General features: G+C 60.9%; 48 protein-coding genes and 2 pseudogenes (2 of these 50 running past the window's edge). 28 read left to right on the top strand and 22 right to left on the bottom strand.

Going from position 1 to position 57,671, the window contains the following annotated elements; all coding sequences use genetic code 11:
• The 20 genes and pseudogenes from BN1130_RS20895 to tldD form a co-directional block, all read left to right on the top strand.
• Positions 1–873, top strand: the 3' portion of a protein-coding gene (locus BN1130_RS20895) for an ExeA family protein (RefSeq protein ID WP_042044358.1). The gene continues 18 nt to the left of window position 1, outside the view; only the last 873 of its 891 coding nucleotides appear in the window; its start codon lies off the left edge, out of view; its stop codon occupies positions 871–873.
• Positions 874–967: 94 nt separating this feature from the next.
• Positions 968–2,143, top strand: coding sequence for a tetratricopeptide repeat protein (locus BN1130_RS20890; protein WP_042044357.1), 1,176 nt, complete (start codon positions 968–970; stop codon positions 2,141–2,143).
• 212 nt (positions 2,144–2,355) lie between these two features.
• Positions 2,356–4,065, top strand: coding sequence for an MSHA fimbrial ATPase MshE (gene mshE, locus BN1130_RS20885; RefSeq protein WP_042044356.1), 1,710 nt, complete (start codon positions 2,356–2,358; stop codon positions 4,063–4,065).
• Between the two features lie 3 nt (positions 4,066–4,068).
• Positions 4,069–5,292 (top strand): type II secretion system F family protein, encoded by a 1,224-nt coding sequence (locus tag BN1130_RS20880; RefSeq protein WP_042044355.1) that lies wholly within the window; start codon positions 4,069–4,071, stop codon positions 5,290–5,292.
• A gap of 260 nt (positions 5,293–5,552) precedes the next feature.
• On the top strand, positions 5,553–6,035 hold the full coding sequence (locus tag BN1130_RS20875; protein ID WP_042044429.1) for a hypothetical protein: 483 nt from the start codon (positions 5,553–5,555) through the stop codon (positions 6,033–6,035).
• Positions 6,036–6,102: 67 nt separating this feature from the next.
• Complete coding sequence (locus BN1130_RS20870; protein WP_042044354.1) at positions 6,103–6,771, top strand: type II secretion system protein; 669 nt, start codon at positions 6,103–6,105, stop codon at positions 6,769–6,771.
• Between the two features lie 25 nt (positions 6,772–6,796).
• A complete protein-coding gene (locus BN1130_RS20865; RefSeq protein ID WP_042044353.1) occupies positions 6,797–7,234 on the top strand; it encodes a prepilin-type N-terminal cleavage/methylation domain-containing protein in 438 nt (145 codons plus the stop codon).
• Between the two features lie 65 nt (positions 7,235–7,299).
• The gene (locus tag BN1130_RS20860; protein ID WP_042044352.1) at positions 7,300–7,776 is read left to right on the top strand and encodes a prepilin-type N-terminal cleavage/methylation domain-containing protein; all 477 of its coding nucleotides are present in this window, start codon (positions 7,300–7,302) and stop codon (positions 7,774–7,776) included.
• The gene (locus BN1130_RS20855; protein WP_042044351.1) at positions 7,763–8,335 is read left to right on the top strand and encodes a type II secretion system protein; all 573 of its coding nucleotides are present in this window, start codon (positions 7,763–7,765) and stop codon (positions 8,333–8,335) included. Before BN1130_RS20860 ends, BN1130_RS20855 begins: the two co-directional genes overlap by 14 nt.
• Positions 8,335–9,210 (top strand): PulJ/GspJ family protein, encoded by an 876-nt coding sequence (locus BN1130_RS20850; RefSeq protein WP_157014127.1) that lies wholly within the window; start codon positions 8,335–8,337, stop codon positions 9,208–9,210. Before BN1130_RS20855 ends, BN1130_RS20850 begins: the two co-directional genes overlap by 1 nt.
• Before the next feature lie 43 nt (positions 9,211–9,253).
• Positions 9,254–9,664, top strand: a complete 411-nt coding sequence (locus BN1130_RS20845; protein ID WP_157014142.1) for an MSHA biogenesis protein MshP — start codon at positions 9,254–9,256, stop codon at positions 9,662–9,664.
• A gap of 824 nt (positions 9,665–10,488) precedes the next feature.
• A pseudogene (locus BN1130_RS20840) lies at positions 10,489–12,615 on the top strand (DUF6701 domain-containing protein); the annotation flags it as partial.
• A 216-nt stretch (positions 12,616–12,831) separates the two neighbouring features.
• A complete protein-coding gene (locus tag BN1130_RS20835) occupies positions 12,832–13,872 on the top strand; it encodes a rod shape-determining protein (protein WP_005308111.1) in 1,041 nt (346 codons plus the stop codon).
• A 41-nt stretch (positions 13,873–13,913) separates the two neighbouring features.
• Complete coding sequence (mreC, locus tag BN1130_RS20830; protein WP_042044347.1) at positions 13,914–14,798, top strand: rod shape-determining protein MreC; 885 nt, start codon at positions 13,914–13,916, stop codon at positions 14,796–14,798.
• On the top strand, positions 14,798–15,283 hold the full coding sequence (mreD, locus tag BN1130_RS20825; protein ID WP_042044346.1) for a rod shape-determining protein MreD: 486 nt from the start codon (positions 14,798–14,800) through the stop codon (positions 15,281–15,283). The genes mreC and mreD overlap by 1 nt, the downstream gene beginning before the upstream one ends.
• Positions 15,284–15,285: 2 nt before the next feature.
• The gene (locus tag BN1130_RS20820; RefSeq protein ID WP_042044345.1) at positions 15,286–15,873 is read left to right on the top strand and encodes a Maf family protein; all 588 of its coding nucleotides are present in this window, start codon (positions 15,286–15,288) and stop codon (positions 15,871–15,873) included.
• An 86-nt stretch (positions 15,874–15,959) separates the two neighbouring features.
• Positions 15,960–17,429 (top strand): ribonuclease G, encoded by a 1,470-nt coding sequence (rng, locus tag BN1130_RS20815; RefSeq protein WP_042044344.1) that lies wholly within the window; start codon positions 15,960–15,962, stop codon positions 17,427–17,429.
• On the top strand, positions 17,429–21,325 hold the full coding sequence (locus BN1130_RS20810; protein WP_042044343.1) for a YhdP family protein: 3,897 nt from the start codon (positions 17,429–17,431) through the stop codon (positions 21,323–21,325). The genes rng and BN1130_RS20810 overlap by 1 nt, the downstream gene beginning before the upstream one ends.
• 33 nt (positions 21,326–21,358) lie before the next feature.
• A complete protein-coding gene (locus BN1130_RS20805; protein WP_042044342.1) occupies positions 21,359–22,165 on the top strand; it encodes a carbon-nitrogen hydrolase family protein in 807 nt (268 codons plus the stop codon).
• Between the two features lie 234 nt (positions 22,166–22,399).
• Entirely contained in the window at positions 22,400–23,848 is a 1,449-nt protein-coding gene (gene tldD, locus BN1130_RS20800) for a metalloprotease TldD (RefSeq protein WP_042044341.1), read from the top strand.
• Between the two features lie 74 nt (positions 23,849–23,922).
• On the opposite strand, the gene BN1130_RS20795 is transcribed toward tldD, so the two are convergent.
• Together BN1130_RS20795 and BN1130_RS20790 are read right to left on the bottom strand one after the other, a co-directional pair.
• The gene (locus BN1130_RS20795) at positions 23,923–24,618 is read right to left on the bottom strand and encodes a MarC family NAAT transporter (protein WP_042044340.1); all 696 of its coding nucleotides are present in this window, start codon (positions 24,616–24,618) and stop codon (positions 23,923–23,925) included.
• Between the two features lie 145 nt (positions 24,619–24,763).
• A complete protein-coding gene (locus BN1130_RS20790) occupies positions 24,764–26,080 on the bottom strand; it encodes an MFS transporter (RefSeq protein WP_042044339.1) in 1,317 nt (438 codons plus the stop codon).
• 153 nt (positions 26,081–26,233) lie between these two features.
• Here BN1130_RS20790 and BN1130_RS20785 point away from each other — a divergent pair, with 153 nt between their 5' ends.
• Positions 26,234–26,941 carry a Dph6-related ATP pyrophosphatase gene (locus BN1130_RS20785; protein WP_042044338.1) on the top strand — a complete coding sequence of 236 codons (708 nt, stop codon included), beginning with the start codon at positions 26,234–26,236 and terminating at the stop codon, positions 26,939–26,941.
• Positions 26,942–27,011: 70 nt separating this feature from the next.
• On the opposite strand, the gene ypfJ is transcribed toward BN1130_RS20785, so the two are convergent.
• Together ypfJ and BN1130_RS20775 are read right to left on the bottom strand one after the other, a co-directional pair.
• On the bottom strand, positions 27,012–27,878 hold the full coding sequence (gene ypfJ / locus BN1130_RS20780) for a KPN_02809 family neutral zinc metallopeptidase (protein ID WP_042044337.1): 867 nt from the start codon (positions 27,876–27,878) through the stop codon (positions 27,012–27,014).
• A gap of 113 nt (positions 27,879–27,991) precedes the next feature.
• The gene (locus BN1130_RS20775) at positions 27,992–28,267 is read right to left on the bottom strand and encodes a hypothetical protein (protein WP_042044336.1); all 276 of its coding nucleotides are present in this window, start codon (positions 28,265–28,267) and stop codon (positions 27,992–27,994) included.
• Positions 28,268–28,496: 229 nt separating this feature from the next.
• On the opposite strand from BN1130_RS20775, the gene BN1130_RS20770 reads away from it, so the two are divergent.
• On the top strand, positions 28,497–29,000 hold the full coding sequence (locus tag BN1130_RS20770; protein ID WP_042044335.1) for a GNAT family N-acetyltransferase: 504 nt from the start codon (positions 28,497–28,499) through the stop codon (positions 28,998–29,000).
• Between the two features lie 77 nt (positions 29,001–29,077).
• Here BN1130_RS20770 and BN1130_RS22770 read toward each other — a convergent pair whose 3' ends face one another.
• Positions 29,078–29,251 carry a hypothetical protein gene (locus BN1130_RS22770; protein ID WP_198135319.1) on the bottom strand — a complete coding sequence of 58 codons (174 nt, stop codon included), beginning with the start codon at positions 29,249–29,251 and terminating at the stop codon, positions 29,078–29,080.
• A 538-nt stretch (positions 29,252–29,789) separates the two neighbouring features.
• Between BN1130_RS22770 and BN1130_RS20765 the strand changes: the two genes are divergently transcribed.
• Positions 29,790–30,260, top strand: coding sequence for an Lrp/AsnC family transcriptional regulator (locus BN1130_RS20765; protein WP_042001133.1), 471 nt, complete (start codon positions 29,790–29,792; stop codon positions 30,258–30,260).
• A 73-nt stretch (positions 30,261–30,333) separates the two neighbouring features.
• Here the strand turns inward: BN1130_RS20765 and BN1130_RS20760 are convergent, their stop codons facing one another.
• The 8 genes and pseudogenes from BN1130_RS20760 to BN1130_RS20725 form a co-directional block, all read right to left on the bottom strand.
• Positions 30,334–32,301, bottom strand: coding sequence for an LTA synthase family protein (locus BN1130_RS20760; protein WP_042044334.1), 1,968 nt, complete (start codon positions 32,299–32,301; stop codon positions 30,334–30,336).
• A gap of 382 nt (positions 32,302–32,683) precedes the next feature.
• Complete coding sequence (locus BN1130_RS20755; protein ID WP_042044333.1) at positions 32,684–34,111, bottom strand: PepSY-associated TM helix domain-containing protein; 1,428 nt, start codon at positions 34,109–34,111, stop codon at positions 32,684–32,686.
• 238 nt (positions 34,112–34,349) lie between these two features.
• Positions 34,350–34,640, bottom strand: a complete 291-nt coding sequence (locus BN1130_RS20750) for a YkgJ family cysteine cluster protein (protein ID WP_042044332.1) — start codon at positions 34,638–34,640, stop codon at positions 34,350–34,352.
• A 91-nt stretch (positions 34,641–34,731) separates the two neighbouring features.
• Positions 34,732–36,111, bottom strand: coding sequence for an ATP-dependent RNA helicase DbpA (gene dbpA / locus BN1130_RS20745; RefSeq protein WP_042044331.1), 1,380 nt, complete (start codon positions 36,109–36,111; stop codon positions 34,732–34,734).
• 186 nt (positions 36,112–36,297) lie between these two features.
• Positions 36,298–39,234, bottom strand: coding sequence for a beta strand repeat-containing protein (locus BN1130_RS21400; RefSeq protein WP_232302091.1), 2,937 nt, complete (start codon positions 39,232–39,234; stop codon positions 36,298–36,300).
• Positions 39,235–39,270: 36 nt separating this feature from the next.
• Positions 39,271–39,612 (bottom strand): annotated as a pseudogene (locus tag BN1130_RS23250) (Ig-like domain-containing protein); the annotation flags it as partial.
• Positions 39,613–40,179: 567 nt separating this feature from the next.
• Positions 40,180–40,671 (bottom strand): metal-dependent hydrolase, encoded by a 492-nt coding sequence (locus BN1130_RS20730; protein ID WP_042044426.1) that lies wholly within the window; start codon positions 40,669–40,671, stop codon positions 40,180–40,182.
• A 211-nt stretch (positions 40,672–40,882) separates the two neighbouring features.
• Complete coding sequence (locus BN1130_RS20725) at positions 40,883–41,335, bottom strand: YaiI/YqxD family protein (RefSeq protein ID WP_042044330.1); 453 nt, start codon at positions 41,333–41,335, stop codon at positions 40,883–40,885.
• Positions 41,336–41,484: 149 nt separating this feature from the next.
• Between BN1130_RS20725 and zntB the strand changes: the two genes are divergently transcribed.
• Positions 41,485–42,450, top strand: a complete 966-nt coding sequence (zntB, locus tag BN1130_RS20720; protein ID WP_042044329.1) for a zinc transporter ZntB — start codon at positions 41,485–41,487, stop codon at positions 42,448–42,450.
• 2 nt (positions 42,451–42,452) lie between these two features.
• A complete protein-coding gene (locus tag BN1130_RS20715; RefSeq protein ID WP_042044328.1) occupies positions 42,453–42,977 on the top strand; it encodes a mechanosensitive ion channel domain-containing protein in 525 nt (174 codons plus the stop codon).
• Positions 42,978–43,082: 105 nt separating this feature from the next.
• Here BN1130_RS20715 and BN1130_RS20710 read toward each other — a convergent pair whose 3' ends face one another.
• The 8 genes from BN1130_RS20710 to BN1130_RS20675 all read right to left on the bottom strand — a co-directional run bounded on the left by BN1130_RS20710 (position 43,083) and on the right by BN1130_RS20675 (position 53,578).
• A complete protein-coding gene (locus BN1130_RS20710; protein WP_042044327.1) occupies positions 43,083–43,331 on the bottom strand; it encodes a hypothetical protein in 249 nt (82 codons plus the stop codon).
• A gap of 38 nt (positions 43,332–43,369) precedes the next feature.
• Positions 43,370–45,181, bottom strand: coding sequence for a cation:proton antiporter (locus tag BN1130_RS20705; RefSeq protein WP_042044325.1), 1,812 nt, complete (start codon positions 45,179–45,181; stop codon positions 43,370–43,372).
• Between the two features lie 137 nt (positions 45,182–45,318).
• The gene (locus BN1130_RS20700; RefSeq protein ID WP_042044324.1) at positions 45,319–45,840 is read right to left on the bottom strand and encodes an MltR family transcriptional regulator; all 522 of its coding nucleotides are present in this window, start codon (positions 45,838–45,840) and stop codon (positions 45,319–45,321) included.
• 61 nt (positions 45,841–45,901) lie between these two features.
• Positions 45,902–47,044 carry a mannitol-1-phosphate 5-dehydrogenase gene (locus BN1130_RS20695; RefSeq protein WP_042044323.1) on the bottom strand — a complete coding sequence of 381 codons (1,143 nt, stop codon included), beginning with the start codon at positions 47,042–47,044 and terminating at the stop codon, positions 45,902–45,904.
• Between the two features lie 35 nt (positions 47,045–47,079).
• Positions 47,080–49,002, bottom strand: coding sequence for a PTS mannitol transporter subunit IICBA (locus tag BN1130_RS20690; RefSeq protein WP_042044321.1), 1,923 nt, complete (start codon positions 49,000–49,002; stop codon positions 47,080–47,082).
• A gap of 684 nt (positions 49,003–49,686) precedes the next feature.
• Positions 49,687–51,708, bottom strand: a complete 2,022-nt coding sequence (locus BN1130_RS20685; protein WP_042044320.1) for an exoribonuclease II — start codon at positions 51,706–51,708, stop codon at positions 49,687–49,689.
• Positions 51,709–51,822: 114 nt separating this feature from the next.
• Positions 51,823–52,716 carry a LysR family transcriptional regulator ArgP gene (locus BN1130_RS20680; RefSeq protein ID WP_042044319.1) on the bottom strand — a complete coding sequence of 298 codons (894 nt, stop codon included), beginning with the start codon at positions 52,714–52,716 and terminating at the stop codon, positions 51,823–51,825.
• A 205-nt stretch (positions 52,717–52,921) separates the two neighbouring features.
• Complete coding sequence (locus BN1130_RS20675) at positions 52,922–53,578, bottom strand: acyl-homoserine-lactone synthase (protein ID WP_042044317.1); 657 nt, start codon at positions 53,576–53,578, stop codon at positions 52,922–52,924.
• 59 nt (positions 53,579–53,637) lie between these two features.
• On the opposite strand from BN1130_RS20675, the gene BN1130_RS20670 reads away from it, so the two are divergent.
• From BN1130_RS20670 to BN1130_RS20660, 3 genes are all read left to right on the top strand, one after another.
• Positions 53,638–54,420: a LuxR family transcriptional regulator gene (locus BN1130_RS20670; protein ID WP_042044316.1), complete on the top strand. Its 783-nt coding sequence runs from the start codon at positions 53,638–53,640 to the stop codon at positions 54,418–54,420.
• A 242-nt stretch (positions 54,421–54,662) separates the two neighbouring features.
• A complete protein-coding gene (gene lysE / locus BN1130_RS20665; protein ID WP_042044315.1) occupies positions 54,663–55,283 on the top strand; it encodes an L-lysine exporter in 621 nt (206 codons plus the stop codon).
• A 114-nt stretch (positions 55,284–55,397) separates the two neighbouring features.
• Positions 55,398–57,389, top strand: a complete 1,992-nt coding sequence (locus BN1130_RS20660; RefSeq protein WP_052448278.1) for a bifunctional 2',3'-cyclic-nucleotide 2'-phosphodiesterase/3'-nucleotidase — start codon at positions 55,398–55,400, stop codon at positions 57,387–57,389.
• An 85-nt stretch (positions 57,390–57,474) separates the two neighbouring features.
• Here the strand turns inward: BN1130_RS20660 and BN1130_RS20655 are convergent, their stop codons facing one another.
• A protein-coding gene (locus tag BN1130_RS20655; RefSeq protein WP_042044314.1) for an outer membrane lipoprotein crosses the window boundary here: on the bottom strand, positions 57,475–57,671 show its 3' end. It continues 268 nt past the right edge of the window; only the last 197 of its 465 coding nucleotides appear in the window; its start codon lies off the right edge, out of view — the gene reads right to left on this strand; its stop codon occupies positions 57,475–57,477.

Below are 57,671 nucleotides of genomic sequence, written 5' to 3'. Positions count from 1 at the left end.
GGTCTGCAGGAGCCTCCTTTCGCCCTGACCCCGAACACCGGCTTCTACTATGGCCTGCCTCCCCACGAGGAGGCGCTGCAGGTGCTGCACTGGGCCCTGGCCGAGGGGGAGGGCTTCATCAAGGTGACCGGCGAGGTGGGCACCGGCAAGACGCTGCTCTGCCGCAAGTTGCTGGTGGAGCTTGGCTCCGAACAGAAACCGGTGCGCCTCGCCTGGCTGCCCAACCCGCACCTGAATCCGGCCGAGCTGCGCATCGCCCTGGCCCTGGAGCTGGGGCTCGCGCTGCGGGACGGCAGCGAGCTGGACATCACGGACAGGCTCCATCGTCATCTGATCAGCCTGCATCAGCAGGGATGTCGGGTGGTGGTGCTGATTGACGAGGCCCAGGCATTACCCGATGAAACCCTGGAGGCGATCCGGCTGTTTGGCAACCTGGAGACGGAGTCGAGCAAGCTGCTGCAAGTGGTGCTGTTCGGCCAGCCCGAGCTGGATGCACGCCTCGCCATGCCCCATCTGCGTCAACTGCGCCAGCGTATCGGTTTCTCCTATGGCCTGCGCCCCTTGCGTCTGGACGAGGCGCGCGCCTACCTGGAGCACCGATTGCACATCTCAGGTTATCGCGGTGCCCCCCTCTTCTCCAAGGCGGCCCAGCGCCTGCTGTGGCGCGCCTCCCGGGGCATTCCCCGCCTCATCAATGTGTTGGCCCAAAAGAGCCTGATGGTCAGCTATGGCAAGGGCACGTCCCGCATTCTGCCTGCCCAGGTGCGGCTCGCCATTCAGGATACCGAAGATGCATCTCGCCCCTGGCGAGGTGGCTGGTGGTGCCTGCTGCTCATGCTGGGCGTCGCCCTGACCTATGGGGTCTGGCCATGAACCGAATCGACAGCGTACCCGGCCTCGGCGGCCGGGGGCGGGCTACAGACAGTGCTGAGCGGATGCGCCTTGGCCTGCATGGGGGAGCCGGGTCGTGAGCGTGATCAACAAGATGCTCACCGATCTCGAACGCCGTCAGGGCGGTAGTGACGGTGCCGCCATCTATGTGGCACCGGCGCGGGGCCAGGGCTGGTGGATGCTGCTGCTCACCCTGATCTGCGGCCTGGCCCTTGGCATATTGGGTTGGCGCAGTTGGGCCTATTGGCAGCAGAGTCATCAAGAAATGCCACCGCTCACTCAGGCCGCCGCCCCGGTGACGGTTGCCGAGGATGAGCCCGTGGATCTGGTGGTGGCGCTGCCGACTCCCAGCGTCCAGGCGGTGGCCAACGCCTTGCCCGAGCGGCAGAGCCCCTCCGGCTTCGCCCGCCGCGAGCCGACGCCATCGCCAGACGATATCGCCCCGGTTCAACAGCGCGAGACACTGGCGGCGGATCTTGGCGATCCGGTTCCGGCGCAACAGCTTGAGACACTGGGGCCGGACTATGCCGAGGCCGAGCCGGAACCGGAGCCGAGCGATGCACAGTTGCAGCCGGATCTCTATGCCGAACTGGATGCGGCCCGGGAGGCAGACGCCCAGCCGGTCGCTCCCGCGCCGCGTCGTCCCGCCTCCCTCAAGATAGAGACGGTGGAGCTGAGCCAGGCTGAGCTGGCTGCCCTGAGCGAGCGCAAAGCCACCGCGGCCCTGGCCAAGGGACAGCTGCGCGAGGCCGAGGCGCAGTTCATCGCCTTGTTGCGCCAAACCCCGGATAACGAAGAGGCTCGTCAGCAGCTGGCGGGCCTGCTCTATGGTCAGGGGCGCCTCGCCGAGGCCAGTGCCCTGCTCGAGGACGGCATTCGCCGCCAACCGGCCCAGGCCGATTTCAGGCTGCTGCTGGCCCGTCTGGCGTTGGCCGAAGGGGACAAACAGCGGGCCCTCGGCTGGCTCGGCGGCGCCAAACCGCCCCTGGCCAGCAATCTCGATTACTACGCAACCTGGGCCGGTTTACGTCAGGAGCTGGGCCAGAACGCCGAGGCGGCGGATCTCTATGTCCAGCTGCTGCGGGTCCAGCCGGATCAGGGGCGCTGGTGGCTGGGGCTGGGAATAGCCGAAGATGGTCAGGGCCACAGCCAGCGCGCCAAAGATGCCTATCGCAATGCCCTGCTGCACGGGGAGCTGGGCGAAGCCTCCCAGGTCTGGCTGAGCCAGCGCATGGCTCAACTCGGCCCCTGAATGAAGTGCGTAGGCTGCACTCGGTATCTCTGGGCGAAGCCTCCCAGGTCTGGCTGAGTCAGCGCATGGCGCAGCTGGGGCCCTGAGCGCTCCCTGGGCCGCCTTGGCCCGACATACATGAACAGTAAGATGGCACTGCCCACGGGTGGGCGGTGCCCAGCAACCTAGCAGGGATGCCGCTCGCACAGCGCACCCACAGCACCGGAGTTTTCATGGCACAACCGAGACTGAAGATGCGCCTCGGCGATCTGCTGGTTCAAGAGCAGATTGTCTCTGACGATCAGCTGCAACTGGCCTTGCAACAGCAGCGTCAGACCGGCCGCAAGCTGGGTACCACCCTCATCGACCTTGGCTTTATCAGCGAGGTGCAGTTACTTCAGTTCCTGGCCCGTCAGCTGGGGGTGCCCTTCTTCGACCTCAATAATCTCACCATAGATGCCAGGGCGGTCACCCTCTTGCCCGAGGTGCAGGCGCGCCGTTACCGCGCCCTGGCGGTGCATCAGAGCGAGCATGAGGTGACGGTGGCCATGTCGGATCCCGCCGACCTGAGTGCCCTGGATGCCATTGCCAATCTGTTGCGCCCGCGGGAGATGAAACTCGCCGTGGCCCGGGAGGGGCAGCTGCTCGACTATTTTGACCGCCTCTATCGCCGTACCCGCGAGATAGAGAGCTTCGCCGAGCAGTTGCATGAGGAGTATCAGGACGCCGGCTTCGAGCTGGGATCCAGCAATCTGGAAGGGGGCAACGAGGGGGAGGCGACGGTGGCCAAGCTGCTGCGCTCCCTGTTCGAGGATGCGGTGCAGGTCGGCGCGTCGGATATCCACATCGAGCCCGATGAGAAGGTATTGCGCATTCGCCAGCGCATCGATGGCGTGCTGCACGAGAATCTGCTCAACGAGGTGCGTATCGCCCAGGCGCTGGTGCTGCGCCTGAAGCTGGTGGCGGGGCTCGATATCTCCGAGAAGCGACTGCCCCAGGATGGCCGTTTCGCCATGAAGGTGCGGGGCCGGGACGTGGATGTGCGACTGTCGACCATGCCGGTGCAGCATGGGGAGTCCGTGGTGATGCGGCTGCTGGATCAGAGTGCCGGCATCCTCTCCCTCGAGGAGACCGGTATGCCGCCCGAGATACTGGCGCGCTTTCGCCGTCAGCTCAAGCGCCCCCACGGCATGATACTGGTGACGGGGCCGACCGGTAGCGGCAAGACCACCACCCTCTACGGCGCGCTGTCCGAGCTCAACCAGCCGAGTCAGAAGATCATCACGGTAGAAGACCCGGTAGAGTACCGATTGCCCCGGGTCAATCAGGTGCAGGTCAATCCCAAGATAGGGCTGACGTTCTCCCAGGTGCTGCGATCCACCCTGCGTCAGGATCCCGACATCCTGCTGGTGGGGGAGATGCGGGACAACGAGACGGTGGAGATAGGGCTGCGCGGCGCCATCACGGGCCACCTGGTACTGACCACGCTGCACACCAACGATGCCATCAGCAGTGCCCTGCGCCTCATCGACATGGGTGCCCCCGGCTATCTGGTGGCAAGCGCCCTGCGCGCCGTGGTAGCCCAGCGTTTGGTGCGTCGGCTGTGCGAGCACTGCAGCGAGCCCAAGGCGCCGGATGAGGGGCAAGGGAGCTGGCTTGCCACCCTGTCTGGGGAGACGCCGGGCCAGCACGATTATCACAAGGGCCGTGGTTGCCAGAGTTGCAACTTCACCGGCTATCGTGGCCGGGTCGGCGTCTACGAGCTGCTCGAACTGGATCAGACCATGATGGACGCCCTGCGCCGTGACGATACCGAGGGCTTTGCCCGCGCTGCCCGCCAGCATCCCCACTATCGCCCCCTGGCCCTGACCGCCCTCGACTATGCCCGCAGTGGCGTGACCTCGGTGGATGAGGTGCTGCGTCTGGCCGAGGATCTGGGTTAAGCCATGGGACATTTTGCCTACAAAGGCCGTGACAAGCTTGGCAAGGCGGTCAGCGGTACCCTGGAGGCGGCCAGCGAACTGGCCGCGGCCGACAGCCTGATGCGGCGCGGCATCTTGCCGACCGAACTGCGTGAGCGCCGTGCCCGGGGCGGTGATATCAATCTCTCCCAGCTGTTCGAATCCAAGGTGCGACTGGAAGAGCTGGTGGTGTTCAGCCGCCAGATGTATGCCCTGACCCGGGCCGGCATTCCCATACTGCGTGCCATTGCGGGCCTGGAAGAGAGTGCCCACAGCAAGCCCCTCAAGCGAGCCCTGCATCAGCTCGGGGAAGATCTGGGCAATGGTCGCCCGTTGTCGAGCGCCATGCAGAGCCATCCCAAGGTGTTCAGCAGCCTGTTCATCGCCATCATCCACGTGGGGGAGAACACCGGTCAGCTGGAGGAAGCCTTTCAACAGCTTGCCAACTATTTCGATCTGGAGCTGGAGACCCGCAAGCGGATCAAGGCCGCCATGCGTTACCCCAGCTTCGTGATGATCGCCATCGGCATCGCCATGGTGATCCTCAACATCATGGTGATCCCGGTCTTTGCCAACATGTTCGCCAAGTTCGGGGTCGAGCTGCCCCTGGCGACCCGGATCCTGCTCGCCACCTCCCACTTCTTCGTGCACTACTGGTGGCTGCTGCTGGCGGGGTTGATTGCGAGCGTGCTGGGTTGGCGCCACTGGGTGCGCACCCCGGCAGGCCAGCTGAGCTGGCACAGATGGCAGCTTAAATTACCCATAGTCGGCAGCATCATCGAGCGCTCCTTGCTGGCCCGCTTCGCGCGCAGCTTCTCCATGATGCTCAAGGCCGGTGTGCCCCTGAACCAGGCGCTGGCGCTGGTGGCCGATGCGGTGGATAACGCCTTCATGCGCGATCGGATCCGGGATATGCGCGGTGGCATAGAGCGTGGCGAGAGCCTGCTGCGCACCGCCGGTGCCAGCGGTTTGTTCACTCCCCTGGTGATGCAGATGATCGCCGTGGGGGAGGAGACGGGTCAGGTCGACGAGTTGCTGCACGAGGCGGCCGAGTATTACGAACGGGAGGTGGACTACGACCTCAAGAGCCTCACCGCCCGCATCGAACCCATCCTCATCGGCCTAGTGGCCATCATGGTGCTGATCCTGGCGCTGGGTATCTTCACGCCGATGTGGGACATGATGAGCGCGGTCAGGGGCGGGAAATGATTTGGGTATCTTCACCTCATCCGATGGTGGGACATGATGAGCGCGGTCAGGGGCGGGAAATGATTTGGGTATCTTCACCTCATCCGATGGTGGGGCATGATGAGTGCGGTCAGGGGTGGGGGATGATTTGGGTATCTTCACCTCATCAGATGGTGGGAAATGATGAACGCGGTCAGGGGCGGGGGATGATGAGCACGGTCAGGGGGTCTGGTGATCGCAGCCAGGTGGCAGGGGTTGATGAGTAGCCGTTGGAGCAGGTCATGAGCCGCCAGGGTGAACAAGATGCCCGCTGGCTGGCGGGCTACCGATTGGTGGCCGCCATCCTGGTGCTGCTGGTGATCATCGCCACCCTGGTCGGTGGTTATCAACGCCATCGCGAACAGGCGCTGGCGACCAGTCTGACCCTGCTGGGAGAGCAGTTTGCCGAGCGGGTGCAGCGCCTTCATGGTCGCTGGCTCGATGAGCGCAGGCCTGCACGGCTTCACGCCGAGGGGCAAATCTGGCAGTTCGATGAGCGCGGCTGGCCGCTGGGAATGGCGCCATTGATGAGCCCTTCCGCCGATTGCCAACAACTGTGGCAAGGCGCCATGGGGTCGTTGCAGTCGGGCAATCTGGCGCTGCAATTTCGGGGGACGACGGGGGGTTGTCTCATGGGCATCGAGTCGCACTGGCTGCACTATCGCTTCGCCGATGGCCGCGTGCTGCCTTGGCGGGTGCCGCAGGATGGGACTGAGCGAGGCTAATTATTCACCTCGTTCCCATGATTTTTTTATATCTACATGAAATAATACCGCGTCCGATGGAGGATCCATGGCATATAGCAAGCGCAGAGAGTTCACAACAGGCAGGAGCCTGCCCCGCGGGGCTGCGGGTTTCTCGCTGATCGAGCTGGTGATCGTCATCGTTATCCTGGGAATACTGGCGGCCACCGCCTTGCCGCGTTTTCTCGATGTGACCGACGAGGCGAAGAAGGCGAGCGTGGAAGGGGTTTCGGGTGGCTATGCTACCGCCGTCTCTCTGGTGCGGGCCCAGTGGGAGGCCGAAGGACGGGCCAAGCAGGATGCACAAAATACCGTGCTCTATGATGGCACCCGCTTCTATCTGACCACCCCCACCGACAGCCAGATCGACAATGGTGAGCTCTCTCCCGGCTATCCCATGGATACGGCGGGCGGGGCGACTGACATCGATCCGGCCAACCTGACAGCCCAGCGCTGTCTGCGAATTTGGGATGGATTACTGCAAAATCCCCCCAAGGCTACTGCCAGCTTCTCCGAGGTGCGCAGTAGTGGTAATGACCTGAAATACTATGCCACCGTATCCAGTAATGGCCTCGACTCCGTCTGTCGCTACTACCTGGTCAATAGTCTGAGTAAGGGTAGTGATGGGCAGTATCAGGACCCGCAAGGGAGCACTGAGGCGTTCATGAGTTTCAGTTACCGACCGGCCTCCGGCCAGGTAACCACCAATATCAACTGATTTCATTATCGACAGAGGACAAGAGATGAAAAAGCAAGCAGGCTTTACCCTGATAGAACTGGTGATCGTGATCATCATCCTGGGCATTCTGGCGGTCACCGCCGCACCCAAGTTCCTGAATTTGCAGGATGATGCAAATAAAGCTGCCGCCCAAGGGGTTGCTGCAGCACTGCAAAGTGGCGCTCAACTGGTTTATAGCCGTTCAGCTTTGGATGGTACTGAAAAAGCTCCCGACTCTTCTGTCTCAGCTGGTACCAGCACGGTCACCACTACATTTGGCTATCCGACAGCGGATAAGGCCGGTATTGGTGAAGCAGTTACCATCGATGGCGGTTGGTCGCAGAAAAATGATGATGGTGTATTCACCACAGATCAGGCCAACAGTTGTGCAGTTATTTACCAGGCTCCCTCTGTGGCCGGTGCTACGTTCTCGGTCTCGCTGAGTGGTGCGACTTGTAACTAAGTCGACTGACAATAAAGCGGGGCCCAATGCCCCGCTTTTCTTCGATGACCCAAGCGAGAGTGACAATGGCTTCGACTAGAGGCTTTACCCTGATTGAATTGGTCATCGTGATCCTGCTACTCGGGATTCTGGCCGCCTTTGCCATGCCTAAATGGCTGGGCAAAGGCGGCTTTGAAATCCATACCCTGCGCGACGAACTGGTCACCCGGCTGCGGCTGGTACAGACCCTGAACATGAACGAAGGTGAGGAGCGTTGCAGCCAGCTGGTGCTGGAGGCAAACCGCTTCGCTCACCTCACCCAGGCGGGCACCTGCAGTGCCCACCCCATCGCTGACTGGAGTGCGAACGAACTGACTCGGGGCCGCCCGGTGCAGGCTTCTGGCACTATTGTCCTCTCTCCCCAGACATCCCTCAGTTTCGATAAACGCAGTGGCCGCCCCCTGGGGGCCTGCAGCGCCGGTTGCGATCTGACGGTGACTGAGGGCAGGGAGTCTGTCCGGCTGCGCATCGAGGCCGAGGGTTATATTCATGCCCTCCCTTAACCCTTCCCGTGGTTTTACCCTGATAGAGCTGGTCGTCGGCATAGTGCTGCTCTCTGTCGCGTTGACCGGCATTCTGGGCTTGCTGGTCAATCAGGCACCCCAAGCCGTCGACCCGGTGCAGCAGGTGCGTGCCGCCCAGCTGGCCCAGCGGGTCTTGAATGAGGTGCTGCAAAAATCCTTCGATGAGCATTCTGATCATAACGGCGGCCGTTTCCGCTGCGGCGAGACGGCCGGTACCCCGCCCGTGCCCTATGCCGCCTGCACCCCAGCTGCCAGTTATGGCAAGGATGCGGGGGAGAGCGCCCCTTATACCTTCAACGATGTGGATGACTTCGATACGGCGGGTCAGTGGGTGGCCGCTAACCTGTTTACCCAGCAGGCGGCCGGTATCAGCGATGAGGAGTATCGCAACTATCAACTGAGGATCCGGGTCACGGCGGATGACCTGCTTGCCAGTGCAGGCAAGGGCGCCGCGTCCATCGGCAAGCGCATCGAGTTGACGGTGCGGCTGCCGGACAGCAGCGAAGTCGAGTTTGCGCTCTACCGGGGTAATTACTGATGGAGAAGCCGCATTCCCGTTATGCCGCGTCCGATGACGCATCTGTTACCACAACCTGTGACCGCGTCCGATTAGGCTCCGCTAATCGAACCTGCGCCCAGCCTGGGCGGGGGGGGGGCTTCACCCTGGTCGAGCTGGTGATGGTGATATTGCTGCTCGGCATCATGGCGACCTTCTCCAGCCAGTTTATTGGCATAGGCACCGAGATCTATGGGGACGCCAGCCGCCGTGAGCAGCTGATGAGCGATGCCCGCTTCGCCCTGGAGCGGCTCAATCGCGAAGTGCGCGATGCGGTGCCAGGTTCGGTGCGGGTGGAAGATGAAGCGGGCATCTCGGGGCAGCAAGGCAGTTGCCTGCGCTTCTGGCCCATCGTGACGGCCAGTCGTTATCTGAGTCTCAGCGGGAGTGGCGGGGTGAGCATAGTCACTCCGAGCGTCCTGCCCGAGCAGGATATTGACAGCGCCATTGTCTATCCCCTTGCCGACCCGAATATCCCTCTGGACGAGGGCTGTCTCCATGGCAATTGTGTCGCCAGCGTGACCTCGGTGGGGACATCCGTCTCGGGGGCCCTGTCGTTGACCGTCGATGATGGCTTTGCCAAGGACTCCCCGGGCAAGCGCATCTATTTTGCCAGGCAACAGGTGCGCTACTGCGTGGCAGGCACTACCCTGACCCGGGCCAGCGGCGCGATAGGCACCCATATCAGCACGAACACTCCCGCCCTGATGGCCGAGCATATCCGCCCGGCGGCCTATTACTTCTATCGGGAGCCCGCCGCCTTCAATCAGAGCGAGGTGGGGCTGCGACTGGGGTTCGAGCGCAGCGGCGAGCGGGTCATCTTCAACCACAAGCTGGAGCTGCTCAATGTTCCCTAAGCCGCCGCCCCTTGCCATGGCGGCCCAGCGCGGCAGCGCCATCATGATAGCCCTGTTTGTCATCGTCATCATGGGGCTGCTTGCCGCGGCCATGGGCCGTTTCTTGCTCGACAGCAGCGAGAAAAACACCCTTGAGGTGCGCAGTGTCAGGGCCTTGATGGCAGCGCAGAGCGGCCTGGAGATAGGCCTCTACCGCCTCTACCCCAATGATCATTGGGACGCGCAACAGTGCGCCGCCCTGACAGCTATCCCCTTTGCAGTCCCGGGGCTGGTGGATTGCAACGTGGTACTGACCTGCAAGCCGGTGGTGGTCAGTGCGGCAGGGGGCACCCAGACCGGTTACAGCTTCCAGAGCACGGGTGCCTGTGGCCATAGCGATGTGAACAGTCCCAATCCGGATTTTGCCGTCAGCCGCACCCTGGTGGCACAAGCCTTTGATGGAGTGATGCCGTGAGACTCTGGTGGCTGGTCTTAACAATGCTGTCTGGCATGGTTTATGGGTTTGGAACCTTCGACACTGACACCTATTTCCCGGCTGTGGTTCAGGGCCACCGCGGTAATAACAACGCGGTCTGTACTGGCCAGGATGCTGCCAAGCTGACCCAGAACAACCAGGCGAAAATCACGGGCACTGCAGGTGCTGCCTTGAATTTCTGCGACTCGAACCAGGGTTCCGGCATGCCATTGGATGGTTGTGACAACGCCAATGGTTCTCGCCGGCTCTGCACGATAACAGGTAGCACGATACGTGGATTGTCTACGTCGGGTGATAACAGCTTCCTGAGCAGTTCCGGCGGCGATGGTAGCTTGGGGTACTGTAACGCGGGGCAACAGTTGACCATGGGCAGTACCAGCCAATATCAGTTCGGTGCGATCAGTCTCTACAGCGCCTGTACCCTGACATTCTCCTCTGCCCGTAATGAATATCGGATTGAGAGCCTCGCCATAGGAGGAGGGGCCAAGGTCATTCTGCCTGCCGGGGATTACTGGATTGGCAGCTTGACTATCAACCAGGGAGGGGTGATTGAAACACAGGGCGCCGTGCGTATTTTTGTAAATGGGCAAGCCGCGTTGAACGATGGACGCCTCAATCCGGACAACCTGGGGTCAGTGCTGCTGTTTGGCTATGCCGATATCAATTTGAATGGGAATAGTCTTATCAATGGACTGGTGTATTCGGATAAGTCTCTGAGCATGAATGGCTCCAGCGTCATCAACGGCAGAACAACCAGCCGTTCCCTGTTCATGACAGGCTCCACGGCGATCAACGACAAGCCGTCACCGCCGGTCAATGCCCTGATCGATCACTTCGAATTTGACCACAGCGGCAATGCCCTGACCTGCAACCCGGAGACCCTGACCATCCGGGCCTGTGCCAATGCCAGCTGCAGCCAGCTGTTCACGGATCCGGTCAGTGCGACCTTGCTCCCTGCCACCACCACCGCGAGCTGGATTGGCGGTAATCAGGTGAGCTTCAGCAATGGCTCCACCACCTTGCAACTGAGGAGCAATACGGTGGGGGCCGTGACGGTTGGCGTCAGTGGTTCTACACCGGCCACCGGTTCCCCCGGCACTACTTTGTGCCGGGCAGGGGCAGGGGCGCTCAGTACCGCCGCTTGCACCCTCAATTTTGCCGACAGTGGTTTTGTGTTCGATGTGCAGGACACCCTGGCCAACAAGCCGCAGGATGTGGTGATGAAGGCGGTCAAGAAGGACAATGCGAGCCAGCAGTGTGTGCCCGGTTTTGCCAATGTGAGCAAGCCGGTCAGCTTCTGGAGTGGCTACGTCACTCCGATGAGCAACACCTTTGGCAGCAAGGTCATGGTCAACGGTAGCGCCATCGCCACGAGTCAGACGGCCGGACAGGCTAGCCCGCAGACGCTGACCTTCAATGCCCAAGGGGAGACGACTCTGACGGTCAACTATCCGGATGCAGGCAAGATGCAACTCAATGCCCGCCACGATGGCAGTGGCGATACGGCGGGGCTGCTGATGACAGGGTCAGATCTCTTTGTCAGCCGTCCGGTGGGGCTCTGCATCAAGGCTCCACAAGGGGAATGCGTCCCCAGTGCCAATGAGACCAATGCTGATTACGCCAGTTGCCCGGTGTTCAAGAAGACCGGCGAGGTGTTCCAGCTGGATATCAAAGGGGTGGCCTGGCAGTCCGATGATGACCAAGACTTGTGCCGCGACAATCTGGCGACCCCCAACTTCGCGCTGGCCAATATTGCCCTCGGCAGCACGCTGATGGCCCCCAAACCCGGGGTGGAGGCGGCGGTCGGCACACCCCGCTATGACCACTCCAATGTGAAGGGCAGCAATAACCTCAACGTCATCAGTCAGTCGGTCAACGAGGTCGGGGTATTCAGCATGGTGGCGACGCCGCCAGTGGCAACGTCTGCATCAACGGGCTATTTCGGCTACACCATACCCGCCGCCAGCAGCGTGCCGGTGGGGCGCTTTATTCCGGTGGATTTCAATCTGGTCAGCGGCGACATCCTGCCTGCCTGCGGTGATTTCTCCTATATGGGGCAACCCTTCAATACCGAGTTGCACATTCAGGCCCGCAATCAGGCGGGCGCCGTGACGCAAAACTATTGGGGGGACTTCGCCAAGGGGAATGCCTATCTGACCACGGCCAACAACAGCGATGGGGTCTCGCTCTCTGCCCGGCTGCGCAGCCTGGGGCCACTGCTCTGGGAGGCGGGGAAGGCCGACTTCATCGGGCCGACCGAGTTTGTGAGGCTGTCCGATACCCAGCCCGATGGCCCCTACCGCGCGCTGCTGTTTGGTCTCTATATGCAGGACGGCGATGGCGAAAGGACCCTGATCGCGGCCCCGGATTTCAATGCCCAGCAGGTGGGGCCCTGCAGCGGGTCGGGCTGCAATGCCCGGCTGATAGATAACCGGCCCATGGAGGCCTATTTCGGCCGGATACAGGCCGGTACGGTGCAGGGGGTCGCTTCGGCGCCGCTGACGGTGCTGCTGGAGCTGCAATATCATGAAGCGGGTAACTGGCACAGGCAGTGGGCTGACCAATGCACTCGGCTCTCTCTGCTGGATGAAGGGGTCGTGTTTACCGATAGTAGTCAGCACTTCGATGCAGGGAGCGGGGATCTTGACCTGGGGTCCAACGTCAAGATCCGGCTCGGACTTGGCGAAACGGCGCCGGGAGCCATGACGGCGATGGCCCACGAGGGTGAGATAGGTTTCCAGTTTGCCGCCCCGGAGAGAGCGGTGCGCATTCCTTTCCGTATCGATCTGAGCCAGCAGCCCGAGTCAGAACTTCAACCAGGACGGCGGCCGCTCTGGCTTTCCGACCCTGACAGTCTGGATGGCATGGCGATTTTCGGGATTGGTCGCGGTAATGACAGAATTATTTATCGCCGGGAAGTGATGCCCTGAAATGGATATGCGGGCGAGGATCGGGGCTGTTTGGCATGAGTGTGCGGCTTATCTCCTTGTTTCTTAGTGTTTGTCGGCTTGGGCCAGTGAGTGATGACTCGCATTTTTGTCGCGCTTGATTGATTGGTGACAGTTTGAGCGCTTGCCGATTGGGGTGGGCATTGGTAAAGTTAGCCGGTTTTCCGCACCTCCAAATTCTTAGGATTTCCCGTAGCCATGTTCAAAAAGCTCAGAGGCGTCTTTTCCAACGATCTGTCGATCGACTTGGGAACTGCCAACACCCTGATCTACGTAAAAGATCAAGGGATCGTCCTTAACGAACCCTCAGTTGTCGCCATTCGCCAAGAGCGCGGGAACGCCAAATCGGTCGCTGCCGTCGGTCATGCCGCCAAGCAGATGCTGGGCCGTACCCCAGGCAACATCTCCGCCATCCGTCCGATGAAAGATGGCGTCATCGCCGACTTCTACGTGACCGAGAAGATGTTGCAGCACTTCATCAAACAAGTGCATGACAACAACTATTTCCGCCCCAGCCCCCGTGTGCTGGTGTGCGTACCCTGCGGCTCCACTCAGGTAGAGCGTCGCGCCATCAAGGAATCCGCACTGGGCGCCGGCGCCCGTGAGGTTTACCTGATCGATGAACCCATGGCTGCCGCCATCGGTGCCGGCTTGCCGGTCTCCGAAGCGACCGGCTCCATGGTGGTCGATATCGGTGGTGGTACCACAGAAGTGGCCATCATCTCCCTGAACGGCGTGGTCTACTCCCAGTCCGTGCGGATCGGTGGCGACAAGTTCGACGAAGCCATCATCAGCTACGTGCGCCGCAACTACGGCAGCCTGATCGGTGAAGCCACCGCCGAGCGCATCAAGCACGAGATAGGCTCCGCCTACCCGGGCGAAGAGGTGCGCGAGATCGAAGTCCGCGGTCGCAATCTGGCCGAAGGGGTACCGCGCAGCTTCACCCTGAACTCCAACGAGATCCTGGAAGCGCTGCAAGAGCCGCTGTCCGGTATCGTCTCCGCCGTCATGGTGGCCCTGGAGCAGTCCCCGCCGGAACTGGCGTCCGACATCTCCGAGCGCGGCATGGTGCTGACCGGTGGTGGCGCACTGCTTAAGGACATCGACCGTCTGCTGATGGAAGAGACTGGCATCCCGGTCGTCGTGGCTGAAGATCCCCTCACCTGTGTCGCCCGTGGCGGCGGCAAGGCGCTGGAGCTGATCGACATGCACGGTGGCGACCTGTTCCACTACGAATAAGACCCAAAGCCGGCCGAGCGCCGGCTCTTTTTTGACGACACATGAAACCCATTTTTGGTAGAGGCCCTTCGCTTCAGTTACGGTTGTTTCTCGCCGTCATCATCTCGGTTGCTGCCATCGTTGCGGATTCCCGCTTCGGTGTGTTCACGCACGTCCGCGTCTATCTGAGCTCCCTCGTCAGCCCGCTGCAATATATCGCCAATGCCCCCAGCTCCCTGCTCGACACCATGTCGACCCAGGTGCAGACCCGATCCAGTCTCATCGAACAGACCAAGCAGCAAGAACAGCAGTTGTTCACCCTGCGTTCCCGTCTGCTCAAGCTGGATCATCTGGAGCATGAGAATCAGCGGCTGCGGGAATTGCTTGGCTCTCCCGTGCATAACGAGTCCCGCAAGATGGTGGCCGAGCTGCTGTCGGTGGATTCAGACCCCTTCAGCCATCAGGTGCTGATCAACAAGGGGGCACTGGATGGCGTCTATAACGGCCAGCCGGTGATCAACGATCAGGGGGTGATAGGTCAGGTGCTGCACGTGGGCTCGACCACCAGTCGGGTGCTGCTCATCACCGATACCAGCCACGGCATTCCGGTACGGGTGCTGCGCAATGATCTGCGCGCCATCGCTTCCGGCAGCGGCGAGCTGGACAAGCTGGAGCTGCGCAACCTGCCGCGCAACACCGACGTCCAGGTCGGCGATCTGCTGGTCACCTCGGGCCTGGGTGGCCGCTTCCCGGAAGGTTATCCGGTGGCGACCGTGACCCGCTCTGACTATGTGGAGGGCAAGCCCTTCGCCCAGATAGAGGCCAAGCCCCTGGTGGCGCTGGACAGATTGCGTTACCTCTTGCTGCTCTGGACTGACAAGAAGCCCGAAGTCCACGACGAAGAGGCCGCTGCGCCCGCGACCTCGGCCGCGGGGGCGACCCGCTGATGCTGGAACCCGCTAGCGGGCGACTCTGGATCTGGGTCTCGGTCATGTTGGCCCTGAGCCTCTCCATCATGCCGCTCCCTTTTCAGTTCGAGCCCTTCCGGCCGGACTGGCTCGCCATGGTACTCATTTACTGGGCGCTGGCCTTGCCCCACAGGGCCAATGTCGGCACCGCCTGGGTGGCTGGCCTGCTGCTGGACGTGCTGCTGGGCAGCACGCTCGGGGTGCGGGCCATGGCCATGGCCATCACCACCTATCTGGCTGCCTTCCAGTTCCAGAAGATCCGCAACTTCTCCCTCTGGCAGCAAGCCCTCATCATAGGTCTGCTCTCCCTGGTGGGTAAGGTCGCCATCTTCTGGTCCGAGCATCTGTTTGGTCGTGCCAGCCTCAATCTGGCCTATTTCTGGTCCACCCTCTCCACGATGTTAATATGGCCTTGGGTGTTTCTGGTGCTGCGTAAAGTGCGCCGCCGCTTTAATATCAAGTGATTATGAGCAAACATAACGAACTGCAACTCTATCTCGCCTCTGGCTCTCCCCGTCGCAGGGAACTGCTGACCCAACTCGCTTACCGCTTTGAGGTACTCAGGCTGGATGTGCCGGAACAGCGTCTCGAGGGGGAGAAGCCCCAGGATTACGTCTGCCGCCTCGCCCGTGACAAGGCGATGGCCGGTGTGGCAGCGGCCCCGACCGCATTGCCGGTGCTGGGTGCCGACACCATAGTGGTGCTGGGGGATCGGGTGCTGGAGAAGCCCTCCGACCTGCTCGATGCCAAAGACATGCTGGAGGCACTCTCCGGTCGGGTGCATCAGGTGATGACGGCGGTGGCCCTGGCGACGAAAGAGCGTTGTGACGTGCGACTGGTGACCACCAATGTGGCCTTTCGCAAGCTGGATGAGAGCGAGATTGAGGCCTATTGGCGCACCGGTGAGCCCTGTGACAAGGCCGGGGCTTATGGTATCCAAGGGATAGCTGGCAAGTTTGTCAGCCGCATCGAGGGCAGTTACAGCGCCGTGGTCGGCCTGCCCTTGCTGGAGACGGATCTGTTGATCAAGGCACATCTGGAACAGGCGGGCTGAGTCTCTCTCCGCGTTTACCCTGTTACCTCCGCCCCTGTTCCGGATGGGCTGCCCAGAATTCAAAACTAGAACAGACAAGGTAACTTATGTCGGTAGAACTGCTGGTAAACGTCACTCCCTCAGAGACCCGGGTCGCCTTGGTCGAGAATGGCTTGCTGCAAGAAGTGCACGTAGAGCGCCAAGCCAAGCGTGGCATAGTGGGCAACATCTACAAGGGCAAGATCAGCCGGGTGCTGCCTGGCATGCAGGCGGCCTTCGTCGACATCGGCATGGACAAGGCCGCCTTCCTGCACGCCTCCGACATAGTGCCCCACACCGAGTGCGTGGCGGTCAAGGAGAAGGAGCAGTTCCAGGCGGGCAACATCGCCGAGCTGGTCCGTCAGGGGCAGGACATCATGGTGCAGGTGGTCAAAGATCCCCTGGGCACCAAGGGCGCCCGTCTCACCACCGACATCACCCTGCCGTCCCGTTATCTGGTGTTTATGCCGGGCAGCGCCCACGTCGGTGTCTCCCAGCGGATCGAATCCGAGGCCGAACGTGAGCGCCTCAAGCGCACCGTGGCCGGCTATGTGGACGATCTGGGCGGCTACATCATCCGCACCGCCGCCGAAGGGGTGGGGGAGCAGGAACTCGAGCAGGATGCCGCCTTCCTGAAACGGCTGTGGCGCAAGATCCTGGAGCGCAAACACAAGTACCCCCCCTGCAAGATCCTCTATGAAGATCCCAGCCTCGCCTTTCGGGTGGTGCGTGACTTCGTCGGTGCCGAGCTCGACAAGATCCGGGTCGATTCCAGGCAGAGCTTCGAGGCGCTCAAACGCTTCACCGAGGAGTATGTGCCCGAGCTTGCCAGCAAGCTGGAGTCCTATGCGGGGGAGTCGCCCATCTTCGATCTCTATGACGTGGAGAACGAGATCCAGCGCGCCCTGGAGCGCAAGGTGGAGCTGAAATCCGGCGGCTACCTCATCATCGACCAGACCGAAGCCATGACCACGGTGGACATCAACACCGGCGCCTTCGTCGGCCACCGCAATCTGGAAGAGACCATCTTCAACACCAACGTCGAGGCCACCGCCGCCATCGCCCGTCATCTGCGGCTGCGCAACCTCGGCGGCATCATCATCATCGACTTCATCGACATGCAGTCCGAGGATCACAGGCGCCGGGTGCTGCACAGCCTGGAGCTGGCCCTGGCCAAAGACAGGGCCAAGACCAACGTCAACGGCTTCTCCCAGCTCGGCCTGGTGGAGATGACCCGCAAGCGCACCCGGGAGAGCCTGGAGCATGTGCTCTGCTCCGAGTGCCCCGAGTGCAAGGGGCGCGGCCGGGTCAAGACGGTGGAGTCGGTCTGCTTCGAGATCCTGCGGGAGATCATCCGCGTCAACCGTGCCTACGATGCCGATCAGTTCACCGTCTATTCGGCCCCTGCCGTGGCGGACTATCTGCGCGGGGAGGAGTCCCACAGCCTGGCCGAGCTGGAGGTGTTCATCGGCAAGCAGGTGCGACTCATCAGCGAGCCGCTATGTGGTCAGGAACAGTTTGATGTGGTGATGATGTAGTGATCCACCGCTGGTTGAGTCGGGGCTGGCTGGCCCTCGGAGTCTGCTTCGTGCTGCTGGCGCTGCTGGTCAGCCTGGTGCGCCTTGGCGGCCCTCTGATCAACCAGCATCGCCAGGCCCTGCTCGATCATCTGCTCGCGGGCAGCCAGCTGGAGGCCAGCGTCGACGCCGTCGGCCTGGACTGGACCCAGAGCGGCCCCGCCTTGGCCCTGACCAACTTCACCATAGCCCCGGATTCGGGGCGTTTTGCCATTCGCCTCGGCAAAGTCTGGGCTCACCTCGATTTCTGGCAATCTCTGCAGCGGCTGAGGCCCGTGTTTGGCGAGTTGCAACTGAGCGATGGCGATATCCACCTTGATCTGAGCCAGCCCGCCGTGGAGCAGAAAGAGAAGCCCCATGACCAGCAGCGGGCCCTGCTGCGTTTCTTGCTGACCCAGCTCGACACCTTCGATGTGCACAACACCCGCGTCAGCATCACCACTGCCCTGGGCGCGGTGCGGGCGCTGGATGTGGCCAACTTGCGCTGGCGCAACAGCGGCAAGCGCCACCAGGGGGTGGGCAAGGCGTATCTGGTCAACGGGGTGGGGGATAGCACCCTGGATCTGATCCTGGATGTCACCAACCCGGCACGCAGCTTCGACAGGCTGGAGGGGCAGCTCTACCTTGGCGCCAAGCAGCTCGATCTGGGCCCGCTGCTGGCCCGCATCCATACCGGTGAGCCCAAGGTTGACGGCCAGCTCGACTTCCAGCTCTGGAGCAGCTTCGCCGGTGGCCAGATTGGCGACTCCCTGCTCGCGTTTGGTAACAACTACCTCATCTGGAAAGATCCCAAACAGGGCGAGACGCACCATCTGGGTCTGCAGGGCGGTAAAGTGCAGCTGCGTCGGGACGGGGATGACTGGCAACTGGCCAGCCACGAAATGACCTTCAAGCTCGACGGCAAACCCTGGCTGCGCAGCAGGTTGCAACTCGAGCGCATCGGCGACCGGATCCAGGGTTATGTGCCCGCCGTGGATCTCAAGCAGGCGGCCAGCCTGAGCCAGCTGGTCTCTGGCCTCTACCCCGCGTTGACCGAGACCCTCAAGCAGACCCAGCCCGAGGGGGAGATCAAGGAGCTGTTTTTGCAAGCCGCCGGAGATTGGCAGGGACTCTCGCTGCGGGGGGATCTTGCTCACCTCAAACTCAAGGCGTGGCAGGATGTGCCCGGTGTGCAGGATCTGAACGGCGAGTTCTGGCTCACTCCGACCGGCGGCAGCGCCCGACTGCGGATGAGCAAGGACAAGCTGGATCCGGCCCGTCACTTCAAGCGCGTCATCCCAATCGATGACTTCTCGGCCCGCCTCGACTGGTGGCGCGACCCGGAGGGTTGGGTGCTCTACGGTCAGGATATTCTCCTCGATAACCCTGACTTGAGCCTGAGCAGCCGTTTTCGACTCGATTTGTTCGAACATCCCTTCCTTGCCCTGACCGGCCATGTTGACGTCAAGAATGCGGCCCACGCCGATGGCTACTTCCCCCTTGCCGTGATGGGCAAGAGCCTGGTCGATTACCTGAGCGCTGCCATTCAGGGCGGTCAGGCCAAGGGGGCCGACCTGCTCTGGTATGGCGAGTTCAAGGACTTCCCTTATGCCAAGGGAGAGGGCATCTTCCAGGCGGCCGTGCCCCTCGAGCGGGCGCGCTTCCAGTTCGATCCCGGCTGGCAGCCTCTCACCGACTTGCAGATAGACTTGCTGTTTCAGAATGCCAGCCTGGATATGCGCAGCCACGCTACCCGGCTCGGCAAGGCGGGATCGGACGATGTCCATGCCTGGATCCCGGATCTCTACCCCGGTGCCCATCTCTACATAGACGCCAAGGTGGCGGGGGAAGGCAAGGCCATCAGCGACTACCTGCAAGCCTCGCCCCTGAAGGACTCGGTCGGTCAGGCCCTGGGCGAGCTGGAAGTGCGCGGCCCGCTCAAGGGGACGGTCAAGCTCGACATTCCCCTGGATGGCAAGGGGGAGGTCAAGGCCGAGGGCCACGCAGATTTCGATGGCAACAAGGTGCGGGTTGCCTCCCTGAACCTGCCTCTGGAACAGGTGCAGGGCCGCCTCGAGTATGACAATGCCCAGACCCGCTTCAAGGGGCTCAAGGCCAGACTCTGGGACCAGCCCTTGACTCTGGATTATCACGGCAGGCAGCAGCCTGGGGTCTATAAGGTTGACCTTGATTTCAAAGGGAATTGGGACAGCGCCCGCCAGCCAAAGCAGATAGGCGACCTGGCCATCTTGCGAGGACGCAGCGACTGGCGCGGCAAGCTGGCGCTGAACCTGCCAGGGGGTAAACCCTTTAACTTCCAGCTCGAACTCGATTCGGATCTGCAGGGCATGGCCCTGGAGTTGCCTGCCCCCCTCAACAAGGCGGCTGGGGCGCGCCAACCCCTTAACGTCACGGTACGAGGGCAGAGCGGGGTGGCCGAGATCCATGGCGCCCTGGGCACAGATGTCGCGCTGCAAAGTAGCCTGGTCTATGGCGAAGCCAGCCCCTATCTGAGCCGCTTGCGGCTGGACGTGGGCGGCGCCGGTAGCAGGGCGCTGCGCGACAAGCCCATGCTGATCGCCATCAACCAGCCCAATGCCGATGTGGCAGGCTGGCTTGCCAAGCTCAATCGCTGGTTACCGGAGCACGGAGACCAGAGCCCGGCCCTGGTGGGGCCAGCCTTCTTGCCGTCAGATTGGTGGGTGGATGGCCAGCTGGCACAGGCGAGTCTGGGCAGTGCCCTGCTCAAGGCCGTGCACTTCACGGTCGGGCCCGTCGCCGGGGCGACCGAGGTGATGATCGACAGCCCCGATGTGATGGGGGTAGTGCGACTCCCCCTGGCGGACAGTCAGCCGGTCGATGCCCAGTTTGCCCGTATTCACTGGTCCGGCAATAGCCAGGACTTGCGACCCGGTGCCGATGCCAGTCAAGACAGGGCCATCATGGACGCCATGCCCTGGCTCAGGTTCAGCTGCCTGGATTGCCGTTTTGGCAGCTTGCCCCTGGGAGCGGTCAAGGGAGAGCTGGTGCCAGCCCCCGGCAAGGTAAGCCTCAAGGGGCTCGACATGCGACTGGCGAACAGCCAGCTCAGCGGCAGTGCCGACTGGATAGCGAGTGCCAGCGGCATGCAGACCCAGGCCCGGCTGGAGATAAACAGCAAAAACAGCGAGCTGCTGCTCAAGCGGCTCGGTTACACCTCCCCCATCGGCGATGCACCCGCCAAGGCCAAGGCGAGTCTCAGCTGGCAGGATGTACCTTATCGACTCAACCTGGCAAGCCTGAACGGCACGGCCGAGTACCAGCTGGAAGGCGGCACCCTGCGTGAGGTGAACGACAAGGGCGCCCGGTTGCTCTCTCTGCTCAGTCTGGATTCGATCCTGCGCAAGCTGCGCCTCGATTTTCGCGACGTGTTCGACAAGGGCTTCTATTTTGAGTCCATGTCCGCCACCGCCAAGATCGACAAGGGCATAGTGCACAACAATGACTTCTACATGAAGGGCGCCGCGGGTAATCTCAGAGGCGAAGGGGTGCTGGATCTGGTCCGTTGGCACATCGATTATGAGCTGAGTTTTTCCCCCAACCTGGGGGGCACATTGCCGGTGGTGGCGGCCTTCTCGTTGACCCCCATCACAGGGCTCTACGTGTTGGCGCTCTCCAAGCTGCTCGAGCCCGTGGTAGACGTCATCACCCGCATCGATTTTCGGGTCTCAGGTCCCATCGACGATCCCAAGCTTATCGAGGCGGGACGGGACAGGGCCATGATCAAGCTCAATCAGGATCAGAAGCAGGCGGTGGAGCAGGTAGCGCCAACCCTGCCCCCCAACGAGGTGAGCCCCTTCCTGCTCAACCCCAAGCATGATGGCCCGTCCCAGCGTTGAGACCCCATCCGGATGATGAACAAGGAGTGAGTCATGTGGCTATGCGCAATGCAGTTGATCTCGGGACGACACTGGGCCGATAACAGGGCGCAGATTGCCCGCTTGCTGGCCGAGCTCCCCCCGGCGCGCCCCTTGCTGGTGCTGCTGCCGGAGAACTTCGCCCTGTTTGGCGAACGGCAGGGTTATCTCGATGGGGCCGAGCGCCTTGGCGAGGGGCCCATTCAGTCCCAGTTGGCCAGCTGGGCTCAGGAGCATGGCATCTGGCTGGTGGCTGGTGCCATGCCGACTCGGATCCCGGGCTCGAGCCATATCCACACCAGCTCCCTGGTGTTCGATCCGGCGGGGGCCCGCCGAGGTCACTATCACAAGATCCATCTGTTCGATGTGGATGTGGCGGACAACCATGGTCGCTACCGGGAGTCCGAGACCTTCAGCCCGGGTCGGGAGGTCAGCCTGACTGACTCGCCCTTTGGCCCCCTCGGCCTCTCTATCTGTTATGATCTGCGCTTTCCCGAGCTCTATCGTCGGCTGAGCGCCCAGGGGGCCCGGGTGTTGCTGGTGCCTGCCGCCTTTACCGCCGTGACGGGGGAGGCGCACTGGGAGCCGCTGCTGCGGGCCCGCGCCATCGAGAACCAGTGTTATGTGGTGGCGGCCAATCAGGGCGGCAGCCACGAGACGGGCCGCCAGACCTGGGGCCATAGCATGATCATCGATCCCTGGGGGCGGGTGTTGGCCTGCCAGGATGCGGGCCCCGCCACAGTGCTGGTGAAGATGGATCCCGGGCTTGTCGACGAATTGAAACGCACCATGCCCGTGCTGCAACACGCCCGCTTGCTCTGATGGTGTGGTGAAGAGGTGAAGAACTAAAACGCAGTCGTTTGCCGATAGTGCACCACGCCCGGTTGCTTGATTGACGTAGGGTGCAACAAGCGAAGCGCATTGCACCTGTGTCTATGTTTGGGTTGGCGATGCAGTTCACTTTGTTCATTGCACCCTACGAATACGAACTTGTCACCGGGCCACACCGGATGAATTCACCGTTACGACGTCTCGCATCGAGAGTGGAGAGAAAGATTGAGTCTATTGAATCAGGTGAGTGCCTCCCTGCTGGCGCCCAATGGGCTGGATGAAGGCCGCTTGCAACAGCTGCTCGGCAGCCTGATGAGCCACCAGGTGGAGTTTGGCGATCTCTATTTCCAGCGCAGCTGGCATGAGTCCTGGATGCTGGAAGATGGCATCGTCAAAGACGGCAGTTACAACATCGACCAGGGGGTCGGGGTGCGTGCCGTCAGCGGTGAGAAGACCGGCTTCGCCTACTCCGATGAGCTGAGTCTGCGCGCTTTGGAGCAATCCGTGACCGCCGCCCGTGGCATCGCCGCCGCAGGCAGTCAGGGCAAGGTGAAGGCCTGGGCCAGAACCTCGGCCAACCTGCTCTATCCCGCCCTGGATCCTTTGCAGACCCTGGACAAGCACCAGAAGATTGCCCTGCTCGAGCAGATGGACAAGTTTGCCCGCAGTCTGGATCCGACGGTGACGCAGGTGATGGCCTCCATCAATGGGGTCTATGAAGAGATCCTGGTGGCGGCCACTGATGGCACCCTGGCCGCCGACATTCGCCCTCTGGTGCGCCTCTCGGTAACAGTGCTGGCGGAACGGGGCGAGCGCCGCGAACGGGGCAGCGCCGGTGGTGGTGGCCGCTTTGGTTATGACTGGTTCCTGGAACTCGATGGCCTTGAGAGCCGGGCTTTCGGCTTCGTGCGCGAAGCGGTACGCCAGGCGCTGGTCAATCTGGAGGCCATCGATGCCCCGGCCGGTACCATGCCGGTGGTGTTGGGTTCCGGTTGGCCCGGTGTGCTGCTGCACGAGGCGGTGGGCCACGGCCTGGAGGGGGACTTCAACCGCAAGGGATCCTCCGCTTTCGCCGGTCGTATCGGTGAGCAGGTCGCCTCCAAACACTGCACCATCGTCGATGATGGCACCCTGCAGGGGCGTCGCGGCTCGGTTAGCATCGATGATGAAGGGGTTCCCGGCGGCTACAACATGCTGATCGAGAACGGGATCCTCAAGTGTTATCTGCAAGACAAGCAGAATGCCCGCCTGATGGGGGTCGCGCCGACGGGCAATGGTCGTCGTGAATCCTATGCCGCCCTGCCGATGCCCCGCATGACCAATACCTACATGCTGGCGGGTCAGTATGATCCTGCGGAGATCATCGCCTCGGTCAAGAAGGGCATCTATGCCCCCAACTTTGGCGGCGGCCAGGTGGATATCACCTCCGGCAAGTTCGTCTTCTCCGCCTCCGAGGCCTATCTCATCGAGGATGGCAGGATAACCACCCCCATCAAGGGGGCCACCCTGATTGGCAATGGCCCGGAAGCCATGAGCCAGGTCTCCATGGTGGGCCGGGATCTCGCGCTGGATCGCGGGGTTGGCGTCTGTGGCAAGGAGGGGCAGAGTGTGCCGGTTGGGGTCGGTCAGCCGACCCTCAAGCTGGATCAGCTCACTGTGGGCGGTACCCAGTAAGTCTGGATGCTGGCGCTCATGACCATAAAAAACCCCGGCTCAGGCCGGGGTTTTGCATTGGGTAACACTGACGATCATGGTTTGGCGGGTAGCCGCTCCGACAAGGGGGCGGGAGCCTGCTGGGCGGAGGGTGCCGAGTGGAATACCGGATCCTGGGCGACCTCCTTGATGCCGTTGATGCAGAACTGCATCCCCATGCAGACCAGCAAGAAGCCCATGATGCGGGTCATGGCATCGATGCCTGTTTCACCCAGCAGCTTGCAGACGGGATCCGCCAGCTTGAGCACGGCCCAGCTGAACAGACTCATCAGGGCGAAGGCGACCACAACCCCGCCGTAGATGGGGAGGCGGGGAGTCTCTGTGGAGAGATCCGCAATCTGGGCGGCGCCACTGATCACCAGCGCCATGGTGCCAGGGCCGCACATGCTGGGCATGGTAAGCGGCACGAAGGCGATGCTCTGATTGGTGTCCGTCTCACCGGCCTGGGGCGGGGCCGGAAACAGCATGCGAAAACCGATGAAGCCGATGATGAGGCCGCCGGCCAGGCGCAGTCCCGGTATGGAGATACCGAACAAGTCGAGGATGGAAGAGCCGATGAAGAAGCTGACGCAGAGGGTGGCAAACAGATAGATGGCCGCGAGATTGATCTGGCGGCGTACATGCTCCCGGGACATGCCCTTGCTCAGACCCAGCAGCAGGGTCGCCGTGGTCGGCGGGTTTACCATGGGCAACAGGGCCAGCAGGGTCAGCAGTACAACCTGAAAAAACATGAGTAGCCTCGTTAGGATGGTGGTGGCGCGGGACGAAATGGCCTGCCCCGGCATCAGAAGTGCTTATATTATGCCGCTTTCACTCGATGGACACAGCATAAAGAAGCCCCGCCATGGCGGGGCTTCTGGCGTTCTCCAGGAGGCTTTATGCGACCTGGGGGGCACTCTGACGCGCGCTGCGATCTCGTAGCCAGAGGAAGAGGCCGAGCAGGAAACCCAGGAGTGACAAGGCCACCACATAGTGAGAAGGAGCCAGCACGTCATCCTTCATCCAGAGGGTGACCAGCATGGGGGTCAGGCCGCCGAAGATGGCGTAGGCCACATTGTAGGAGAACGACAGCCCGGAGAAGCGCACCACGGCCGGGAAGGCATTCACCATCACATAGGGGACAGCGCCGACAATGCCGACCGCGAAACCGACCAGGGTGTAGAGAGGGATCAGCTGTTCAGTCCCGCCCAGCAGACCGTGATAGAAGCTGTAGCTGGCCACCGCCAGCAGCAGGGAGCCCAGCATGAAGGTGGGGCCGCTGCCCAGGCTGTCGATGAGACGGCCATAGCAGATGCAGCCCAGAGTCAGGGCGACGATGGCCAGGGAGTTGGCTGACAGCGCATCGGCCGGACTGACCCCATGCAGCTTCTGCAGATAGGAGGGGGTCATCAGGATCACTACCACTATGCCGGCGGAGAGCAGCCAGGTCAGCAGCATGGAGATCAGCACGCTGCCTTTGTGCTCACGCAGCACCGTCTTGAGCGGCAGTTCGGCGGCCAGGGCCTTGTTGGCCTGCATCTCGGCAAATACCGGGGTCTCGTGCAGCCAGCGGCGCAGGTACATGGCGACGATGCCGAACAGACCGCCAAGGATGAAGGCCAGGCGCCAACCCCAGTCGCTGACATCGCTCGGGCTCATACCGCGGTTGATGGCGGTGGCCACCAGAGAACCGAGCAGTATGCCCGCGGTCAGGCCGGCGGTGAGGGTGCCACAGGCGAGGCCAACCCGGCGGGCGGGCACGTGCTCGGCCACGAAGACCCAGGCCCCCGGCACTTCGCCGCCGATGGCGGCCCCTTGCAGGATCCGCAGCAGCAGCAACAGCAGCGGGGCTGCAATGCCGAGGGTGGCATAGGTAGGCAGCAAGCCGATCAACAGGGTCGGCAAGGCCATCAGCAGTATGCTCAGGGTGAACATGCGTTTGCGGCCGATGAGATCGCCAAAGTGCGCCATGATGATGCCGCCGAGAGGGCGGGCCAGGTAGCCAGCGGCGAAGATGCCGAAGGTCTGGAACTGGCGCAGCCACTCGGGGATATCGGGTGGGAAGAAGAGCTCGCCTATCACCACGGCGAAGAAGACGAAGATGATAAAGTCGTAAAATTCGAGGGCGCCGCCCAGCGCCGCCAGGCTCAGGGTCTTGTAATCCTGCCGGTTCAGTGGGCGGGTGTGGCCATCAGCATGCGTGGCTGTTGTCATATCCTTATGTTTCCCCATCATTTTTTTAGTTATTGTTCCCCGCTCACGGGGATACGCTCAGCGTCGAGAGTATGCTTTTGTGTCCCCAGCTGTAAATCGCACAATGTGCAATACAGTCTTGCAACCTCGTGTTGACCATGAAGAGAGAAGCGAATGAACGAAATGGATAGGCCCCCTACACAGGTCCTGCTCTCCTGGAGCAGCGGCAAGGACAGCGCCTGGGCCCTGCATCGACTGCGTCAGGATCCCGACTTTGAGGTGGTGGGCCTGTTCTGCACCCTGAATCAGGCATTCGAACGGGTGGCCATGCATGGGGTGCGGCGCGAATTGCTGCAGCGCCAGGCGCAGTGCGTCGGCCTACCGCTCACCGAGATCATGCTGCCCTGGCCGTGCAGCAACGAAGAGTATGCCCGCATCATGGGGGAATTTGTCGCCGGGGTGCGGGCTCGGGGCATCACCCACATGGCGTTTGGCGATCTCTTTTTGGAGGACGTCAGGGCCTATCGTGAGCAACAACTGGCCAGTACGGGCATCACGGCGCTGTTCCCACTCTGGGGCAGCGATACCCGTCTGCTGGCAAGGGAGATGATGGCGGCCGGGCTCAGGGCCCATATCAGCACGCTGGATCCGGGCAAGTTGCCTGCCAGCCTGGGGGGGCATGGCTTTGATGAGGCGCTGCTGGCGGCACTGCCTGCGGATGTGGATCCTTGCGGCGAGCGGGGGGAGTTTCACACCCTGGCGGTCGATGGCCCCATGTTCCTGCGGCCCCTCGAGATCCTGGTCGGTGAGACGGTGATCCGGGACGGCTTCGTGTTCACCGATCTGCTGCCCGCCGATGCCATCAACCCTCCGCCTGGCTAGTTCGCCCGAGCGGGCTCGAGATGGCAAAAGGGCCGGATCCTGGCGGGATCCGGCCCTTTTTTCCATCCAGTCAGCGATTGGCGAAGGTGTTGCAACGACCAGGATCGCCGCTGTCGAAGCCGCGCTTGAACCACTCTAGGCGCTGGGCCGAGCTGCCATGGGTGAAGCTGTCTGGCACCACGCGCCCCTGGCCTTGCTGCTGCAGGCGATCGTCCCCAATGGCCTGGGCGGCATTGAGCGCCTCTTCCAGATCACCGCGCTCGAGTATCTGCTCGCGTTCCATCTGATGTCCCCAGACCCCGGCGAAGCAGTCAGCCTGCAACTCCAGCCTGACCGACAGCTGGTTCTGCTGAACCTGGCTCAGCCCCTGCTGCTGTTTGCGTACCTTGGTAGAGATACCGAGCAGATTCTGGACGTGATGACCCACTTCATGAGCGACCACATAACCCTGGGCGAAGTCGCCATCGGCCCCCAGCTTGGTCTTCATGTCCTGATAGAAGGAGAGATCGATATAGACGGACTTGTCAGCCGGGCAGTAGAAGGGCCCCATCACCGACTGGCCCTGACCGCAACCGGTGCGAGTCGCGCCGCGATAGAGCACCAGCTTGGGGGGCTGATACTGGCTGCCGGATGCCTGGAAGATCTGCTCCCAGGTATCTTCGGTCGAGGCCAGCATCACCGAGGTGAAACGCGCCAGCTCGTCATTGGCGGGGGCTGTGCCCTGCTTGTTGGGAGCGGGTTGCTGCGCCACCGACTGACTGGGATCCGTGCCGTTGAGCAGCGGGCTGAGATCCACCCCGTAGTAGCCGGCAACCATGACCACCACCAGCAGGATCAAGCGTCCCTTGCCGCCGATGGGCAGCCCCCCTCCGTTGCCGCCCCCCTGTTGGCGGCGATCCTCGACATTGTTGCTCTCACGACGGTTTTGCCAGCGCATGTTCACATCTCCTCAATCCGGTGGGAGTAATGATAATGGTTGCGGGGGAATTCTACCTGGTTGCCGAGCGGATGCTCCCCTGGGCCTGGCTGATGTTTGGCCCAGGCAAGAGACTATTCGGCCCAGGGCATCTCGGGCAGGCTGTCCAGGAACTGGCCATAGCGAACCAGGTTAAAGGGTCCCTGATCTGCATCCATCGCCATCAGCTCGGCACCGAGGGCACAGGCGATATATTGCAGCGCCTCTTCCCGGGCCATGCCCTTCATGGTGAGGCGCATCAGGGTCGCCTTGACCTGGAGCGGATTGCCCTCGGCCAACTGGTTCTCCACTGTTTCCAGCAGGGTCTGTTCGTCGAAAAATTCGGTGGCATCTTGGTTATGGTCGGTCATGGTCTGGCTCTTGGCGCCCGGCGTGGGCAGGGTAGAAAACAAGGGCCGCTATTATAGCCTGCCTGAGATGCCGAGTCCGGTCCGCGTGGCGAAACCCAGGTCAAGGGGCGAACTGGGCCAGCAGGAAACCCGATCCAGGCCAGGATTTCAGGGTGTGCTGCTTGTCATCTGTCCCCCTCGGGTGCAGGCTTGAGGGCCTCAATTTCTGCCTTCAAGCCACGAGAGAACCATGATCCACACCGATCGCCTGTCCCTGCGCGAACTCGATGCCAGTGATGCCCCCTTCATTCTTGAACTGCTCAATGATCCCGACTTTCATCGTTTCATCGGCGATCGCGGTGTGCGCGATCTGGCGGGGGCCGAGCAATATATTCAGCAGGGGCCCAGGGTGAGCTATGGCCAGCATGGCTTTGGCCTCTACCTGGTGGCGCGCAAGAGTGATGGGGCCAAGCTTGGCATCTGCGGGCTGGTCAAACGCGATACCCTGCCCTGCGAAGACATAGGTTATGCCTTCCTGCCTGCCTATCGCGGTCAGGGGTATGGCATAGAAGCGGCGAAGGCGGCCCTGCAGGATGGTCGGGAAAGGTTGGGGATTGTGCGAGTCATCGCCATCGTCACGCCGGGCAACCAGAGTTCACTGGCACTGCTGGCCAAGCTGGGATTGGTGCAACGTGGTCTGATCAGATTGAGCGAGGATGCTGACGAGTGCCTGCTGCTCGAGCCTGCCGGCTGAAAGTAGCAGATTCGATACGCAACAGGCCACCCCTGGGGGTGGCCTGTCTGTTTCGGCTGGCGGCTATATGAACCCGGTTAGTCGAGGTCTTCGATGGAGAACTCGGCAGGGAAGCCGTCGCACTGGATGGCAAAGCCACCGCTGAAACGGGTATTGAACTGGATCAGGTAGCCGGGGCTCGGATCCATGGGTGGCAAGTTGATGGGCTTGCTACGACGCAGGGGTTTGTGTGTGTGTATGGCTTTCATCATGGTATTTCTCTATATAAATTAAGTGTTTGCTCCTTGTGTTGGCAAATGTCAGGTTAATGGACGCGGTCGGCAGCGTGGTCGACAAGCGCGCAGGAATACCCAGCCCTGATGAGGGGCGTCTGCACTTTTCAAGGAATGCGCAAAAGAGTATGCGGATGCATAGTTCATTTGGGTGGGCAGATCGGGTCTGCACCGTGAGAGCCGGGCAACGCAGGCAGACAGCCTGACGGTTCTCAAGGCGAGTAAATCAGAAGAAGGTTATGCGGATACTGACAGGGTTCATCGTGAGGTGAAGCATTGCAGGGTAAACATAAACAGGGCTGATTAACTAGCCGGCGCGTACTATGTCGCTAACTTGTGCAAAAAGCAAACATTTATTTGGTGGTCTAGGGATAAATCTGAATTTACCTTCATCTAGCCTGACACCGGCCGCCTGCATATGGCCACGACCCTGAAGGGTGACCAGGCGTCTTCTGCGTTGTGTTTAGCTCGGTTGTCGGGCAGAGTTGGAGCAATTTGATCGGTTCAAGGAGTAGAGATGAGAAACCTGGATCAGCTGGATCTGGATATCCTGGCACACCTGTTTCGTGATGCTGGCATGACCAACAAGGACTTGGCGGCCCTGGTCGGGGTGGCCCCCTCCACCTGTCTGGAGCGGGTGCGTAAATTGCAGCAAGATGGGGTGCTCAAGGGGGCCCATTGCGAGGTCGATCATCAGGCCCTTGGCGGGCATATCCAGGCCATGGTCTCTTTGCAGCTGGCGCGTCACAGCCGCCAGATCATCGATGAGTTTCGCGATGCCATCCTGCTGTTGCCCGAGGTGATCAGCCTGTTTCACATGGGAGGCAAGGATGATTTCCTGGTGCATCTGTGCGTTGCCGATACGGAACACCTGCGCAACTTCGTGTTCGATCACTTCACCTCCCGGGAAGAGGTGGTTCACCTCGAGACATCCCTGGTATTCGAACACAGGTTCAGCCGCTCTTTACCCTGCTTTCTGACAACCTGAGCCAGCTCGGGTCAATAAAAAACCCGCCAGTTGGCGGGTTTTTTATTGATGGGGGCCATGGCCCTCCTGACTGCTATTTCTTGAGCGTCGTCTCAGCCTCAGGTGCGGTGCGATAGAGTCCTTTCTGATAGGCCATGCTGCCCCACAGCGCCAATCCCAGAGCCTGTTCTTTCAGGGTATCGGGTTGAGGCGTCGGGGTCAGGGTCTGCCTGGTTGCGTCATAGACGAACCCCTCGGCCGGTTGCTCCGGTTGCAGAATCACCACGTCCTTGCCCCGCATCAGGGCGAAGTTTTTGTCGTATTGCATGATGGCTCGCCCGGGCCAGTCGTCTGGCGTGCGGGTCAGATCCTGCCCCAGCATGGGGTAGCTGGCGCTGACCCCCATCAGGGAGAGCAGGGTCGGCGCCATGTCTATCTGGCTGACGATGCGTGCATCTTGCTTGGGCGCCAGGCCGCCACCCACTATGACGCCCGGAATATGGAAGCGAGGGATGGGAACCAGGCTGGCGCCCCCGACCCGGCTGTCATGGTCTGCGATGATGAGGAACAGGGTGTCCTTCCAGTAGTCGGATTGCTTGGCTCGCTTGAAAAACTCACCGATGGCGTAGTCGGCATATTTGGCGGCGTTGTTGCGAGTCGCCTTGGGCAGCTCAAACAGCTCGATGCGGTTGTCCGGGAACTCGAAGGGATCATGGTTGCTGGAACTGAATACCAGACTGAAGAAGGGTTTTCCTTCCTTATGCAGGGCCTCGAACGTGTCATTGGCCTTGGCCATCAGATCTTCATCCGACGCGCCCCATGAACCTTCAAAGACGGGGTTCAGGAAGTCTTTCTGCTCGACGATTTTACTAAAGCCATTGCCGAGGAAGAAGCTGCGCATGTTGTCGAAATGACTCTCACCCCCATAGATGAAGCTGGTGCTGTAACCACGCTGTTTGAGCAGATCCGCCAGGGTGAAGAAGTTGGTCTGGCTCTTGCCCAGCTTGACGACGGCTTGAGCCGGGGTAGGGGTAAAGCCGGTCACCACCGCCTCTATGCCGCGTACCGAGCGGGTGCCGGTGGCGTAGAGCTGGTTGAAGGCCCAACCCTCTTTGCTCAGGGCATCGATATTGGGGGTGAGGGGCAGGCCACCGAGGGAACCCACGAACTGGGCACCCAGACTCTCTTGCAGCAGTATGACCAGATTCTTCGGTTTGCCCTGGTGGCTGGCCAGGTTGAAGCTCTGGCTCGGCAGACTGGCCGAGTCGAAGGCGGCAGCAGAGCGACGACTCTCGGCGCGGACCAGCTCGATGACCCGCTCATCCGGCAGCTTGCCATACATGCTGGCCGCATCTTCCTCGTTGCCTAACTGCTTGATGGCGAAGAACAGCGAGTAGGAGGAGTTGACAGTCAGGGCGTTGACCAGGGGGTCGTCAGCGAAGGCGACCATGGCCGGATTGAGGGCGCGGTGGCCCAGACTGGAACGAGCGCCAAGGAAACCTATGGCCAGGATCAGCAAGGCGAAGGCAGGACGCAGGTACCAGCGGGGCAGCGCCAGATCCTTGAGCAGATGCCCGGCCAGGCGCCAGCCTCCCCAGAGGGTCAACAGGCTGATCAACAGAGAAAGCAGCAGTTCTGCCTTGCGGCCGGCCCACAGCATGGAGAGCACCTCTTTCGGATAGATGAGGTACTCGATGTAGAGACGGTTGGGTCTGACACCGTATTCGGTGATGAAGGAGGGCGTCGAGATCTCGAGAAAGACCATCAACCACAATCCCAGAGTCAGCCAGACACGCATCAGCCCGAGCCAGGCGCGACCTATCCCATGGGGACCTGCCAGCAGCATGGTGAACATGGCGGGGACGCCCCACAACCAGCAGAGGGTGGCGAAGTCGACCCGGATCCCCTGCAGCAGCATGGGACCCCAGCCTGCGACGGCATTGACGCGATCTTCCTGCCAGAGGGCCAGTCCCATTCGAGAGAGGCTGAGCATGGCGAGAGCGAGTAAAGAGAAGCAGGCAAAAGGCCAGAAGGGGCCTAGCCACTGTTTGAGCTGTTTCATTAAGGGTTCCTGATATGAGCCTGTATATGCCTGTTTCCTCAGGCATTATTTTATTGTCGTCGGTAAGACACTGCAGAAGGGCAAAGGTTGCAATCGAGGAGGCGACACAGTGGTTTATTCGCATTTTCATGCTACCCCCATCCTCCGGGTCAGGCTTGCAGTTACACATCCCTGCGCGCTCGCCACCATAGGGGAAAATACCCTCCATGCCCAGTGTTCATGGTGGGGATAAAGTGACCGGGGGAAGTGAACGGGTTTGCATCCTCGGGATGCAGGGGCGGTTGCCGGTATATGCCCGTGCGGGGCGCAATGTGAGAGCGGACAAATTCTGGCGTTGGAGGGATAAAAAAGGCCCCATAAGGGGGCCTGTTTCAACCTGGGGTCATCGCAACCTGGCCATGGGAGCCCCGAGGCGACTCAGCAACAGGCTGTCGAGTAGCCAGATGACCAGCATGGAAGCGCCGACCAGAGGGAAGGCGAGACCGAGCAAGGCCAGCAAGAAGAGGGCTCCGCGTAGGGAGGGCAGGGGAGTGGGCAGGGGAGGTACCCCGAGTCGGCCAGCCGGGCGGCGACGCCACCAGATCCAGAGGCCGCTGACCGCGCTCAGCAAGACCATCAGGCAGATGAGCAGCATGGCCAACTGATGGGGCCAGCCATACATCTTGCCCATGTGCAGCATGACGCCAGTTTCCACCGTCTTGGCGATCAGGTTGTAGTCCTGCCAGCGTACATCTGCCAGCACCTTGCCACTGTATTGATCCAGGTGGAGGGTGGCATCGTGACGGGGATCATCGGCAAACAGCGCCAGAGTGAAGACACCCTTGGAACCTGAAGGTGGCGTAATGCTATAGCCGGGTTGCACCTGGCGGCCCTCGGCGGTTGCCAGCACCTGCTGCCAGCTGATGCGACCGGGCTCGGCCGGGCCGCTCGCATGGCTCATGGCGCTATGATCGTGGGCGGGAGACTCCTGCATGGCGGCGTTCTGTGCCTGGTTTACATCCTGGTCGTGAGCAACCGATGTCGGCATCGGCTGGGTTTCCACCGCCCAGGGAACCGTCTGTTCGTGAGCGTGATTCAGGCTGCGAGCCAGCGGCGTTGAGCTTGGTACCTGATCCCACATCTGGGCCGGGAAGCTATTCCATGCCCCGGCGAACTTAGCTCCCCAAAAACCTGTCCAGGTCATGCCGGTCAAGAGTAGCAACACGAGGAAACCCGCCCCCCAGAAGCCGACGACTGCGTGCATATCCCGCCACCAGAGACGGCCTTGCTGATCCCGCCTAGGCCAGAGCAAGCCCTGCATGCCGGGTCCCTTGCGTGGCCACCACAGGTAGAGACCTGTGCCAAGCAGTACCAGCCCCCAGCCCGCCGCCAGCTCGATCAGTCGATCGCCTATGGTGCCCAGCATGAGCTCGGCATGGAGAGCCCGGGCAATGGTCTGCAGGTTATAGTGATTATCTTGGGTACCGAGCAGGGTGCCACGAATGGGATCGATGAAGACAGTCAGTTCCCGATCCTGTTGGCGTACCACCAATTGGTCGCTGCGATCCGGAGCCGGGGCCGGGATGTACTTCACTATCTGGCTATCAGGCAAGGAGCCATGGGCCTTGTTGACCAGAAAGTCTGCATCCATACGGGGTTCGCCCGGCACGACAACGAGTTGCTCGGAATACATGAGTCTATCCAGCTGGGGCTGGAACAGATAAATGATCCCGGTCAGGGAGAGCAGGATCAGAAAGGGGGCAACAAACAGACCTGCGTAGAAGTGCCAGCGCCAGATCCTTTGGTAATGACTCACGTCCTTATTATTCACATGACACTCCTCGGCAAAAAATAGAAACCTTCTTGCTGGTGGAAGGTTTGGCGCGCGCATGATAACAGCAATATTTTGTCGGTCGCAACTGTACAGATTACCGCCGGGTCCAGGCCGCGAGCCGAGGCTCTACCTCAGGCTCTGAATGAGGGACTGATTTGCTGGGGATGCCTGGCAACAGTGGAAAAATTCAAAGGAGTTCGGGGACAGGTATCTGGCGGAGCAATGGTTTGGCAGATCAGGCCAGCTTGATAAACCATTTGTCCCGTTCGTCGACACAGTCGGGCTCACCCATTTCGAACTCGCGGCAGATAAGGGGGCGAACTTCATAGATGCGGCACATCATGGTGTTACGATCCAGCGCCGCGCACCAACCATCTTCCAGGCGGTGCATCACGGGCACCTGTCCTTCTATCTCGTCCACATAGCGATCCGGCACGCCGGTGTCGGTAAACAGCATCACTTCGAGGCGACAGCAGCAGGCCTCGCAGTTCTGACAGCTGACTTCGGGTGGATTAGCGTGGGACATGGGTTATCTCATGGGGGCTGGTTTGGTTGAAGATGACACAGGCGCCTGCAACGGGCGCCTGTGTTCTATGGGGCTGACGACAATCTGAACCTTAACCCAGCTTGCGAGCACGGTAGGTGCGGCCTTTGATCTTGCCCTCTTGCAGCTGCTTGAGGGCTGCGCTTGCCACCTGGCGCTTGACGGCCACATAGGAATACTGCTCGGAGACCTGGATTTTTCCGACGTCACTACCGGCTATGCCGCCCTCACCGGTCAGGGCGCCCAGGATGTCACCGGCCCGCACCTTGCTCTTGCGGCCCGCATCGATGGAGAGGGTCACCATCTGCGGCGCGATCGGCTTGAGTTCGCGGCCAATGCTGGCCAGATCGCCATGGGGGATAGGGGCCTGTTGGTACTCTTCGATGAAGTTGACGCGCTGGGCTTCGTTCCCCTGATAGAGACTCAGGGCCAGGCCTTGCTGACCGGCGCGACCAGTACGGCCGATGCGGTGCACGTGGATCTCGGGGTCATAGGTCAGCTCGAAGTTGATGACGGCGCCCAGCTCCTTGATGTCCAAGCCACGGGCGGCCACGTCGGTGGCAACCAGGATGGAGGTACTGCCGTTGGCGAAACGTACCAGCACCTGATCCCGCTCCCGCTGCTCCAGATCGCCATTCAGCGCCAGTGCCGAGAAGCCCTTGGCGGCCAGATGGTCGGCCACGTCGTTACAGGCGCGCTTGGTGTTGCAGAACACCACGCAGGAGCTTGGCTGGTAGTGGCTCAGCAGCCAGCTGAGGGCCTCGAGTCGCTGACCGGCGGGCACTTCATACAGCTTCTGTTCGATTGCGCTGCCTTCGTGGAGAGATTCCACGCTGACTTCGACCGGATTGCGCTGCACACCGCGGCTCATCTGGGCGATCCCCTCCGGGTAGGTGGCGGAGAAAAGCAGGGTCTGGCGGCGCTCGGGGGCATAGCTGATGACTTTATTGATGTCTTCGCCAAAGCCCATGTCCAGCATGCGATCCGCTTCGTCCAGCACCAGGGTTTCCAGGCTGGAGAGTTCCAGAGTGCCCTGCTCCAGATGCTTGAGAATGCGGCCAGGGGTGCCGACGGCGATGTGAGCACCAAACCCCAGGGTGGCGGATTGCGGTGCGGTCGGCGTGCCGCCGCACAGGGTCACCAGCTTGATATTGGGCAAGGTACGGGCCAGTCGACGGATCTCCTGAGCCACCTGATCCGCCAACTCGCGGGTCGGGCAGAGCACCAGCCCCTGCACGTCGAGACGGTTTGGATTAAGTCGGGAGAGCAGGCCAAGGGCGAAGGCGGCTGTCTTGCCGCTGCCGGTTTTGGCCTTGGCGATCAGGTCTTTGCCATCGAGCACCAGGGGCAGGCTCTGTGCCTGGATCGGGGTCATCTGCAGATAGCCCAGGCTGGCGAGGTTCTCAAGCAGGGCAGGAGAGAGGTTGAGGCTGCTAAATTCGCTGTTGTTCACAAAAGGACTCTATTTCGGAAAAATGGGGGGCGCGTGGCGCTAAGGGCGCGCATTGTACCAGAAGTGGGCATGAAATGTGGCGGATTTTTGAACATTCAATAGCGAGGTTTAAGGGGATGGCAGTGAGGCGATGAGGATAAAAAAAGGGCTCCATCACGGAGCCCTTTGACGGAGTTGTGACGACGGTTAGTTACAACCGCTGAGGGCGGTAACAGTACCAGTCATACCATCTTTACTGGCGACATAGACGATGTTATCGCTCAACAGCACCGTTCTGGTAGAGCCAAGGTTGATGCCAATCAGCGTACCATTCTCGGTCCAGCTCGCCACGTTGGTGAGATCCTGACTGGAGCCGTTGTTGTAGTTACCCGTGGCCCGCAGGGTGATCAGATTGGCAACCGGGATCCCCAGCACCTCGACGACCAGCCCCTTGGTACAGGTCACCGTCAGGCTACTCAGTGAGGCGGCCGACACGGTAAATACCTGGCTACCACTGACGCCAGAGTAAGTGCCTGTGACGGTGGCCGTGCCCGTGCCAACGGCGGTGACCAGGCCTTGCTGAGTCACAGTCAAGACAGCGGTGTTGCTACTGGTCCAGCTAGTCAGATTGGTGACATCTTGCGGACTGCCCACTCCGCTCAGGGTGGCCTGTGCCGAGAGTTGCACACTGGTGCCTGTCACCAGCGTACCGGAGGCGCCTCCTTGAATCGCGACCGAGTTGACCGTAGAAGGCGCTGCCGTGATGGGTGCAGTCGGCTGGCTGTTGACGCCATTGAGGCTGGCACTGATGGTGGCCGTGCCACTGCTGGCTTTGGCCTCGATCCGCCCCTTGTTCAACAGATTATCAACGGCAATCACACTCGCGTTGCTGCTGCTCCATAGAGCCTGATCGGTGACCTCAACCGGTGTTGCCGAGTTGGAGTACTTGGCAAAGGCTTTCAGCTGGCGCTGGATCCCAAAGGGCAGGGTACTCAAGTCCCCCTGTACCGTCAGGCTATCGAGGCTGGGGTTGCTCACGTTGAGAGTCACCGTTTCATCGATAACCCCCAATTGGGCTGTCAGGGTAACCGAGCCAGGCAACAGACTGGTGACCAGGCCATTGACCACAGTCGCCAACAGTGGATTGCTACTGCTCCAGGTCACTTGACTGGTGACATCCACGACCAGACCATTGTCATAGACCGCATTCACCTTGAGCTGGGAGAGCAGTCCGGCAACCAGGTTGGCGGGCACATCCAGGATCTCGAGGCGATCCAGAGTGGGCGAACTGATATCCAGCTGAGCCAAGTTGCTATTGACGCCAGTCAGCGTGGCCTGAACCGTGCCTCCTGCCGTTGCGAGCAAGGCGGTCAGCAGACCATCGGCACCAACCACGGCCGCATTAACGGGTGTTACAGTCCAGGTCACCAGATCGGTGATGTCCGAGGTGGTGCCATTATCGAACAGGCCTATGGCCACTAAAGGCTGGGTCAGCGTCTCAACCAGACTGATGATGGGTGGTGTGATCTGGATGCCGGTTAGTACGGTCGGGGTGACTGTGATGGTCAGTACCTTCGATTGGCCGCCATAGCTGGCGGTAATGCCTGCCGTACCCGGTGCCACCGCGGTGATGAGGCCGCTGGGTGAGACAGTAGCGACCCCTGTGCTGTCACTGACAAGTGCCGCCGATGTGGTCACATTACTACTGGTACCATCGGTGAAGGTGGCTGTGACCGTCAGTTGGGTCGTAGTGCCCGCCGGCAGGGTATTGAGCAGGGCGCCAGTGGTGAGATCCAGGCCACTGTTGATGAGTACGGCACTGGTGACAGTCACCGGCAGGGTTGCGGTTTCGCCATTCAGGGTACCTGTGATGGTGGCGGTGCCAGGGGCAACGGCGGTGACCAGACCAGAGGGGCTGACGGTGGCAACCGCCGTATTGCTGCTGGACCAGTTCACGGAGGTCGTGACATTTTGACTGCTGCCATCGCTATAACTGCCAGTCGCTGCCAGTTGACCTGTGAGGCCCGCAGCCAGGGTCAAGGGGGAGGTTGTAATCACCAAACCATTGGGATTGAGGGTGGCACTGGTGACAGTCACCGAGACAGTCGCTGTTTCTCCACCCAGGGTGCCAGTGATAGTGGCGGTGCCGGGGGCAACGGCGGTGACCAGACCAGAGGGATTGACGGTGGCAACCAGCGGGTCGCTGCTGGTCCAACTGACACTGGCAGTTACATCCCGGCTGCTACCATCGTCGTAGCTGCCGTTAGCTGCGAGCTGAGCTGTCAGGCCGGCGGCCAGGGTCAAGGGAGGTGTCGAGATCGACAGACCGTTCGGGTTGAGGGTGGCGCTAGTGACTGTGACCACCAGGGTGACGGTTTGCCCGTCAAGCGTCCCGGTGATAGTTGCAGTGCCAGGGCCGACGGCAGTGACCAGGCCGGTCAGGCTGACGGTGGCGACAGCGGGATCGCTGCTGACCCAGCTGACGGAGGCAGTGACATCCACAGTGGTGCCATCGCTATAGCTGCCGGTAGCGGCGAGTTGAGCTGTCAGGCCTGCGATCAGGGTCAGAGGCGGGGTGGCAATGGTCAGGCCGCCCTGATTGAGGGTGGCGTTGGTGACGGTGAGACTGAGACTCTTTGTGACGCCGAGCAGGCTGGCGGACAGAGTGGTACTGCCAGTCGCCACGGCGTTGACAAGGCCCAGAGTGCTGATGGTGGCGATGCTGGTATTGCTGCTCAACCAGGCGACCTGGCTGGACACATCCTGAGTGCTCTGGTCGCTGAGAGTGGCAATGGCAGTCAGCTTTTTCGCCATCCCTTTGGCCAGGGTCAAACTGGCGGGGGTGATCTGGATCTGACTCACGGTGGCATTGGTGATGGAGAGACTTATCTGCCCCGTCGCTTCTTGCAAGTGGGCAGTAACAATGGCGGTGCCGCTTGCCTTGCCGGTGACTTCTCCTTTGGCATCGACTGTCAGCAGGGTCGGCTGATTGCTGATCCAGCTGGCTTGAGAAGAGATATCCTTGCTGCTGCCATCAGAGAAGGTAGCCATGGCTTTTAGCTGCAGTTTGAGCCCTTTGGCCAGCTTGGATGCGGGGGCTGTGATCTGAATATTGGTCACGATGGCGCTGGTGGCTTCAAACATAGAGCTGTTACTCGTGACTCCTTGATAGCTGGCGGTGATGGTGGATTGTCCCAACGCCATCGCTTTAGCCAGCCCACTCTCATCTATGGTGGCCACTGAGGGGACAGAGCTGCTCCAGCTCACTTTAGTCGTGAGATCCTCCGTGCTGCCATCGCTGTAGGCGCCTGTCGCCTGATATTGGGTGTCGATACCGAGGGGTATCTGGGGATCTACCTCGGCCCGAGCCTGGGTGCCAACGGGGTTGGTGGTGATTTGGATACTGGCTAATTTCTTGGCAGGACCTGGATTGGGAGCGTTGCTGTCATCTCCGCCACCACCCCCCCCGCCACAGGCGAATAAAGCCAGCGTAAATAATATCGGAAGAAAAATATTAAGCATCCTGCTCATGGAATTTCCCCTTATACACCCTTCGTTTGCATGGATTAAATGGTTAATATGCGTTTAGTAACACGTGAATAGCCGTATAATAAGGTTGGTGATGTCGCACATAACTCTTAATGGTTATGACGTTGATTTATAATGATAATTTTTGGTTTTTGATGACGCTGCCATTGGTTTTTTATGCCTTGAATGGTTATTTCTCATCATGTCCCAACATATCTATCAGGAGGGTTTAACTCGGAGGGTAAATTAATAAATCGGTCTGTCTTGGTATCTAACTTCTTCTATTGATATTAAAAACATTAATTTGTTTTATATGTTTAGGCGAGGTCTTCGAATATCGCCACACGCTACTGGTAGAATAAAAAATAGTGGTTTTTGAAAAAAAGTGCCGTCATTAGTTATATCAGTGGTGGGTATCCTCTTCGGGACAGGGCTGGTTTTTAGGCGTGATTGTGAGACTGCCCGGGGATCACGGGAGCGCTGTTTTGCTGTAGAGGAAGGCCAGTATTGCTGGCAGAGGTAGCGATCAGCACGACCGGAGGGCCACGACGGAGATGGGTTTCAGTAGACCCAATAACCAGCGATCAGCAGGCTCAGGGTACAGAAGCTTGTTTCAATGGCGCCACCGCTCTGGAGTGACCAGCCGGGAAGGCGGTAGCGCTGTTTGAGTGGCCAGAACAGGGGGATACCGGCAGGGGTTAGCCAGTCGCCAAGCAAGTGGCTCAGATAGCCAATGATGAGCGCATCCTTAACCGCGATAGGCACCTTGCCTGCCATCGGGTCGCTGCTCAGTCCCCAGACGCATAATGCCACCGCCAGCAAGCTGTGAGTGAAGCCCCTATGCCCCGTCAGACGGGAGAGGGGGATAGAGATCCAGCGCAGGCGCTGACCCAGAACCGAGTTGGGGTGATCCAGATCAGGCAGCAGCGAACTAACCAGTGCGGCAAGCACCGTCTGGGCCAGATGTGCATCGGCCAGGGCTGGAGTGAGCGGTAGCTTGTGAGCGAGCAGGGCGCAGGTGACGGAGAAGATCAGGTGCCCTTGGGCTGTCATGGTAACCGGGGTGCGAGGTGAGAGGCGGCGCATATTAGCAGCTCAACAGTGTTTGTCGGCAACTATTTGAACCCAGGCGCGGCTCGGATCATCGAGTGCTCGAATCATGAACCATCGCTGACCGGTTTCTGCCCTCCTATCTAGCCAGTCATGGGGTGATCAATCCAGCGTGGCTGGCGATGACTCTCATGGCTGCCGGCTTAAGCCCCTGTCAGCCGAGGCGTCCCTTCTGCAACCAGCGGTCGAGGGCATTGGCGAAGTTCTGTTTGTCCGCTTGGTTGAAAGGTGCGGGGCCACCGGTCTGAACCCCGGCAGATCGCAGCTCCTCCATCAGATTACGCATGCCGAGCCGGGCCTTGATGGTCTCCTTGGTATAGATTTCGCCCCGTGGATTGAGCGCCTCGCCACCGGCATCGATTACCCATGAAGCCAAGGGGATGTCCCCGGTGATCACCAGATCCCCCGGCACGACTTGCTGGGCGATGACGTGATCCGCCACATCAAAGCCCTTTTCTACCTGCTGGGTCTTGATATAGGGAGAGGGGGGGACCCTCAGTCCCTGATTGGCGACCAGGGTGGTCAGCATCTTGGCGCGATGAGCGGCGCGGTAGAGGATCTCCTTGACCGGAGTGGGGCAGGCATCGGCATCGACCCAGATGGGCATGGTTTGGTATCCAGAATATGAAGATGTCTCATCTTATCATGGCTTGGGGCAAAGCTGAGTCGGGGCCCGCTTTGGTGTAAGCTGGGCGACTGCCGCCATGCTGCGGCAGAGGCGAACAATGTCATCCGGCGCAATTGAGAGGAGGTGTCGTGGATCTGGTACCCAATGATGTTATCTATGGTCTGGCCCTGGACGGTAAGGGTGGCCAGCATCCGCTGGGGGCGGGCGCCGAGTTACCGGCCCAGCAACCGAGTTGGTTGCACCTGGATTACGGTAACCCTGAGGCGGCCCGCTGGCTACTGCAGACTCCCTTGCTGGGGGATGTGGCCCGCGAGGCGCTGCTCGGCCAGAGCAATAGGCCCAAGCTGGTGCGGATGGGGGAAACGGTGCTGCTGATCCTGCGCGGCATCAACCACAACCAGCATCACAAACCCGAAGAGATGGTAGCCCTGCGTATTTTCATTACCCCGGACCTCATCATCAGCAGCCGTCGTCGCCCTCTCTTGTCTGAAAAGGATGTGTTCGAACAGTTGCAGCTGGGTGGCGGACCGGATAACCCGGCTGACTGGTTGGTGGAGATCTGCGATGCCCTGACCGATCGCGCCGGCGAGTTCGTCGAAGAGCTGCACGATCAGATCCTGGAGCTTGAGGAGCAGGTGCTGGAGCGGGATCTGCCGACCACGGGGAAGCTGGCCCGCATTCGCAAACAGCTGATCATGATCCGCCGCTACCTCTCCCCTCAACGGGATCTCATCGCGCGTCTCGCCAGCGAGAAGATCAGCTGGTTCGAGGAGGACGACAGGCGCCGTCTGCTCGATATTGCCGACCGCTTGCGGCGCTGGTTGGACGATCTGGATGCAGGGGTCGCCCGCACCGGTGTGCTGGCGGACGAGATCAACAACATGGTGGCGGAGGCGACAAATCGCCGCGCCTATCAGATGTCGGTCATGGCACTGCTGTTTCTCCCTGCCAGCTTCCTGACGGGCCTGTTCGGCATTAACCTGGGGGGCATTCCGGGTGCCGAGAGTCCGCTCGCCTTCTGGGTGTTCTGCGCATCTCTGATCAGTCTGGCCGTGGTGCTCGCCCTCTGGCTCAAACATCGACGCTGGTGGTGACCATGACCCTTTGGCAATCTTTTGGGCTGACCCTGCTGGTATTGCTGGCTCATGGCCTGATCCGGCGCATCATCAGGCGCAGCCTGTTGGTATTGGGGCGCAGCAAGCAGGTGAGCGAGAGCCGGGTCGGCTACGTTGAGCATGTGTTTCACTTCCTGCTTGGCAGCGCCACCCTGCTGGTGCTGGCCGGGGTCTGGGGTCTCGACTTTTCCCGGTTGGTGGTACTGGCTTCCTCCTTCTTCGCGGTACTCGGGGTTGCCATGGTGGCCCAGTGGTCGATCCTCTCCAACATCACCGCCAGCATCACCATCTTCTTCGCCTTTCCATATCGGATCGGAGACAGGATCCGTATTCTCGACAAGGATGATTCCGTTACGGGGGTCATCCTGGAGATAGGACTCTTCTATGTGCAGGTGCGCGATGATCAAGGTGATCTGGTCACCTATCCGGCCAATCTGTTCCTGCAAAGACCGGTACGCAGACTGGAGTCCTCTCCTCATCCCCAAGTGCCTGACCAACCGGAATAGGGGCAGAGCCCTTATCCATTATCTGCAACCTCCTCTTCTCCCTGAGGCTGACGAAAAGACCCCGCCGTGGCGGGGTCTGGGTCATGAGGGGCTGAGTGCCTTGGTTCAGCGCTCAAAGAAGTGATAGAGATGTTCGACCTGGATCGGGCAGTCGGCGACCTTGTGGATGTGATCCCGCGCTTCGTCCACTGTGCCGAAACTGAGCGGCAGGCCGAAGCTGTCGGTCAACTCGAACAGGCGTCCCCCCTCCCCGCGAAACTCGACAATCCAGCCAGGCAGCATGGCATCGTGTACGATTTCTGCCTCCTGTATGCCCTGTTGTCGATAAAGCTGGCGTAGTTCACTGACTGTCATATCGACCTCCTTCTGAGCGACGCGCCACCATGACAAGTCTAGTCTCTGCCGGGATTGGCTTCGCTTTTCACCCCATTTTCCTTGGGGGGTTGCAGCGCAATGACCAACTCCCCCGGCACGGGCGCTATGTTGCCAATGACCACTCGCGGATGCTGTTTGGCATCCAGAATGAACATGGGGACTGCGCCTGGGTTGGCCGTCTGGTACGCGCTCCAATCGAAGGTCTCCGAGAGTCGGGTCGCCTTGATCTGGCCACCCCGGGCCAACATGCCGCTCAGTCGGGCAAAGTTGACGTCGCTGCCAAACAGCACCTGGCGTGCCCGGAAGGTGGCACTCTCCCGGTTGGCTTTGCCATGTTGATCGCTCGAGCGCAGTGAATAGATAGTCTCCTCGCCAAACTGGTGGGAGAAATGCAGCACCCCCAGGGCATTGTTGTGGCGGCTGGGGGAGAGCGCCAGCACTGTGCTGATGCTGGTGAGTGGCAGATGCAGTTCAGCATGCTCGGACTGGGGATTCCCGAAGTAGCAGGGCAGGTTGCTCATGCGGGCCAGCTTGCAGTTCTCCCAGGCCGGATCCGACAGATAGACGGGCACACCCTGATCCGCCAGGGCCTTGCCGATGGCGCGCGCCACCGAGTTGGCGCCGATCAGCAGCCAGGTGTTGGGAGTGGGTTGGCGCATGCCGAGAAGGCCAGCCAGCGGCGCCGAGGTGAGGCTCTGCAGTACCACGGTCGAGATGATGACGGCGAATACCAGAGGTACCAGCTTACCCGCATCCGGGATCCCGGCTTCACTGAGGCTGATGGCAAAAGAGGCGCTGACCGCAGCGGCAACGATGCCCCGTGGCGCTATCCAGCTGAGCAGGGCGCGGGCTCGCCAGGGCAGGGTCGAGTTGTGGGTCGAGACCAGGATACAGAGCGGGCGGGCCACGAACTGCACCACGCACAGCAAGACCAGCACCATGGGGCCGAGCTGCCAGAGCTGGGCCAGGTCGAGGCGCGCGGCCAGCAGGATGAACAGGGTAGAGATCAGAATGACGGCAAGATCCTCCTTGAAGGCCAGCACCTCTTCCAGATCCAGACCATCCTGGTTGGCGAGCCAGATGCCAAAAACCGTCACTGCCAGCAGGCCGGATTCATGACTGAGCCAGTCGGACAGGGTGAAGGTGGCGAGTACCAGCGCCAGCACTCCGAACTTGTGCAGCGTGACCGGCAGCCAGTCCTTGCGGATGATGAGAGTGGTGATCCAGCCTGCCGCCACCCCGATGAAGGAACCTATGCCGACGGTCTTGGCCAGGGCCCAGAGGGTATGGGTCACCATCTCCTCCTGGCTGCCGAGCAGTACAGCCTCGAAGATCAATACCGCGAACAGGGCACCGATGGGATCGATGACGATCCCCTCCCAACGCAAGATCTTGTCCACCTCCTTGACCGGGCGGATCACGTTCAGCATGGGCGCGACCACGGTCGGTCCCGTCACCACCAGCACGGCACCGAGCACCATGGCGACGCGCCAGTCCAGACCGAGCAGGAAGTAGCTGGCCGCCCCTATCACCGCGAAACTGGTCAGCATGCCGATGGAGCAGAGATTGCGCACCACCTTGCCTATGCCCTTGAGCTCGGCCAGATGCAGGGTCAGGGCTCCCTCGAACAGAATGATGGCCACCGAGAGGGAGACCAGGGGAAATAGCAGCTCGCCGAGCAGCAGATCCGGGTTGAGCACGCCGGTCACAGGGCCAAGCACCAGGCCGGTCAGCAGCAGAAACAGTATGGCGGGGACCCGCAGGGCCCAGGCCAGCCACTGGGCAAGCAGGGAGATCAGCGCGATCCCCGCTAACGAGAGTGCGGTCATGGTTACCTCATATAAAGGGAGTAGAAAGGGAATGACAAGATGACTATATGTCAGCCTGACACCCTAACTCGAATGAGACAACTGGATCCGTGATAAGAGGAGGGAGTCCTGGGGATGGGGAGCGGATGTCAACGCGGTTAGATCGGACTCTCCTTGTGGAGCTCGCCGACGCAGTGGGCGACGGCCAGCACCAGGGAGGAGCGCACCATTTGATCCTGACGGGCGAGCTGCATCTGATAGAAGGCCCAGTCCTCTTCCGAGGCGGGAGGCTCCAACTCGTGGAGGCCTGCGCGGTTGATGCCGTGCAGTCTATCGAGCAGATCGCGCACGGGTTTGTCGCTAAAACGGTAATCCTTGGGGTCGCGTACCAGAAAATCGCGGATCTTCAGGTAGACGTCTATGTCCTGATAAAGTTCGAGGGAGACCAGACCGAGGGCAAAAATGAGCTTGAGGCGCACCTCTATCTGGCCGAGAGGGCCACTCTGGTTGAGCAGGGGTTCGATGGCGTATTTGACGGCATACTCTTCCTGGCGGAAGGCTCGGCGCATCAGAGAGTCCACCGCTTCTTCCAGGAGGGTGACGACCTCGAGAAAGAAGCCGCGCGGGCCATCCTGCTCGTTGAGCCGTTCCAGTACCTCATCTTCCTGGTGTGTGGTCATAAATCGATAGGGTCCAGCTAGTCATGAGCAGAGAGGGAGGATTCCCTCTCTGCGAGTCCGGTCAGAGTGCCTGGTAGCGGGCCGTGATGGCGGCGATCAATGGGCTCTGCGGGTCCAATCCCGACACCCTGGCCAGGGTGGCGGCAACGCCATCGGCGATAATGGCGGCCTGCAGTTCGACGGCTTGCGGGTCTTCGTCATTGTGATAACGCAGCGCCGCCGCAATCCCTTCCTGCAATCCCTCATTGGGAAGGCCGTATTCCAGGGTACCGAGCAGGGGCTTGATCAGTCTGTCGTGCTCTCCCAGCTTGCGCAGGGGCTGGCGGCCGACCCTGTCCACCTCGTCCACCAGATAGGGGTTGGCGAAGCGGGCCAGTATCTTCTCGATATAGGCGGCGTGCAGGCGCGGATCGAAGCCGTAGCGTTGCACCAGCACGGCCCCGCTCTCCTCCATGGCGCGGCGCACCTTGCTGCGGATCACCGGATCCTCGATGGCCTCGCGAATGGTGTGATAGCCCATCAGCTTGCCGAGGTAGGCGGTGATGCTGTGACCTGTGTTGAGGGTAAAGAGTTTACGCTCGACGAAGGCCATCAGGTTGTCCGTGGTCTCCATGCCCGCCACCTGCGGCAGTGCTCCCTTGAATTGGGTCTGGTCGACGATCCACTCGCTGAAGCTCTCCACCGTCACTTCCAGCGGATCATCGTTGGCGGCGGCGGGAGGCACGATGCGATCCACCGCCGAATCCACGAAGCCGACACAGGATTCGAGGGTGGCATGATACTCGACCGGCAGGTACTTGAGTACCTCCTGCTTGAGGTGAGTGGTACCGCGCACCATGTTCTCGCAGGCAATCACGTTGAGCGGGCTGAGATTGCCTGCCACGAAGCGGGCCTCCAATCCCTTGGCCAGGGTGCTGGCAATCTTGTCCAGTATGTTGGGACCCACCGCGGTGGTGACCAGGTCGGCGGTGACGATACGGGCGATCACCTCCGGGCCTGAGGAGCTGACCGCCGCGACGTTGCGCACTGTGTCCAGCTTCTGATCCGCACCCACCACATGCACCTTGTACTCCTGGCGGTGGTTGAGCTGGTCGATCAGGGTCTCGTTGACGTCGGCGAAGGTGACCTGATGGTCGGCGTCGGCCAGCAGTTTTCCGATGAAGCCACGGCCTATGTTACCGGCACCAAAATGTAATGTTTTCATAAAATCAACCTCTTAAACCAATGATGTGGGCGGGATCAGGCAGCTTGTTCGCCACCCAGCAGGTCCAGGAACTCCTGAGGATCCAGGGTGCTGGCCAGGCGGTCGATAAGACCGGGCTCATCCAGTGCATTGGTCAGGCGGGTTATCACCTGAATGTGTTCATCGTTGCGGGCGGCGATGCCAATCACCAGGCGGGCCACCTCGTCCGCGGCTTCACCGAAGGCGACGCCAGCCGGGTATTGGCAGATGACGATACCGGTACGGATCACCTTCTCCTTGGCGGCTATGGTGCCGTGGGGCACGGCGATGGACTCGCCAAGATAGGTGGAAACCAGCTGCTCGCGCTCCAGCATGGCATCCACATAGCTGGCCTCGACATAGCCGCGCTCGGCCAGCAGGGCACCGGCGGCCTTGATGGCAGCCTCTTTGCTGTCGGCCATGAGACCAAGCTGGATATCCTGGCGGCTCAGGGTGAACACCTGGGCATCCTGCGGCTCATAGTTGTCGTCGTTGGCCGCAACCAGCAACTTGGGGTGGGCCACATCGTCGTTGGCGGCCTGGCTCAGCTCCTGCACCATGGCCTGATAGAGGCCGTTGTCGAGGAAGTTGGTCAGGGAGATATGGCGAGCATTCGGTGCGTGGCGACGAGCGCGCTCGGTCAAGTCCTGGTGAGTAATGACCCAGTCCACCTGATCGTCGAGCTGGTCGATGGCGCGATTGGTGACACTGATGTCGAGGCCGGCGGCCTGGACCCGCTTGCGCAGCATGCCGGCGCCCATGGCGCTGGATCCCATGCCCGCATCGCAGGCGACCACGATATTGCGTACGGTCAGCAGCTCACCACTCGGGTGCTTGGCGGCGACGGTGTCGGTTTTACCGCCCTTCATGGCTTTCATTTTACGGGTGGCTTCACCCAGGGCGTCGGCCTCGTCGGCTTCTGGCTGCTGGGCGCGGACAAAGACGGCGGCAACCAGGAAGGAGACCAGGGTGGCGCTGATGATGGAGAGGGCGACCCCGATCAGGGAGGCTTTCGGCGTCATCAAGAGCACGGCGAAGATGGAGCCCGGCGAGGCAGGGGAGACCAGACCCGCATTGAACAGGGTCAGGGTGAATACCCCGGTCATGCCACCGGCGATCACCGCCAGGATGAGGCGCGGGTTCATCAGCACGTAGGGGAAGTAGATCTCGTGGATGCCGCCGAAGAAGTGAATGATGGAGGCACCGGCAGCGGACTGCTTGGCCGCGCCACGACCGAACACCATGTAGGCCAGCAGCACGCCCATGCCCGGGCCCGGGTTCGCTTCGATCAGGAAGAAGATGGACTGGCCATGCTCGGTTGCCTGCTGAATGCCCAGCGGCGAGAAGATACCGTGGTTGATGGCGTTGTTGAGGAACAGGATCTTGGCCGGTTCAACGAAGATGGAGGTGAGCGGCAACATGTGGTTTTCCACCAGGAAACCCACACCACCCGCCAGCAGGCCGGAGAGCACCTTGACGAAGGGGCCGATCACGAAGAAGGCGAGTATGGCGAGCAACATGCCGATGATGCCTGCGGAGAAGTTGTTGACCAACATCTCGAAGCCGCTCTTGACCCGACCTTCCATTGCCTTGTCGAAACGCTTGATGGACCAGCCACCGAGCGGGCCGACCATCATGGCACCCATGAACATGGGGATGTCGGTACCCACGATCACACCCATGGTGGTGATGGCGCCAACTACGCCGCCCCGTTCACCGCCAATCAGCTTGCCGCCGGTATAGCCAATCAGCAGTGGCAGCAGGTAGGTGATCATGGGACCAACCAGCTTGGCCAGTGTCTCACTGGGCAGCCAGCCGGTAGGAATGAAGAGGGCTGTGATGAAGCCCCAGGCGATGAATGCCCCTATATTGGGCATGACCATATTGGACAGGAAGCGTCCAAAATTCTGTATCTTGACTTTGGTATCCGGTGATAACATGACGGCACCCCGTTTTGAGCCAGTGTGATTAAAAGTGGTAGTCGGGATAACGGGTTTTGCCGAACCCTCATCCCTGTCGTCTAAGCAACTTCAATCTACCACTTCATGATCTGATTGGGCTGAAAACGGGGTGTCTTGTGACCCACCTCTCAAATACCTGGTCTACCCCCCTCCCATGGCAGTGATGTCGATCACATCTCTTCGCTGTACCTTGGCTACATTTCGATCTTTTCTGCCATGAGTGGCTTTTTAATGTGACCTGCATCACTTTATCTCGTTTGCGCAAACCTCATGTCAATGTGATTTTGGTCACATATCCATGATTTGTATTCAATCGAGACAGTGTGTGCGGTGCGTTATCTCGTGTTCACACCGATGGATAGATCGGCATTAACTGCTAATCACCAATGAATCACTTATTTTGTAACCCACTTTCAGTTTCTCACGCTGGCGTTCGGCCAAACCCGTCGCACATTGGGGGACTGTTTGGATCTCGCGTGAGGCGTTCAGCCCCGGTCAGCGAGTATGGGCTCAAGGGGCGTTGCCCCCACTGGCCCTGGATGCCGCATTCATCAGCTGGCCGCCGAGCGTTGAGGCCATCGTCATCGCGGCGATGGGTCTATCGCGGCCATAGAAAAGCCCGCAGGGTTGCGGGCTTTGGGGATCGAGCTGTTGGCTTCGCGTTTATTCGGCCTTGGGGGCTGTCTCTGCCGGTGCTTCCGTACTCTCGGTGACCACAGCCACCGGGGCCGGGCCTGGCACCAGCGCGACGGCGGGCTTGGCAATGAGGGAGCGGGTCTCTTCCACTGCTTCGGTCAGCTTGACCTCGATGACCTGGCCCAGCTCATAGACCACCTCTGTCTTGTCGAGGTAGACGCGGCTGTTGTCCCAACTGCACTCCAACCTCTCCTTGTTGTCGAGGATATGGCGGGCGGGCATGAAGACCACGGCGCCATTCTCCTGCAACCTCAACTTGAGCCCGGCGCGCATCACATCGATGATCTCGGCATTGAAGATCTGCTCGGTACCCGCGGCGCTCTGCAGGAAGCGGACATAGAGCCAGTCGCCGATACCGCGCTCCACCATGCGGTGCAGACGGCGGCAGGCGGTCAGGTGCTCGGTCAGCTCCAGACTGGGGCGCGGGCCCGGGGTCTTGCCTGCGATCACGGCCTTGAGCAGACGGTGGTTGACCATGTCGCCGTACTTGCGAATGGGCGAGGTCCAGGTGGCATAGGCATCCAGCCCCAGGCCGTAGTGGGCACCTGGCTCGGCGGACATCAGTGCGTAGCTCTGGAAGCGGCGGATCTTGCCATCCAGCCAGCGGGTATCGAGGTTGTCTATCCAGCGGCGCAGGGCGCAGAAACCGGTGAGGCTGGCGATATCTTCCTTCTCGAACGGCGCCTCGGCTGTCTTGAGCAGCTCCATGGCGCCATCGAGTGACTCCTCATCGAAACCGGTGTGGACGTTGAAGATGCCGTAGCCAACCTGCTTGCCCAGTACGCGACCGGCACAGATGTTGGCGGCGATCATCGACTCTTCGATCATCCGGTTGGCGATGCGGCGCGGTTCGACGTGGATGGCCAGCACGGCGCCGTTTTCACCCAGTTCGAAGTCGTAGTCGGGGCGGTCCGGGAACACCAGGGCGTGCTCGGTACGCCAGGCGATGCGCGCCTCGGTCATGGCCTTCATCAGCGGCAACTGGGCCATGACGCCAGCGTCTATGGTCAGCTCCTTGCCATGTTCGGCCCAATCGGAGACGTCGTCGTAGCTGAGGCGAGCATGGGAGTTGATGCGAGCGGCGAAGAACTCGGTCTCTTCGAGCAGCAGGCCATCTTCGGCGATCAACAGGCGGGCGCACAGGGTATTGCGCTCCTCGCCCTCTTTCAGGGAGCAGAGCTCATCGGAGAGGGTGCGCGGTATCATCGGCACGTTGCGGCCCGGCATATAGACGGTGAAGGCGCGCTGGGCGGCTTCCTTGTCCAGTTCGCTGCCTTCGGCCACATAGGCGGTCGGATCGGCGATGGCGACCAGCAGTTCCCAGCCGTTGTCCAGTTTGCGGATGGCCAGGGCGTCATCCATGTCCTTGGTCTTGGCGCCATCTATGGTGAAGAAGGGCACTTGAGTCAGGTCGGTGCGCGGCAGCTCTTCCTCTTCAATGACGTTCCACTCGGGCAGGTCGGCCGGTTCTATCTGGGCCAGGCTGTGACGGGCCAGTACCACCCACCAGGGCACATTGTGATCGTCCTTGTCGGCGATGAGCTCGGTGATCTCGGCGGAGAAATTACCGTCGGCCAGGGCATGGCGCTTGAGGGTGGCGACCACCCAGTCCCCTTCCTTCAAGGATTTTTCGTCCAGTCCCTTCTTGGTGCGAGCCTTGATGGCATCCTTGATAAGGGGGTGATCTGCCACCACGTTGAGGCGGTCGCGGAACATCTTGACGCGGCCGACGAAGCGGGTCACCGCCTGCTCCAGCAGGGCATCCGGCTCGGCCACTTCCTTATCTTTTTCGGTGCGGATCAGGGCACTCACGCGATCCCCGTGCATCACCTTCTTCATGTAGGGGGGCGGCACGAAGTAGCTGGTCTTCTCATCCACCTCCAGGAAGCCAAATCCCCGATCGGAGGCGCGGATCACCCCTTCTTTCTTGGGGATGTTTTCGCGGATCTGTTGTTTGAGCTGGGCCAGCAAGGGATTGTCTTGGAACATATGTGAGGAACCTGAGTGAAAACCTGATGAAGAATCGCCCAGCACTATACGTTTTTCACCCCGCAAAGCCAAGGTGACTGGGCCGATCCCGGGTTGGTCAGGGGTTGGCCGGGCTCAATTCAGGGCGGCCTGCCCCTGGCTTATCAGACGTTGGGAGATCTGTTTGTGCAGGCCTCGCTCCAGCAGCCAGCGGTGCCAGTAGAGGGTCTCTATCAGGTGACGGTCCGGGCAGAGATCCAGCAGGCGGCCTGACTGGAGCTGGGCGCGGATCTGCAACTCCGGGATGAGGCAGTAGGCCAGCCCCTGCTCGGCCATGGCGACGAAGGCCTCGGAGGAGTGAACTATGTGGCAGGGATAGCCGCCGGGTTCGAGGCCAAACTCGCGGCGCAAGAAACTGATGTGCATGTCATCCCGGGGATCGAAGGCGACCCCGGGGGCCTTGGCCAGGGCTTGAGGGGTGAGGCCTTCTGGAAAATGGCGAGCCATGAAGGCCGGGCTGGCTGTCAGGACGTAACACATCTGGCCGAGCGCATCGACGCTGCAGCCAGGCAGTGGCTGCGGATGCAGGCTGACGGCACCGAATGCCTGGCCCTCGCGTACCTTGTCCAGGGTGCGGCTCTCATCATCGACCAGCAGGTTAAGCTCGATGGGAAACTGCTCCAGCAGGGGGGCCAGGGCCGGTAGAAACCAGGTGGCCAGGCTGTCGGCATTGACCGCTATGCTGATGCGGATCGGGGCCTGGGGGCTGGCGGGGGTCAGTTCGCTGCTGAGCTCCTGTTCGAGCTGACGTACCTGACGGTAGTGAGCCAGCAGCTTCTGCCCCAGTGGCGTTGCCTGTAGCGGCTGGCTGCGGATGATGAGAGGCTCGGCGAATTGCTGTTCGAGCTGCTTGATGCGCTGGGAGATGGCGGATTGGGTGATGTGCAGGCGCTGGGCGGCACGATCGAAGTTCTGCTCCTGCATCACGGCATCCAGGGCCAGCAGCAACTTGTAGTCCAGAGCCTTCATCAATATCCCTTATCAATATGACGATTCAGAAGTCACTCTACTATCGGCATCGAGGGGGAGGCAAGCAGACTGTGGTGTTCGGCCCTGCCCCATGGTGGCCGCATTTAACACTGTTAAAAGTGACAGTAGCTGTCAGGGATCCAAAAGAAGATACTCCTTTGTGTCCGCTTCTGCGTGGGGTGGGATCGGACCTAGCGTGAGTGCTTTATCCCGGGATCTTCCCGGGATTTTTTATGGGGTCGGAATGGGCCGCCGTGCCCTGGTCTGCATAGAGGCCGCGTAGCGGACGCGCGACGGCAGCGGCGAAACGTTCGTCGAGCAGGAAGCGGATGCCGACGCCGCGCACGGCACCCAGATCAACGGCTTGCCGGTGGCCGAGCCGCTCAATCGGCAGGCCGAGTCGACGAAAGATGCGCTCCACCGGCAGACTGACCACGGCGACCAGCTCACGGATCTGCTGGGCGAGGGCGAAGGCATACACCTCACGGAAGATGACGCAGGTGAGTTCGCTCACCCCATTGTCGAGTCGCGGCGCCCGGCTGGCATCGATGGCGAGCCGAGTCAGCTCCCAGACATCCTGATGACGAGGTGGGGCCTCACCGGCGAGGGCGGCGGGGAAGATAGTGGGCAGCATGTAGTCCTGGGCACAGCTGAGCAGGCGGATGCAGCCGCACAGACCCTGTTCATCTTCGATCAGAACCCAGTGAGTGTCAGGACCATCGAAATTATCTCGCTCCAGGCCGGAATGGGATTCGACATCCCACTGAAGCCTTTCGTTGAAAACTCGGTTTCTAAAGGTATATAGGGAATTTTCTACGGATTTATCTCGATGTTTGCTCAGTTTTCCCTTGAAAACACGCATTCTGCTCACTCCATATCCAGGAAGGGCGTTATACTCACGGACTCGGGAAGGGGATTGAAATGAAACAGGCTCAACTGCTGGAATACCTTGAACTGTTCACCAGGGTCATGGATGGAGATCAACTGTCTGAGCTGATTGGGCGTTTCGCGCTCGGCATGGGGTATGACTATTATCGCTTCGCGCTGATCCTGCCGATGTCGATGCAGCGTCCCAAGGTGGTGCTGTTCAACCGCTGCCCCGACTCCTGGATCCAGGCTTATACGGCCCACCATATGCTGGCTCGGGATCCCATCATCCAACTCGCCCGCCATCAGACTCTGCCTATCTACTGGAACCAGCTCGACGAGAAGGCGAGCTTCCTGCAAGCGGGCAGTCTGGATGTGATGAGCCTGGCCGCCGAATTCGGTCTGCGCAACGGCATCTCTTTCCCGCTCCATGGCCCGACTGGTGAGAGCGGCATTCTCTCCTTCATCACCCGGGAGCGAGCCTCCAGTGACCTGTTGTTGGAGTCTTCCCCGGTGCTCTCCTGGATGTCGACCTACATTTTCGATGCGGCGCTGCGCACCGTGCGACTCGGATTGCCGGCAGGGGCCCAGCAGGAGGTGTTGACGGGGCGCGAGACCGAGTGCCTCTCCTGGGCCAGCGAGGGTAAAACGTCCGGTGAAATCGCCAGCATCCTCGGCATCACCGAGCGAACCGTGAATTACCATCTCAATCAGGTGACCCGCAAGACGGGTTCCATCAATCGCTATCAGGCCATCGCCAAGGGCATGAGCAGCGGCATACTGGTGCCCAATCTGGAAGAGGTCGTGGTCACCAATTTTCCGCGTCAGCTGCAATAACCCGCATTCAGCAGAGCTCATCTCTTTCTCTTCCATAGGGCCCAGGCGGCCTGCATTATCGGGAGGGATCTCGCCCTCGACCATTGTCAGATCTGGCAATTGACAGCCAGAAGCCGATCGCCGTCACGTTCAGGTCGGAGCCCTTTTATTAAATTTTTGAATCAATGAGAAATTTAATGAATTTCTCTTAAATAACCCCATCTCGCATACTGCCGCCATCTTCACTGAGAGACCTTGAACCCATGATGGCGACCAGCTTGCAGGGCTTTGTATTAGGCCTTGCCATGATAATCCCAATCGGAGCCCAGAATGCCTTTGTGCTGAGCCGGGGCATTCACCGCAACCACCACCTGCTGACGGCGACCCTCTGCTGCCTGTGCGATCTCGTGCTGATCGGGATTGGCGTATTCGGCGGCGCCAGCTTGCTGGCGGCCAATCCACTCGGACTGGCGCTGCTGACCTGGGGCGGCGTGTTATTCCTGAGCTGGTTTGGTGTGCGCTCCCTGCGCAGCGCCTGGCGCGGGCAGGGGGCGGCCCTGGCGGATTCGGCCCAACTGATGGGGGTCAGGAGCGTGCTGGCCATGACCCTGGGCGTTACCCTGCTCAACCCCCATGTCTACCTGGATACCCTGATGCTGCTCGGCTCCCTCGGCAGCCAGTTTGCCGAGCCGTTGCGGCCCGCCTTCGCCGCGGGCGCCATGCTGGCATCCCTGGTCTGGTTCTATGGTCTGGCCTTTGGCGCGGCGGCACTTTCCCCTTGGCTTGCCCGGGGAAAGGTACAGCAAGCTATTGATGTTGTTGTGGGTTTAATCATGATTGCCCTGGCACTGCAGCTGGCGATTGGCGCACTGACGGCCTCATAAGGCTATTTTTGTGTCGAGCTTCATAAAAATGAGTCCAGGTTCCATCTGCTGACATATTCGTCTGTTAAATTCCCGTTGCTGGTAAAGCAATACTCATAATAAAAGGGAAAAACAGTGAATAAAGCCACGAAGCTGGGCGCTATCGCAGCCATTGTGCTGTTGTCTGCCTGCAGCAATGAAAATGACAGCAAGGCGCAGCCGGGAGCCGTCTCCCTGCGCCTGATCCAGACCTCCGACATCCACTCCAACGTGCTGGGGTATGACTACTACCAGAACAAGGAAGACCGCAAGTTCGGCCTCTCCCGTACCGCGCTGCTGATCCGCGCCGCCCGCGCCGAAAACCCCAACAGCCTGCTGCTCGACAACGGTGACCTGATCCAGGGTACGCCGCTGGCGGATTATATCTTCGAGCAGTCCGGCGCCGGTTACCTCGACAAACAGGCCCACCCGGTGTTCAAGGTCATGAACGAGCTCGGCTATGACGCCGGCAACCTCGGCAACCACGAGTTCAACTACGGGCTGGAGTACCTCGGCAAGGTGTTGGCGGGGGCCAACTTCCCTTACGTGAACGCCAACGTGTTCGAGGCGGGTGCCTTCAAGCGCGATGCCAAGGGGCAGATCGACTGGAGCGGCAACAGGTTCACCCCTTATCTGCTGCTGGATCGCCAGGTGACCGATGACAAGGGTCAGTCCCAGACCATCAAGGTCGGCATCCTCGGGCTGACGCCACCCCAGGTGCTGCAGTGGGACAAGCGTCATCTGGAAGGCAAGGTGGTGGTGGCCGACATGGTCGAGACCGCCAACCACTATGTGCCCGAGCTGCGCGCCAAGGGCGCCGATATCGTGGTAGTGGTCGCCCACACCGGTATCAACGCCAGCAGCTACGAGGCCATGATGGAGAACTCCGCCTGGCATCTGGCCAAGGTGAAGGGGGTGGATGCCCTGATGCTGGGTCATGCCCACAAGAACTTCCCGGGCGACTTCCCGGACTTGCCGGAGGTGGACAACCAGGCCGGTACCCTGAGCGGCATCCCGACCGTGATGCCCGGCTATTGGGGCAATCATCTGGGCATCATCGATCTCAAGCTGGAGCAGGTGAACGGCAAGTGGCAGGTGAAGCAGAGCCAGGCCAGCCTACGCAAGATTGACTCCAGCGAAGACAGCGCCGTGGATCAGCGGGTGGTCGATCTGGTGCAGACAGACCACGATGCCACCAACCAGTGGCTGGACGAGCCGCTGGGCAAGATAACCTCGCCCATTCACAGCTTCTTCGCCCTGGTGCAGGACGATCCTTCGGTGCAGCTGGTGAGCGATGCCCAGCGCCAACATGCCGAGCAGTTGCAACAAGACGGTCTGCTCAAGGAGTCCTACCCGATCCTGTCGGTGGCGGCCCCCTTCCGCGGCGGGCGTAACGGCATCAATGACTTCACCTATGTGGCCCAGGGGGACATCTCCCTGCGCAACGTCTCGGATCTCTACATCTACCCGAACACCCTGCAGGTGGTCGAGGTGAACGGGGCCACGGTCAAGGAGTGGCTGGAGATGAGTGCCGGCCAGTTCAACCGGATCGACACCGCCCAGAGCGGGGTGCAGTGGCTGGTGAACGAAAGTTTCCCCACCTACAACTTCGACGTGATCGATGGTGTGAACTACGAAGTGGATATCACCCAGCCGGCCCGTTACAGCAAGGAGGGCGCCAGGGTGAGTGACGGTCAGCGCATCAGCGGCCTCACCTTCAACGGCCAGCCGTTGGATCCGGCCCAGAAGTTCTACGTGGTGACCAACAACTACCGCGCCAGCGGCGGCGGTCACTTCCCGGGGATCGATGGCAGCAACATAGTGCATGAAGATCCCTTCGAGACGCGGGAGATCATCGCCCAGTACCTCAAGTCCCAGTCTGCTGCCAATCCGGCGGGCTTCAGCCCGGCAGCCAACAACAACTGGCACATGAAGGCGTTACCAGCGGGGGTTGACGTGCGGCTCTACTCCTCGCCGAGCGATGAGGCCAAGGCCCTGGCCGGTGCGGATCTTGAGTACCAGTCCACCCTGGCGATGGACGATGCCAAGCATCCCGGTTACGCCATCTACCGGCTGATCCGCCAGTAATTCAGGCGCGGTCGCAGACCCGTAAAAAAGCCCTCGCATGCGAGGGCTTTTTCTTTTGGAGCCACAGGCGGCTCCTCGGATTGCATCAGGGCACCACAGCCACGTTGACGCTGCCGTTGCCCTGGGTCAGCCGCACCTTGGCACCAGGCTGGAAGCTGGGATCGGCCTTCTGCACCACGACGATGGAGCCGCCGTTATCTTGCTTGATCTCCAGCTCGACACCATCGACCTGATTGAGCTTGTCACCGGCGGCCTTGCCCGCGGCGGCACCCGCGATGGCCC

Source organism: Aeromonas rivuli (assembly GCF_000820045.1).
Classification (GTDB): domain Bacteria; phylum Pseudomonadota; class Gammaproteobacteria; order Enterobacterales; family Aeromonadaceae; genus Aeromonas; species Aeromonas rivuli.
The sequence above is the reverse complement of the archived record's forward strand: the minus strand, read 5'-3'. Positions and strand labels throughout refer to the sequence as shown.

What these genes read in the sequence shown, in the direction of transcription:
- BN1130_RS20850 (WP_157014127.1), top strand. Translation starts at nt 8,335, where the DNA reads ATGGAGAAGCCGCATTCCCGTTATGCCGCGTCCGATGACGCATCTGTT.
- BN1130_RS20855 (WP_042044351.1), top strand. Translation starts at nt 7,763, where the DNA reads ATGCCCTCCCTTAACCCTTCCCGTGGTTTTACCCTGATAGAGCTGGTC.
- BN1130_RS20710 (WP_042044327.1), bottom strand. Translation starts at nt 43,331, where the DNA reads ATGACAGTCAGTGAACTACGCCAGCTTTATCGACAACAGGGCATACAG.
- BN1130_RS20860 (WP_042044352.1), top strand. Translation starts at nt 7,300, where the DNA reads ATGGCTTCGACTAGAGGCTTTACCCTGATTGAATTGGTCATCGTGATC.
- BN1130_RS20835 (WP_005308111.1), top strand. Translation starts at nt 12,832, where the DNA reads ATGTTCAAAAAGCTCAGAGGCGTCTTTTCCAACGATCTGTCGATCGAC.
- BN1130_RS20775 (WP_042044336.1), bottom strand. Translation starts at nt 28,267, where the DNA reads ATGACCGACCATAACCAAGATGCCACCGAATTTTTCGACGAACAGACC.
- BN1130_RS20770 (WP_042044335.1), top strand. Translation starts at nt 28,497, where the DNA reads ATGATCCACACCGATCGCCTGTCCCTGCGCGAACTCGATGCCAGTGAT.
- BN1130_RS20760 (WP_042044334.1), bottom strand. Translation starts at nt 32,301, where the DNA reads ATGAAACAGCTCAAACAGTGGCTAGGCCCCTTCTGGCCTTTTGCCTGC.
- lysE (WP_042044315.1), top strand. Translation starts at nt 54,663, where the DNA reads ATGATGGCGACCAGCTTGCAGGGCTTTGTATTAGGCCTTGCCATGATA.
- BN1130_RS20685 (WP_042044320.1), bottom strand. Translation starts at nt 51,708, where the DNA reads ATGTTCCAAGACAATCCCTTGCTGGCCCAGCTCAAACAACAGATCCGC.
- BN1130_RS20680 (WP_042044319.1), bottom strand. Translation starts at nt 52,716, where the DNA reads ATGAAGGCTCTGGACTACAAGTTGCTGCTGGCCCTGGATGCCGTGATG.
- mreC (WP_042044347.1), top strand. Translation starts at nt 13,914, where the DNA reads ATGAAACCCATTTTTGGTAGAGGCCCTTCGCTTCAGTTACGGTTGTTT.
- BN1130_RS20785 (WP_042044338.1), top strand. Translation starts at nt 26,234, where the DNA reads ATGAACGAAATGGATAGGCCCCCTACACAGGTCCTGCTCTCCTGGAGC.
- BN1130_RS20870 (WP_042044354.1), top strand. Translation starts at nt 6,103, where the DNA reads ATGGCATATAGCAAGCGCAGAGAGTTCACAACAGGCAGGAGCCTGCCC.
- BN1130_RS20765 (WP_042001133.1), top strand. Translation starts at nt 29,790, where the DNA reads ATGAGAAACCTGGATCAGCTGGATCTGGATATCCTGGCACACCTGTTT.
- BN1130_RS20670 (WP_042044316.1), top strand. Translation starts at nt 53,638, where the DNA reads ATGAAACAGGCTCAACTGCTGGAATACCTTGAACTGTTCACCAGGGTC.
- BN1130_RS20845 (WP_157014142.1), top strand. Translation starts at nt 9,254, where the DNA reads ATGATAGCCCTGTTTGTCATCGTCATCATGGGGCTGCTTGCCGCGGCC.
- BN1130_RS20675 (WP_042044317.1), bottom strand. Translation starts at nt 53,578, where the DNA reads ATGCGTGTTTTCAAGGGAAAACTGAGCAAACATCGAGATAAATCCGTA.
- mreD (WP_042044346.1), top strand. Translation starts at nt 14,798, where the DNA reads ATGCTGGAACCCGCTAGCGGGCGACTCTGGATCTGGGTCTCGGTCATG.
- BN1130_RS20730 (WP_042044426.1), bottom strand. Translation starts at nt 40,671, where the DNA reads ATGACAGCCCAAGGGCACCTGATCTTCTCCGTCACCTGCGCCCTGCTC.
- BN1130_RS20865 (WP_042044353.1), top strand. Translation starts at nt 6,797, where the DNA reads ATGAAAAAGCAAGCAGGCTTTACCCTGATAGAACTGGTGATCGTGATC.
- mshE (WP_042044356.1), top strand. Translation starts at nt 2,356, where the DNA reads ATGGCACAACCGAGACTGAAGATGCGCCTCGGCGATCTGCTGGTTCAA.
- BN1130_RS20725 (WP_042044330.1), bottom strand. Translation starts at nt 41,335, where the DNA reads ATGCCCATCTGGGTCGATGCCGATGCCTGCCCCACTCCGGTCAAGGAG.
- BN1130_RS20795 (WP_042044340.1), bottom strand. Translation starts at nt 24,618, where the DNA reads ATGTTTTTTCAGGTTGTACTGCTGACCCTGCTGGCCCTGTTGCCCATG.
- BN1130_RS20875 (WP_042044429.1), top strand. Translation starts at nt 5,553, where the DNA reads ATGAGCCGCCAGGGTGAACAAGATGCCCGCTGGCTGGCGGGCTACCGA.
- BN1130_RS20805 (WP_042044342.1), top strand. Translation starts at nt 21,359, where the DNA reads ATGTGGCTATGCGCAATGCAGTTGATCTCGGGACGACACTGGGCCGAT.
- BN1130_RS20750 (WP_042044332.1), bottom strand. Translation starts at nt 34,640, where the DNA reads ATGTCCCACGCTAATCCACCCGAAGTCAGCTGTCAGAACTGCGAGGCC.
- BN1130_RS20790 (WP_042044339.1), bottom strand. Translation starts at nt 26,080, where the DNA reads ATGACAACAGCCACGCATGCTGATGGCCACACCCGCCCACTGAACCGG.
- BN1130_RS20715 (WP_042044328.1), top strand. Translation starts at nt 42,453, where the DNA reads ATGACCCTTTGGCAATCTTTTGGGCTGACCCTGCTGGTATTGCTGGCT.
- BN1130_RS21400 (WP_232302091.1), bottom strand. Translation starts at nt 39,234, where the DNA reads ATGTTTGAAGCCACCAGCGCCATCGTGACCAATATTCAGATCACAGCC.
- BN1130_RS20700 (WP_042044324.1), bottom strand. Translation starts at nt 45,840, where the DNA reads ATGACCACACACCAGGAAGATGAGGTACTGGAACGGCTCAACGAGCAG.
- BN1130_RS20880 (WP_042044355.1), top strand. Translation starts at nt 4,069, where the DNA reads ATGGGACATTTTGCCTACAAAGGCCGTGACAAGCTTGGCAAGGCGGTC.
- BN1130_RS20690 (WP_042044321.1), bottom strand. Translation starts at nt 49,002, where the DNA reads ATGTTATCACCGGATACCAAAGTCAAGATACAGAATTTTGGACGCTTC.
- rng (WP_042044344.1), top strand. Translation starts at nt 15,960, where the DNA reads ATGTCGGTAGAACTGCTGGTAAACGTCACTCCCTCAGAGACCCGGGTC.
- ypfJ (WP_042044337.1), bottom strand. Translation starts at nt 27,878, where the DNA reads ATGCGCTGGCAAAACCGTCGTGAGAGCAACAATGTCGAGGATCGCCGC.
- BN1130_RS20820 (WP_042044345.1), top strand. Translation starts at nt 15,286, where the DNA reads ATGAGCAAACATAACGAACTGCAACTCTATCTCGCCTCTGGCTCTCCC.
- BN1130_RS20705 (WP_042044325.1), bottom strand. Translation starts at nt 45,181, where the DNA reads ATGACCGCACTCTCGTTAGCGGGGATCGCGCTGATCTCCCTGCTTGCC.
- BN1130_RS20695 (WP_042044323.1), bottom strand. Translation starts at nt 47,044, where the DNA reads ATGAAAACATTACATTTTGGTGCCGGTAACATAGGCCGTGGCTTCATC.
- BN1130_RS22770 (WP_198135319.1), bottom strand. Translation starts at nt 29,251, where the DNA reads ATGATGAAAGCCATACACACACACAAACCCCTGCGTCGTAGCAAGCCC.